At 69.4% G+C, this 51,796-nt stretch carries 47 protein-coding genes and 1 tRNA gene; 18 read left to right on the plus strand and 30 right to left on the minus strand.

Going from position 1 to position 51,796, the window contains the following annotated elements; genetic code table 11:
* The 6 genes from QH270_RS13645 to QH270_RS13670 all read right to left on the minus strand — a co-directional run.
* The coding region (locus tag QH270_RS13645; RefSeq protein WP_280341653.1) for an ESX secretion-associated protein EspG at positions 1 to 299 on the minus strand (299 nt) is incomplete at its 3' end.
* Between the two features lie 62 nt (positions 300 to 361).
* Positions 362 to 1,483 (minus strand): PPE family protein, encoded by a 1,122-nt coding sequence (locus QH270_RS13650; RefSeq protein WP_280341655.1) that lies wholly within the window; start codon positions 1,481 to 1,483, stop codon positions 362 to 364.
* Positions 1,484 to 1,529: 46 nt separating this feature from the next.
* Positions 1,530 to 1,841 (minus strand): PE family protein, encoded by a 312-nt coding sequence (locus QH270_RS13655; RefSeq protein ID WP_280341658.1) that lies wholly within the window; start codon positions 1,839 to 1,841, stop codon positions 1,530 to 1,532.
* Between the two features lie 109 nt (positions 1,842 to 1,950).
* A complete protein-coding gene (locus QH270_RS13660) occupies positions 1,951 to 2,289 on the minus strand; it encodes a metallopeptidase family protein (protein ID WP_280341763.1) in 339 nt (112 codons plus the stop codon).
* A gap of 14 nt (positions 2,290 to 2,303) precedes the next feature.
* On the minus strand, positions 2,304 to 3,374 hold the full coding sequence (locus QH270_RS13665) for a septum formation family protein (protein ID WP_280341659.1): 1,071 nt from the start codon (positions 3,372 to 3,374) through the stop codon (positions 2,304 to 2,306).
* A gap of 51 nt (positions 3,375 to 3,425) precedes the next feature.
* Positions 3,426 to 5,123, minus strand: a complete 1,698-nt coding sequence (locus QH270_RS13670) for an aldehyde dehydrogenase family protein (RefSeq protein ID WP_280341662.1) — start codon at positions 5,121 to 5,123, stop codon at positions 3,426 to 3,428.
* Positions 5,124 to 5,203: 80 nt separating this feature from the next.
* On the opposite strand from QH270_RS13670, the gene serS reads away from it, so the two are divergent.
* The 3 genes from serS to QH270_RS13685 all read left to right on the plus strand — a co-directional run bounded on the left by serS (position 5,204) and on the right by QH270_RS13685 (position 10,003).
* Complete coding sequence (gene serS / locus QH270_RS13675) at positions 5,204 to 6,460, plus strand: serine--tRNA ligase (protein WP_280341664.1); 1,257 nt, start codon at positions 5,204 to 5,206, stop codon at positions 6,458 to 6,460.
* Positions 6,461 to 6,537: 77 nt separating this feature from the next.
* Positions 6,538 to 8,367 (plus strand): putative bifunctional diguanylate cyclase/phosphodiesterase, encoded by a 1,830-nt coding sequence (locus tag QH270_RS13680; RefSeq protein ID WP_280341667.1) that lies wholly within the window; start codon positions 6,538 to 6,540, stop codon positions 8,365 to 8,367.
* 91 nt (positions 8,368 to 8,458) lie between these two features.
* The gene (locus QH270_RS13685) at positions 8,459 to 10,003 is read left to right on the plus strand and encodes an MFS transporter (protein ID WP_280341670.1); all 1,545 of its coding nucleotides are present in this window, start codon (positions 8,459 to 8,461) and stop codon (positions 10,001 to 10,003) included.
* On the opposite strand, the gene QH270_RS13690 is transcribed toward QH270_RS13685, so the two are convergent.
* On the minus strand, positions 10,004 to 10,537 hold the full coding sequence (locus QH270_RS13690) for a hypothetical protein (RefSeq protein WP_280341674.1): 534 nt from the start codon (positions 10,535 to 10,537) through the stop codon (positions 10,004 to 10,006).
* A 96-nt stretch (positions 10,538 to 10,633) separates the two neighbouring features.
* Between QH270_RS13690 and QH270_RS13695 the strand changes: the two genes are divergently transcribed.
* The 6 genes from QH270_RS13695 (at position 10,634) to QH270_RS13720 (ending at position 19,732) form a co-directional block, all read left to right on the plus strand.
* A complete protein-coding gene (locus QH270_RS13695; RefSeq protein ID WP_280341677.1) occupies positions 10,634 to 11,572 on the plus strand; it encodes a DMT family transporter in 939 nt (312 codons plus the stop codon).
* Between the two features lie 151 nt (positions 11,573 to 11,723).
* Positions 11,724 to 13,607 (plus strand): serine/threonine-protein kinase, encoded by a 1,884-nt coding sequence (locus tag QH270_RS13700; RefSeq protein WP_280341682.1) that lies wholly within the window; start codon positions 11,724 to 11,726, stop codon positions 13,605 to 13,607.
* A 117-nt stretch (positions 13,608 to 13,724) separates the two neighbouring features.
* Positions 13,725 to 14,858 (plus strand): DUF7373 family lipoprotein, encoded by a 1,134-nt coding sequence (locus QH270_RS13705; RefSeq protein WP_280341686.1) that lies wholly within the window; start codon positions 13,725 to 13,727, stop codon positions 14,856 to 14,858.
* Between the two features lie 3 nt (positions 14,859 to 14,861).
* Positions 14,862 to 16,727 carry a serine/threonine-protein kinase gene (locus QH270_RS13710; RefSeq protein WP_280341687.1) on the plus strand — a complete coding sequence of 622 codons (1,866 nt, stop codon included), beginning with the start codon at positions 14,862 to 14,864 and terminating at the stop codon, positions 16,725 to 16,727.
* Entirely contained in the window at positions 16,724 to 18,622 is a 1,899-nt protein-coding gene (locus QH270_RS13715) for a serine/threonine-protein kinase (RefSeq protein WP_280341690.1), read from the plus strand. The genes QH270_RS13710 and QH270_RS13715 overlap by 4 nt, the downstream gene beginning before the upstream one ends.
* A 72-nt stretch (positions 18,623 to 18,694) precedes the next feature.
* Positions 18,695 to 19,732: a Gfo/Idh/MocA family protein gene (locus tag QH270_RS13720; protein WP_280341692.1), complete on the plus strand. Its 1,038-nt coding sequence runs from the start codon at positions 18,695 to 18,697 to the stop codon at positions 19,730 to 19,732.
* A 3-nt stretch (positions 19,733 to 19,735) separates the two neighbouring features.
* On the opposite strand, the gene QH270_RS13725 is transcribed toward QH270_RS13720, so the two are convergent.
* Both QH270_RS13725 and QH270_RS13730 read right to left on the minus strand, forming a co-directional pair.
* Positions 19,736 to 21,271, minus strand: coding sequence for a Rieske 2Fe-2S domain-containing protein (locus tag QH270_RS13725; RefSeq protein WP_280341695.1), 1,536 nt, complete (start codon positions 21,269 to 21,271; stop codon positions 19,736 to 19,738).
* Between the two features lie 106 nt (positions 21,272 to 21,377).
* On the minus strand, positions 21,378 to 22,292 hold the full coding sequence (locus QH270_RS13730) for a hypothetical protein (protein ID WP_280341698.1): 915 nt from the start codon (positions 22,290 to 22,292) through the stop codon (positions 21,378 to 21,380).
* Between the two features lie 201 nt (positions 22,293 to 22,493).
* Between QH270_RS13730 and QH270_RS13735 the strand changes: the two genes are divergently transcribed.
* Entirely contained in the window at positions 22,494 to 23,255 is a 762-nt protein-coding gene (locus QH270_RS13735) for a lysophospholipid acyltransferase family protein (RefSeq protein WP_280341701.1), read from the plus strand.
* Positions 23,256 to 23,329: 74 nt separating this feature from the next.
* Here QH270_RS13735 and QH270_RS13740 read toward each other — a convergent pair whose 3' ends face one another.
* Positions 23,330 to 24,127: a helix-turn-helix domain-containing protein gene (locus QH270_RS13740; protein WP_280341703.1), complete on the minus strand. Its 798-nt coding sequence runs from the start codon at positions 24,125 to 24,127 to the stop codon at positions 23,330 to 23,332.
* Between the two features lie 85 nt (positions 24,128 to 24,212).
* Here QH270_RS13740 and QH270_RS13745 point away from each other — a divergent pair, with 85 nt between their 5' ends.
* The gene (locus tag QH270_RS13745; protein ID WP_280341705.1) at positions 24,213 to 25,061 is read left to right on the plus strand and encodes an NAD(P)H-binding protein; all 849 of its coding nucleotides are present in this window, start codon (positions 24,213 to 24,215) and stop codon (positions 25,059 to 25,061) included.
* 42 nt (positions 25,062 to 25,103) lie between these two features.
* Here the strand turns inward: QH270_RS13745 and QH270_RS13750 are convergent, their stop codons facing one another.
* Complete coding sequence (locus QH270_RS13750) at positions 25,104 to 25,526, minus strand: hypothetical protein (protein WP_280341707.1); 423 nt, start codon at positions 25,524 to 25,526, stop codon at positions 25,104 to 25,106.
* A gap of 229 nt (positions 25,527 to 25,755) precedes the next feature.
* Between QH270_RS13750 and QH270_RS13755 the strand changes: the two genes are divergently transcribed.
* Positions 25,756 to 25,828 (plus strand) — tRNA-Gly (locus QH270_RS13755).
* A 34-nt stretch (positions 25,829 to 25,862) separates the two neighbouring features.
* On the opposite strand, the gene QH270_RS13760 is transcribed toward QH270_RS13755, so the two are convergent.
* Both QH270_RS13760 and QH270_RS13765 read right to left on the minus strand, forming a co-directional pair.
* Positions 25,863 to 27,293, minus strand: coding sequence for a lipase maturation factor family protein (locus tag QH270_RS13760; protein ID WP_280341709.1), 1,431 nt, complete (start codon positions 27,291 to 27,293; stop codon positions 25,863 to 25,865).
* A gap of 64 nt (positions 27,294 to 27,357) precedes the next feature.
* Complete coding sequence (locus QH270_RS13765) at positions 27,358 to 28,014, minus strand: histone deacetylase (protein WP_280341712.1); 657 nt, start codon at positions 28,012 to 28,014, stop codon at positions 27,358 to 27,360.
* Positions 28,015 to 28,119: 105 nt separating this feature from the next.
* Here QH270_RS13765 and QH270_RS13770 point away from each other — a divergent pair, with 105 nt between their 5' ends.
* On the plus strand, positions 28,120 to 28,779 hold the full coding sequence (locus QH270_RS13770) for a DUF6636 domain-containing protein (protein ID WP_280341714.1): 660 nt from the start codon (positions 28,120 to 28,122) through the stop codon (positions 28,777 to 28,779).
* Here QH270_RS13770 and QH270_RS13775 read toward each other — a convergent pair.
* The 3 genes from QH270_RS13775 to QH270_RS13785 all read right to left on the minus strand — a co-directional run bounded on the left by QH270_RS13775 (position 28,776) and on the right by QH270_RS13785 (position 31,236).
* Positions 28,776 to 29,555: a MerR family transcriptional regulator gene (locus QH270_RS13775; RefSeq protein ID WP_280341717.1), complete on the minus strand. Its 780-nt coding sequence runs from the start codon at positions 29,553 to 29,555 to the stop codon at positions 28,776 to 28,778. The genes QH270_RS13770 and QH270_RS13775 overlap by 4 nt on opposite strands.
* A 4-nt stretch (positions 29,556 to 29,559) precedes the next feature.
* Positions 29,560 to 30,678: a serine hydrolase domain-containing protein gene (locus QH270_RS13780; RefSeq protein ID WP_280341720.1), complete on the minus strand. Its 1,119-nt coding sequence runs from the start codon at positions 30,676 to 30,678 to the stop codon at positions 29,560 to 29,562.
* Positions 30,679 to 30,768: 90 nt separating this feature from the next.
* Complete coding sequence (locus tag QH270_RS13785; RefSeq protein WP_280341722.1) at positions 30,769 to 31,236, minus strand: Lrp/AsnC family transcriptional regulator; 468 nt, start codon at positions 31,234 to 31,236, stop codon at positions 30,769 to 30,771.
* 105 nt (positions 31,237 to 31,341) lie between these two features.
* Between QH270_RS13785 and QH270_RS13790 the strand changes: the two genes are divergently transcribed.
* Positions 31,342 to 32,244, plus strand: a complete 903-nt coding sequence (locus QH270_RS13790) for a DMT family transporter (RefSeq protein ID WP_280341725.1) — start codon at positions 31,342 to 31,344, stop codon at positions 32,242 to 32,244.
* A 49-nt stretch (positions 32,245 to 32,293) separates the two neighbouring features.
* Here QH270_RS13790 and QH270_RS13795 read toward each other — a convergent pair whose 3' ends face one another.
* The 5 genes from QH270_RS13795 to QH270_RS13815 all read right to left on the minus strand — a co-directional run bounded on the left by QH270_RS13795 (position 32,294) and on the right by QH270_RS13815 (position 38,143).
* Positions 32,294 to 34,549, minus strand: coding sequence for a heavy metal translocating P-type ATPase (locus QH270_RS13795; protein ID WP_280341728.1), 2,256 nt, complete (start codon positions 34,547 to 34,549; stop codon positions 32,294 to 32,296).
* Between the two features lie 59 nt (positions 34,550 to 34,608).
* On the minus strand, positions 34,609 to 35,547 hold the full coding sequence (locus QH270_RS13800) for a hypothetical protein (protein ID WP_280341732.1): 939 nt from the start codon (positions 35,545 to 35,547) through the stop codon (positions 34,609 to 34,611).
* 20 nt (positions 35,548 to 35,567) lie between these two features.
* Complete coding sequence (locus QH270_RS13805; protein ID WP_280341765.1) at positions 35,568 to 35,771, minus strand: heavy-metal-associated domain-containing protein; 204 nt, start codon at positions 35,769 to 35,771, stop codon at positions 35,568 to 35,570.
* A 58-nt stretch (positions 35,772 to 35,829) separates the two neighbouring features.
* Positions 35,830 to 37,245, minus strand: a complete 1,416-nt coding sequence (locus QH270_RS13810; RefSeq protein ID WP_280341733.1) for an MFS transporter — start codon at positions 37,243 to 37,245, stop codon at positions 35,830 to 35,832.
* 136 nt (positions 37,246 to 37,381) lie between these two features.
* Positions 37,382 to 38,143 (minus strand): carboxymuconolactone decarboxylase family protein, encoded by a 762-nt coding sequence (locus QH270_RS13815; RefSeq protein ID WP_280341735.1) that lies wholly within the window; start codon positions 38,141 to 38,143, stop codon positions 37,382 to 37,384.
* 119 nt (positions 38,144 to 38,262) lie between these two features.
* Between QH270_RS13815 and QH270_RS13820 the strand changes: the two genes are divergently transcribed.
* Entirely contained in the window at positions 38,263 to 38,835 is a 573-nt protein-coding gene (locus QH270_RS13820) for a TetR/AcrR family transcriptional regulator (protein ID WP_280341737.1), read from the plus strand.
* A gap of 46 nt (positions 38,836 to 38,881) precedes the next feature.
* Here the strand turns inward: QH270_RS13820 and QH270_RS13825 are convergent, their stop codons facing one another.
* Together QH270_RS13825 and QH270_RS13830 are read right to left on the minus strand one after the other, a co-directional pair.
* Positions 38,882 to 39,493 (minus strand): sterol desaturase family protein, encoded by a 612-nt coding sequence (locus QH270_RS13825; RefSeq protein WP_280341769.1) that lies wholly within the window; start codon positions 39,491 to 39,493, stop codon positions 38,882 to 38,884.
* Between the two features lie 132 nt (positions 39,494 to 39,625).
* Complete coding sequence (locus QH270_RS13830) at positions 39,626 to 40,360, minus strand: FadR/GntR family transcriptional regulator (protein ID WP_280341739.1); 735 nt, start codon at positions 40,358 to 40,360, stop codon at positions 39,626 to 39,628.
* 98 nt (positions 40,361 to 40,458) lie between these two features.
* Here QH270_RS13830 and QH270_RS13835 point away from each other — a divergent pair, with 98 nt between their 5' ends.
* Both QH270_RS13835 and QH270_RS13840 read left to right on the plus strand, forming a co-directional pair.
* Positions 40,459 to 40,692, plus strand: a complete 234-nt coding sequence (locus tag QH270_RS13835; RefSeq protein WP_280341741.1) for a type II toxin-antitoxin system VapB family antitoxin — start codon at positions 40,459 to 40,461, stop codon at positions 40,690 to 40,692.
* On the plus strand, positions 40,689 to 41,099 hold the full coding sequence (locus tag QH270_RS13840; RefSeq protein WP_280341743.1) for a PIN domain-containing protein: 411 nt from the start codon (positions 40,689 to 40,691) through the stop codon (positions 41,097 to 41,099). The genes QH270_RS13835 and QH270_RS13840 overlap by 4 nt, the downstream gene beginning before the upstream one ends.
* Position 41,100: 1 nt before the next feature.
* Here the strand turns inward: QH270_RS13840 and QH270_RS13845 are convergent, their stop codons facing one another.
* The 6 genes from QH270_RS13845 to QH270_RS13870 form a co-directional block, all read right to left on the minus strand.
* Positions 41,101 to 41,745, minus strand: coding sequence for a hypothetical protein (locus QH270_RS13845; RefSeq protein WP_280341745.1), 645 nt, complete (start codon positions 41,743 to 41,745; stop codon positions 41,101 to 41,103).
* Positions 41,746 to 41,747: 2 nt separating this feature from the next.
* Complete coding sequence (locus tag QH270_RS13850; RefSeq protein ID WP_280341747.1) at positions 41,748 to 43,427, minus strand: ABC transporter family substrate-binding protein; 1,680 nt, start codon at positions 43,425 to 43,427, stop codon at positions 41,748 to 41,750.
* 45 nt (positions 43,428 to 43,472) lie between these two features.
* Entirely contained in the window at positions 43,473 to 45,161 is a 1,689-nt protein-coding gene (locus tag QH270_RS13855; protein WP_280341749.1) for an ABC transporter family substrate-binding protein, read from the minus strand.
* Between the two features lie 85 nt (positions 45,162 to 45,246).
* Entirely contained in the window at positions 45,247 to 47,091 is a 1,845-nt protein-coding gene (locus QH270_RS13860; RefSeq protein WP_280341751.1) for an ABC transporter ATP-binding protein, read from the minus strand.
* Positions 47,088 to 48,056: an ABC transporter permease gene (locus tag QH270_RS13865; RefSeq protein WP_280341753.1), complete on the minus strand. Its 969-nt coding sequence runs from the start codon at positions 48,054 to 48,056 to the stop codon at positions 47,088 to 47,090. Before QH270_RS13865 ends, QH270_RS13860 begins: the two co-directional genes overlap by 4 nt.
* The gene (locus QH270_RS13870) at positions 48,053 to 49,030 is read right to left on the minus strand and encodes an ABC transporter permease (RefSeq protein ID WP_280341756.1); all 978 of its coding nucleotides are present in this window, start codon (positions 49,028 to 49,030) and stop codon (positions 48,053 to 48,055) included. The genes QH270_RS13865 and QH270_RS13870 overlap by 4 nt, the downstream gene beginning before the upstream one ends.
* Positions 49,031 to 49,107: 77 nt before the next feature.
* Between QH270_RS13870 and QH270_RS13875 the strand changes: the two genes are divergently transcribed.
* Positions 49,108 to 49,944, plus strand: a complete 837-nt coding sequence (locus QH270_RS13875) for an HAD family hydrolase (RefSeq protein ID WP_432420358.1) — start codon at positions 49,108 to 49,110, stop codon at positions 49,942 to 49,944.
* Positions 49,945 to 50,010: 66 nt separating this feature from the next.
* Here the strand turns inward: QH270_RS13875 and QH270_RS13880 are convergent, their stop codons facing one another.
* Entirely contained in the window at positions 50,011 to 51,591 is a 1,581-nt protein-coding gene (locus QH270_RS13880) for an N-acetylmuramoyl-L-alanine amidase (RefSeq protein ID WP_280341761.1), read from the minus strand.
* Between the last annotated feature and the right edge of the window lie 205 nt (positions 51,592 to 51,796).

A 51,796-nucleotide genomic window follows, 5' to 3' on the forward strand; every position in this document is an offset into this window, starting at 1 on the left:
CCCCCGGCCGGGCGCGGGGCCCCGCCGGCGGGGCGGGCCCCCGGCGCCAGACAGAACCGGTTCACGTGGCCCTGGACCACCCACCGCAGCGCGATGATCCACTGCGGCCGGTAGAGCACCCGCAGGCGCTCGGCCAACTCCGGCTGCACCACGTCACCGAACAGCAGTTCGCGTTCGGTGAGCGCGGCCTCGGTTACCTTCATCGCGGCATCGTGCGCCGCGACGTTGTCATAGCGACCCATGGCGTCGAGCACCACGGGCATCTCGTCGAATTGCAGCTTCTCGAGGAGGAATTGCATGTCGTCGAGCGAAAGCACGACGGCATCCAGCAACGACCCCCCACTGCCCCCGCCGAGCACCGTCACTTGGCGTTTCCGGCGAGGTCGGCGCCGATCACACCTTCTGCGGTGTAGCGGCCGTCGACGAACGCCTCATCCGAACGGCCGTAGTCGACGGCGTCGTGCTCGTCGTCGTCCTCGCCCTTGGCCCGGTTGCCGAGCAGCGGGTTGGCGCCGGCGTTGTTGTTGCGAACCGGCGCGCCGTCGGTGCGGACCACCGACTCCACGACCGGCGCCGAGGCGCCCGCGTTCGCGGCGGGCGCGCCCCAGCCCTCGGGCAGCTTCAGCTGACCCGCGTTGAGCGAGACGCTGCCGAGGCCGGCCGACGTGGTCGCCACGCCCGCGGCGCCGACCGCGCCCATGGTGGCCATGGCCGGGACCGCCGCGGTGGTCGCGGGGACGGTCGAGGCGGTGGCCGCCGAGATGGCCGAGGCGCCGATGTTGCCGACGGTGCTGACGCCGCTGGTGAGCACACCACCGGCGACATTGGCTGCCTGGGTGGCCGCGCTGACCACGCCGGGATTGGAGACGAACGCCTGCGCCGCGGCGACCGCGGTGGCCACCGGGTCGCCACCGAAATCGCCCTGCGCGGCCGAGCCTGCGCCGCTGGCGATCGTGGGCGGCATGGAGAACTCACCGGGCGTGGTGACGGTGGCGGTGGTGGCCGCCTCGTAGGTCTCCATCACCAGCGCGGCGCGGATGTCCATGGCGTGCCTGGCGACCTCGGCCGCCTCGAACGCGCCGGACACCACGCCGGGCGGGTTGGCCGACGCGGCGACGGCGGTGTTGGTCGCGGCGATCTCGGGCAGGCTCGGCATCGCGAGCGAGGCCACGGTGTAGGCGGTCGCGTTGGCCGTGGCCTTGGCGCTCATGACACCGGCCATGATGCCCTGCTGACCGGCCCACGCGCCGAACGGCGCCAGCTTGGCCAGCACGGCCAGACCGTTGACACCCTGCAGGCCGACCCCCACTTCGGCGATGACACGGGTGATGGTGAACGCGGCGTCGCCCCACGCCGCCGCGAGCGTGCCCCACGACGTGGCGGCGGCACTGATCGGAATCGCGTGCGCGCCCGCGTTGAGGGTGGTCGAGTTGATCTCCGCCATACGCGGCAGCCAGAAGACGCCGGTGATCCCTGCGGTCATGCTTGTTTCTCCCCTGAATGAATGATCGTCGACGGATCGGGTACGGCTACACCTGGATGGCGGAGATCGTCGCCGCGCGGGCGATGTCCTCACCGATGTTGGTGGCGAGCTGCGACCGCAATGTCGCCGCGGCGTGATGCAGTTCGAGAATCGCCTGGGCGACCGCGCTGTCGTGCGTGGCGGCGGCCCGGTTGAAGTGCCCGGCCGCGAGCAGGGAGACCTCTTCGGCGCCGGAGGGCAGCACGTGGGTGGTCGGCCCGGCCAGGCCGGCGGCGACCGCGAGCCGCTCGGCGAGCAGGTCCAGCTCCGCGGATGCGGCGAGGACGATTTCAGGCGTGATGAGGACGTGTCCGACCATTACCCGACTCCTTCTGGTGGCGACTATCGGGAACCACGAGAATTCCCCCTACGAGTGATAGGACGCGAGAGCGGGTCGTTCGGTTCCATCGATTCCCCACCCAATTTCGCTAGCCCCATCCCAGCTCATGCAACCGGTCGTCGTCAATCCCGAAATAGTGTGCGATTTCATGGATCACGGTGATCGCTACCTCCTCGACCACCTCGTCGTCCGAGCTGCAGATGTCGAGAATAGCCTCTCGATAGATGGTCACGGTATCCGGCAGCGATCCCGCGTAGTAGCTGTCGCGCTCGGTGAGGGCGATCCCGTGGTAGAGCCCCAGCAGTGAGGGCTCCTCGTCGTTTCTGGCCTCGACCAGCACCACCACGTTGTCGATCGCCCCGCTGAGCTCGGGCGGGATCAGGTCGAGCGCGTCGCCGACCAGCTCCTCGAACCGGTCCGGCGACATCCGCTCCGACTCGGTCACCGGGGCTGGGGCTGCGGGGGCAGCGGCGCGGCGCCGGGCAGCGGCGCCGGGGTGGAGCGGCCGGTGTTCGGCGGTGGCACCGGGGCTTGACCGTCGATCAGGATATCGCCGCGCGCAGAACCGACGATCGGCGCGAAACCCTCACGGTCGGCGCCCTTTCCGAGCCAGCAGTCCAGTTTCTTGCTGCCCGCGAGCCAACTGGTCGGTTCCAGATAATCGAAGAACAGCGTCAGCGTCTTGTTCCTGATGGCGTCGGGGCTGCCGAGGTACTCGGTGGAGAGCCGGTTGCATTCGGCCTCGACGAACTTGTCCTGATCGGCTTCCGACGGCGGCCCGCCGGTGAAGTGCGACCCGAGATCCACCGTGCCGACGATCTCGACCGCGTGCGGCTGCGCGCAGTCGACCGGATCGGTCGGCAGGTTCTGGTTGATGCCGAGGCAGGTACCGACGGCGTGCACCTTCGACTGGTCCTGCTCGACGATGCTGCCGGTGGCCGCCGGGCTGGCCGAGGTGGCCGCCACCTGCAGGCCACAGCGCAGCGTCCGGTCGCCGTGCTGCCAGCCCGCCGGGCTCGGCGACATCACGTTGACCATGTACTTGCCGCGCGGATCGAACCGTCCGCCCAGGTAGCGCTGCACCGCGGGCACGCAGTGCTCGTCCCTGAGCTCGGTCATCCGCAGCGAATCCGGGTGCCGGGTGCCGCCGCTGAACTCGCGACCGGGGTAGGCGCCGAGGTCGACCACGCCGGCCACCTCGAACAGGTGCTTGTCACCGCAGTTGACCTTCACCAGGTCGCTGCGGTCGGCCTTGGTCCAGCTCAGGCAGTCGCCCTCGTTCGCGCTGCTGAACTCCTTGTCGCGGACCACCGGCTCCGCACCGGGCTGGTGCGCCTCGACCTTGTCGGTGTCGAAGCCGGTGACCGTCATCGTGACCAGGGCCGCGATCACCGCGCCGAGCGCGCCGATCAGCAGCCCCCACCGCAGCTTGCGCGCGGACAGGTGCAGCGAACTGGCGCCGCCGCTGGGCGCCGCGGATCCCGGTGCTTGGTCACTCTGCTGTTCAGACATCGCGGTCCATCATGGCAGCGTGGTCGCGGCTGTGCCACGACCTTCCCGGACTCAGCCGCGCAGCGCCGAGGCGAAGATGCCGGGCAGGCGGGTCGGCTTGCCGTCGCCGTAGAACCCGGTCAGCTTGCGGCCGGTGCCCGTGCCCGTCTTGTTGGTGACGAACCACGGCGGCTTCGGGCTCAGCGTGAACTCGCCGCGCAGCAGCGCGCGCGGGGCGGGCCGGAACGGGCCCCGGACCACGGTGCGCTCGACGTCGTCGAGCAGGAAGGCGTTGTGCACCACGCCGATTCCGCTCTGGATGTCGTCGAGGGTGTGGCCGGGGAAGGCCCCCCAGCTCGCGCGCGGGGTGAGGAAGGCCAGGCCGGTCCAGGCGTTGACGGCGACGGTGCCGTAGCGCAGGTTCTCGATCGCGGTGTCCAGGTGGGCGCCGAGCTCCTTGCCGGTCGCCGGGTCGATGATGATGTTGGCGCCGAGCGTGCCCATCAATTCGTCATTGGCGAAGTCGACGGCGTTGCGCAGGAAAGCGGCGCCGGTGCCGGGCAGGCTGACGACGCCGAGAACGGGGGAGAAGTACTCCGTGCGCAGCAACGGGGTGTCGCTGGTCGGCAGGTCCTCCACCAGGACGCGGCCGTTGGCGCGCGCCGAACCGGGGTAGGACTCGAGCGCGCCGGCGACGCGGCCGTCGCTGCCGGGGTAGTAGGCGGGCCGGGCGGGCGCGCTGTCGATCGCGGCGCGCAGTTCGGTGAGGAACTGCTCGCGCAGCGGCCAGTCGGCGCTCAGGACGACGGTCTGCGCGGCCACGCAGTTGTAGCCGCCGTTGTGCAGGCGCTGGGTCGCCACGTGCTCGGCCTGGAACTTCAGGTCGGCCGCCGACCAGTCACCCGGCACCACGATGCACGGCGCGACGCCACCGAGTTCGCTGGTGATCGGCTTGGCCAGCGCGGGCGTTCCGGTCTTCTTGCGCTCGGCACTCTCGGCGCCCGCGCCCCACACGATCGCGTCGTGGGTGGGCGCGCCGCCGGTCATGTGTACGTGCGCGACCTGCGGATGGTTCACCAGGTAGCCGCCCTCCGGCGCGCCGCCCGTGAGGATGCGGACGACGCCGAGTTCGATGAACGGCGCGAAGATCGCCCGGAACACCGGCAGCAGCGGGTCGGTGATCGGGTTGAGCTTGAGCGCGACGACCCGGTTGTTGGCGTAGAGCTCGTAGAGGGTGTCCAGCGGCGCGATCGACATGATGTTGCCCGCGCCGAGCACCGCGCCGACGCCACCGGTCGCGGCCGGGTCGAGCTGGGCAAGGCCTGCCTTGCGTCGCGCGGTCGCCGCGTCGACGCCGGGACGCAGCCACACCTCGGCGCTGAAGCCACTGAGCAGGAGCTTGTCGTAGAAGCCGTGCGGCAGCGCGGGGACCGACACGCGGCCACCGGGCGCGGTGCCCAGGTCGACCCCGTCGAGCGGGCTGGCGCCGCGTTCGAGCGCGCCGAGCGATTCGGCCAGCGCCTGCGCGCCCGCCAGCATCGTCATCGGGCCCGACATCCACTCCTCGCCGACCAGCGGGCTGTCGGCGTCGAGCTGTTTGATGGTGCGCGCCGCGGCGACCCAGGCCTCGGCGTCGCGCGCGGTGAGCGCGTGCAGTTCCTCGAGCAGTTCGCGGCGGCGACGCAGGCCCGTCGCGGCCCACGTCTTCTCCCCCTGTGTGAGATCGGCAAGTGCGTTGTCGATGACGGCGGCGTCGAAAGTAGTACTCACACCGCAACTATGCTCTTGCCACCGTGCTCAGGGATAGGCCGTGTGATTAAGAGTTGCGTAAACTACTAGGCTGTTTTCTCATGATCGACCTCCGATTCCTGCGCGAGAACCCGGAAGCCGTCCGAGCCTCGCAGCGGGCCCGCGGCGAGGACCCCGCGCTCGTCGACGCGCTGCTCGAAGCCGACGCCGCGCGCCGTGCCGCCGTCGCCACCGCCGACACCCTGCGTGCCGAGCACAAGGCGATGGGCAAGGTGATCGGCAAGGCGAGCAAGGAGGAGCGCCCGGCGCTGCTCGCCGCGGCGACCGACATGTCCGCCAAGGTCAAGGAGGCCGAGACCGCCCAGAACGCGGCCGACGCCGATCTCGACGCGGCGCACCGCGCCATCTCCAATGTGGTGCAGGAGGGCGCGCCCGCCGGTGGCGAGGACGATTACATCGTGCTCGAAACGGTCGGTACCCCACCGGAATTCGACTTCGAGCCGAAGGATCACCTCGAGCTCGGCGAGTCGCTGGGGCTGATCGACATGGAGCGCGGCGCGAAGGTGTCGGGCTCGCGGTTCTACTTCCTCACCGGGCACGGCGCGCTGCTGCAGCTGGGTCTGTTGCAGCTGGCCGCGCAGAAGGCCGTCGCCAACGGCTTCACGATGATGATCCCGCCCGTGCTCGTCCGCCCGGAGATCATGGCCGGTACCGGGTTCCTCGGGCAGCACTCGGCGGAGGTCTACCACCTCGAGGACGACGACCTGTACCTCGTCGGCACCTCGGAGGTGCCGCTGGCCGGCTACCACTCCGAGGAGATCCTCGACCTGAGCGCGGGCCCGAAGCGGTACGCGGGTTGGTCGTCGTGTTTCCGCCGCGAGGCCGGCAGCTACGGCAAGGACACCCGCGGGATCATCCGCGTGCACCAGTTCGACAAGGTGGAGATGTTCGTCTACACCACCCCCGAGCAGGCCGACGCCGAGCACCAGCGGCTGCTGGCCTGGGAGCGCGAGATGCTGGCCGCGATCGACGTGCCCTACCGGGTGATCGACGTGGCCGCGGGTGATCTCGGCAGCTCGGCCGCGCGCAAGTTCGACTGCGAGGCCTGGGTGCCGACCCAGCAGACCTATCGCGAGCTCACCTCCACCTCGAACTGCACCACCTTCCAGGCGCGTCGCCTCGCGGTCCGCTACCGGGACGAGAACGGCAAGGCGCAGATCGCGGCGACGCTGAACGGCACGCTGGCGACGACCCGCTGGATCGTGGCGATCCTGGAGAACCATCAGCAGGCCGACGGTTCGGTGCGGGTGCCCGCGGCGCTGGTGCCGTTCGTCGGCACCGAGGTGCTGACACCGTAGAGCTCTTCACTGTTTGCTGGAATCGCATTTGTTGATGTGGCAAACGTCCTGACCGAACAACATCTAGGCTGGTGCTCGTGCGAGGAATCGGGGCGCGCGGCGATACCCGAACCCGGGTGCGGGCGGCATCGGCGTTGGCGACGGCAAAGGTCATGGCCAGGACAACGGGGGCGTTCTACGTTCTCGGCGGTGTCCTCGGCCTGACGATCACTGCCGTCGCACCGGGGGACGACGGTAATCGGCTGCTGGTCGGAACGGCGGCCGCGGTCGCCTTGGTACTCGGTCTGACCCTGCTGGTGTGGGGCCCGCGGATGCCGCACGCCCTGCATCATCTCTACCTGGCCACCGCCGCCGTCCTGGTGACGATCGCCGTGCACGACTTCCCGAACCTGGTCGGCGGCATCACGCTGGCCTCGTTCTACGTCTTCGTCGCCTGCGATGCCGCGCTGTTCTTCGCCTGGCCGCAGGCCGCCGCGCACATCGGTTTCGCGATGGCCCTGTGTCTGTGGGTGCTGCCCGCGCGCGAGCTGCCGTGGTGGTCGGGCCTGATCCCGGCCGGCGTCACCTTCGGCGCCGGTGTGGTCGTCGGCATCCTGACCAGGATGGCCTCCGACGCCGACATCGACGTGCTCACGGGTCTGCTGAACCGGCGCGGCTTCGAGAAGCAGCTCAACCCGGCCATCGACGCGGCGGGCCGCAGCGGTCAGGGCCTGTCCCTGGTCCTGGTCGACCTCGACCGCTTCCAGAAGATCAACGACCACCTCGGCCACCGGGCCGGCGACGCGGTCCTGCAGCGGGTCGCCGACAGCTGGCTCGACCTGCTCGCCCCCGATCAGGTGCTGGCCCGCTTCGGCGGCGACGTGTTCGCGCTGCTGCTGCCCGGCACCACCGAGCAGGCCGCGATCCTGCTCACCGAGAAGCTGCGCGCCGCGGTGACCATGGGCTGTTCGGCGGGTGTCACCTCCTGGCAGCCGGGCGAATCCGGGTCGCTGCTGATCAGCCGGGCCGATGTGGGTCTGTACCGGGCCAAGCAGGCCGGTCGCAACCGCACGGTGCTCGAGTCGTCGCGGCAGCTGCCGCTGGCGGTGGAACTGCGCGAGGCGATCGACCGCGGCGCCCTGGACGTGCACTACCAGCCGATCGTCAGCCTCACCGAGGACGGCGGCCAGGCGGTCGGGGTCGAGGCGCTGCTGCGCTGGTCGTCGAACGCGCAGCCGGAGGTCACCACCGAGGGCCTGATCCGGGTCGCCGAGGAATACGACCTCATCTCCGACCTCGACGAGCTGGTCCTGCGCCGCGCCTGCGCCGACGCCGCCCGCCTCCAGGAGAGCTTCGCCTCGCTCGACCTCACCCTCAACGTGAACGTCTCGGGCCTGGAGCTGGCCGAACCCGATTATGCCGAGCGGGTCGCGACCATCCTGTCCGACACCGGCTGGCCCGCCGATCAGCTGGTCCTCGAGGTCACCGAGAGCGAGCTGGCCGCGGAATCGCAGACCGCCATCACCAATCTGCACACCCTGCGCGACCGTGGCGTCCGCATCGCGATCGACGACTTCGGCACCGGCTACTCCTCGCTGAGCAGGCTGGCCACGATCCCCAGCGACATCCTCAAGGTCGACCAGTCCTTCGTCGCCGCGATCCGCTCCGATTCGCCCGCGCCGCCGCTGCTCGGCGTGATCGCCGCGCTCAGCAAGTCACTGGATCTGCAGGTCATCGCCGAGGGCGTGGAGACCGAGTACCAGGCCGCCGTGCTCACCGAACTCGGTTTCGCGCTGGCTCAGGGCTATCACTACAGCGACTCGCATCCGGTCTCGGAACTGATCAACGACCTCAACGACGCGCGGCCCCGGCCCGGCGGCTCCGACGACGACTCCCTCGCCGCCAACGGCTGGATCCCGCTCGGATAATCGCTTGACCTCCGGCGGCGAGAGGCGAACGATGAGCAGCATGCGCATGCTCATCTACGCCTGTTGACCTGCACAGACTCTGCGAACCGCGGTGGCCCGGTTGACCGGTGACCCGGTCGACGTCCGCGGCCTGGCGATTCGCGCGGTCCTGTTCAAGGGCACCCGCGACCTGTTGCCGATCTATGCCCTCTACGGCGTGCTGTTCGCCGATCACGGCCTGAGCACCGCGCAGATCTCCCTGCTGCTCGCCCTCTGGTCGGTGACGGCGTTCGTGCTCGAGGTGCCATCTGGCGCCTGGGCCGACACGGTGTCGCGGCGTGGCCTGCTGATCCTGAGCTGTGTGCTGCAGGTGGCGTGCTTCGTCGTCTGGATGCTCGCGCCGTCCTTCGCCGGATTCGGCGTCGGTTTCGTACTGTGGGGTGTCGCCGGGGCACTCGCCTCGGGCACCTTCGAGGCCCTGATCTACGACGATCTCGTCGCCCGTGGCGAGCCGTCGGCCTACGCGCGGATCATGGGCTGGACGCGCGCCGCCCAGGAGGGCACCGTCCTGCTCGCGATCATCGCGGGCGCGCCACTGTTCGCCCTCGGCGGGTACGCGCTGGTCGGCTGGGTGAGCGTCGGTGTCGGTGTGGTGCACATCCTCACCGCGGTGGCCCTGCCGAGCCCACCGGTGGCGATCTCGGCGTCGGCCGTGGACGACCTCGACGACGAGCCGCCGATCCCGGGCCCACAGAAGGTTCCCGGCACACCCCCGGCGCGGCCCGGCCTCGCACCGGCCGACTCCGGCGTGGCTTCGGTCGATACCGGCGCGTCACCGGCCGACACCAGCGCGATCCGGGTAGATCCGCAGCACGGTGCGGAGGCGGGCGGCGACCGGCGCGCGAGCACGGGGCGCGGGGACCCGACAGCAACGCAGTGCCCGGCCGGCGGCCCGAGTGTGGCGGCCGCCGAACCACCGCCCACCGGGCGGTCCGGCGACACCGAGCCGCGGTCGGCCGTGGGGGACGGCGGTGCCTCGCGCTACCTGGCGATGTTGCGCACCGGTACAGCCGAAGCCTGGCGGGTTCGCCGGGTCCGGCGCGGGGTCCTGTTGGGCGCTCTGCTCTCCGGTGTCACGGCGTTCGACGAGTACTTCGGCCTGCTCGCGGTCACCGGTGGTGCCTCGACGGCTGTGTCGGCGCTGCTGCTCGGCGTGGCCGTGGTGGGTTCGCTGGTCGGTTCGGTGCTGGCGGGCCGGACCGAGGCCGCCCCGGCTCGGGCGCTGGCCGCGGCGTTGTTCGTGGCCGGCATCCTGTTCATCGGCGGCGCGTTGGCGGTGGGCACGGCGAGCCCGGTGCTGCTGTGGGTGGGATTCGTCGGGATCGGTATCGCCTACGGCATCGATTACAACGTCGAGGTGGTCGCGGGCGCCCGATTGCAGGACGCCATCGAGGGCCCGGCCCGGGCTACGGTCACCTCGTTCTCGGGGTTGCTGTCGGAGGTCGTGGCGCTGGCGGTCTTCGGTTTCGTCGCCGCGGCGACCCAGTGGCTGTCGATGTCGACCACGATCGCCCTGCTGGGCGCGGTCCTGCTGGTGGCCGCCGTGCTCACCCCGAGCTGGCTCCCGCCTCGCTCCGACGCCGATTCGGCGAGCTAGTCACCAGCGCAACATCGGGAGCGGGCGCAGCGGATGTCGAACCGCGTGCCGCAGACCGGAATTCAGCAGGAACCGATGGAACCCGAGGTAGGGGAAGAGTTCGACGACCTGCCGCACGAATTCGGCGTCGACTCCGCCGCGCAGCAGTCCACGGCTGACATCGATCCGGTCCGCCACCCGAAAAGTCTCGACAAGCGGGTCCGCGCGGGCCCCCAGACCGTGATGGTCCAGCACAAGGGTGCGCACCAGCGCGGTGTCGGCGATCCCGAATTCGGACGCGAGCCGCTCGCCCAGCGCCGCCGAGGGCGCCAGGTAGTCGAAGGTGCCCGCCGTCCAGATCCCGAGATCGTGCACGGCCCAGGCCAGCGCGGCGGCGTCGGGCGGGTCGCCGCCGAGGAGCGCCCGCTGATAGTTGGCGCAGCGGTACACGTGATGGCGATAGGTCCGATCGTCGTGGCCGAGCGCCTCGCGATGACGGGTCAGTACCTCGTCGATCACCGGGTGGAACAGCATCGGATCACTTGCTGTCGACATCGTTTTCGCCCCCTGACGACCCATCCGGACGCCCGCCGGAGTCGTCGGTCAGTCTAGTGTCGGAAGCCACGGCTCCCCAGCTGACGAAAGGACGCGGTGGTCGGACGCAACGGTCTCGGAGCGATCTTCGGATTCTGCATCGGCGCTGGGGTCGCCGTGCAGGGGCGGATCAACGGCGCACTCGGCGCCGAACTGGGCGACGGCGTCGCCGCGGCCACCATCAGTTTCGGCACCGGTCTGCTGGTGCTGCTGTTCGCCTTCGCACTGAGCCCCACCCTGCGCGCGGGCTTCGGCAAGGTACGAACCGCCGTGCGCGACGGCGGCGTGCGGCCATGGCAGCTGCTCGGCGGGGTGTGCGGCGCGTTCTTCGTCGCGAGTCAGGGCCTGACCATCGCCGCCATCGGTGTCACCGCGTTCACCGTCGCCGTGGTGGCGGGCCAGCTGCTCAGCAGCCTCGTCGTCGACCGTCTCGGACTCGCCCCGAACGGGCGTACCCCGATCACGCCGTGGCGCATGGTCGCCGCCGTCCTCGGCATCGCGGGTGTCGTGCTCTCGGCGGGCGGCGGTTCCGCGCCGACGACCACCGCGACCGGCGTCTCCGACTTCCTGCTCATCGTCCTGCCCGCGCTCGCGGGCATCGGCCTGGCGTGGCAACAGGCGGTGAACGGCCGCGTCGGCGCAGTCGGCGGACCTTTCCCCGCCACTCTGATCAACTTCACCGTCGGCCTGATCGCCCTGTGCCTTTTCAACGTCTACACCCTGCTCACCACCGGCCTGCCCACCCGATTCCCCACCGAACCCTGGTTGTACCTGGGTGGCGTCATCGGCGTGGCCTTCATCGCCCTGGCCGCGATCACGGTCGGCATGATCGGCGTCCTGCTCCTCGGCCTCACCTCGGTAGCGGGCCAGCTCGTGGCGGCGATGCTGCTCGACGCCGCCGCCGGTCGGCTTTCCCTGACGGCAGCGCTGAGCTGTGTGATCGTTCTCGGTGCCGTGGTCTTGGGGACCAAGGCGACCTCAGCGACGGAACGTTAGCTCGACGTCGCGGCTCGGCCGCCGTCATCCACCCCCGAGACCGGCGCCACCCGGCGCACGGCGACAAGGGTGTTAGGTTGCTCGCGGACGACCGCGCCGAAGATCGTGGCGCGCACCCGCCTCGGCGGGATCGGAGTGGGGGAGTACCGACGTGATCGAGCCGTTGTCGCCTGCCGAATCGACGATGATCGGCCGCTACCGGATTCGCGGCGTGCTCGGCGCGGGCGGCATGGGACGTGTCCTGCTCGCCACCGGCCCGGACGGACGGTTCGTCGCCATCAAGCAGATCCATGCCCACCTGCTGGACGACCGCGAATTCCGCGCCCGCTTCGAACGCGAGGTCGCCGTCTCCGCCCGCGTCTCCGGCGCGTTCACCGCCGCCGTCGTCGACTTCGACACCAGCGGCGAAACACCATGGCTGGCTTCGCTGTTCATCGCCGGGGTGCCGCTGGACCGTGCGATCCGTGAGCACGGACCCCTGCCCGTGCCTGCCCTGCGCACCCTCGCCTCCGGCCTGGCCTCGGCTTTGCATTCCATCCACAGCACCGGCCTGGTGCATCGGGACCTCAAGCCCGCCAACGTGATCCTGGCCGCCGACGGGCCACGCGTCATCGACTTCGGTATCGCCCAGGCGGTCGGCACCGGCGCGCAGCTCACCGAGGTGGGCGCCGTCGTCGGGTCACCCGCGTACATGTCGCCCGAGCAGGCGATGAGCGAACCGGTGGCCTCGGCCGCCGATGTGTTCTCGCTGGGTTCGCTGCTGTGTATGGCCGCCACCGGGGACAGTCCGTTCGCGGCGAACTCGGCGGCTTACACGCTGTTCAACATCGTCCACAGCGAACCCCGGCTCGACGCCGTCCCGCCGGAACTGCGCGAGCTGATCGGCGGGTGCCTGCGCAAGGACCCGGCCGCCCGGCCGACGCCGGCCCAGATCCTGGACTACCTCGGGGTCCTGCCGGTGCAGAGCATGCCGTGGCCGGCTTCGGTGCACGCCGGGATCGCCGAGCAGTCCCGGTACCTGGTTTCGCTCACCTCGGATCCCGAAGCGACCCAGATCATTTCGTCACCGATCCGCCCGGACGCCACAGTGACTCCACCGTCCCGGCCACCCGGCAGGACGCGGACCAAGCTCGCGATCGGTGTCGCGGCGGCGGCTGCCGTGGTCGTGGCGGCGACGACCGCTGTCGTCATCGTGCGCGACGAACCCGCCGAGACGACCGCCGCACCCGCATCGCTGCCCGGTCTCGCGCAGCTGCGTGAAGTCTCGGCCTGCGATTGGCTGCCGCAGGCGCTCGGCCCCACCCTGCCGGCTGACATCGGCGCGGGCAGCAAGCTGAACGTCGCCGACTGGCAGTGGCAACAGACCTCGACCTGGGGTTGCCAGGGCACCTCGGGCGCCGCCGAGCTCACCCTCGAAATCGGCACCGCCCTGGACGGTTTCACCGCCACCGGTGACACCGTTCACGGACTCCCGCTGCGGCGGCGCGGCATCGAGTGCGCGCTGGGTGTCGGCGCGGAATCGGGCGGATGGGGCATCACCCTCGCCACCAAGGAACGCACCTCCTGCGCGCTGGCCGAATACGCGGTCGAACGGGTGATCGCGACGATGGCGTCGCCGCCGCGCGCCGCCGCGGCGTCGGGGTCGCTGTCGGGGGTCGATCCCTGCGCCCTGGTCGACGACGCCGAGGCGGTAGCGGTCGGTGCCACCGCGCCGGGCACCCCGGTCACGGCGCACACCTGTGAATGGCGCGGCGCGAACACCATTCGGTTGACCCTGTCGTATCCGTTGCGGGTCGACCTGCCGACCTTCGCCCGAAAGGTCGTCGACGTCGGTGACGGCGTGTTCGTCGACGCGCTCGCCTCGACCGAACCGGGCTCCGAATGCCTACGTATGTACCGCTTTCGCGAGATCGGTCAGCAGTATCTGGAGGTCGCCACCCTGCAGGTGCGCGGTGCGGAGGAGCGGATCGCCGACACCAAATGCCCTGCCGCCGAATCGGTGCTGAAATCGGTGGTCGGGCGCTTGCCGCAGTAGCGGCGCCGGTGGGCGGGTGATAGTTTCAGCCGGATCGGGAGGAGTCGGGCGCCGGTGGTGTCCGATCGGAGGGGAATGTTCGTGCGGTACAGGTCGCGTCGAATCGCGGCGCTCGCGGTGACTGTTGTCGGCTTCGCCGCCGCGTGCGGTGATCAATCCGCCGGTCTCGACCACGGCTCCTACTCCGTGCGCCCGATCGCCACCGACTATGACGACGCGGCCAGCCGCAGCCGCGGCATCCTCGTCGAGTCGTTGCGGCTCGGCGAGCACCTGTTGATCGCCGACGCGGTGGATCCCGAGCTGTCGATGAGCCGTGGCGGCGGCGTGATCGCCGATCACGGTGGCGTCGACGATTTGCTGTCCGCCGTGCAGATGTCGGCGTTGCAGCCGTTCGACGTGCTCGGCGCATTCGGCGCGATCGCGGGCAACGACCAGTCGCACAACGAGGCCGCCGACAAGGCGTTGACGATCTCGCTCATCGCGCTGCCCAGCGAGGAGGTGGCGACCGCGGCGGCCGCGGCGATGGCGGCGGCGGATTTCGGTGCCAACGCCGAGAACGCGCCGCTCGCCGTGTCGGAATTTCCGGCAGCGCTGAATCATTGGCGCCCCGGCATCCCCACCGTCGGCAGCTGGCTGGTGTGGAAGAACGTGGTGATCCGGGTCTTCGCCAAGGTGGTCGAGCCGCGTCCTGAGGTGCTGGTCGACCTGCTCACCCGCACCTACCGCGCGCAGCTCGCCGAACTGGCGACCTTCACCCCCACCCAGCCCGCCGAGCTGGCCACCGCGCGGATCGACAGGGACGGGTTGCTCACGCGCGTGGTGTCGACCGGGAACACCACCCCGGACCGCAAGGAGTTCGCGGTGTACGGTCCGCGTGCGTTCGCACTGCTGCTCGACCGGCCGACGACGAGGCTGCGCCTCTTCGAGGAACACCGGATCTCGGCGATCGCCGTGTCACACAACAAGATCCTGTATCGCGCCGAGTCACCCGCCGCGGCGGAGTCGTTCGGCGCGGCGATCCAGGATGCGCAGGCCGAGGACTACGCCGCCATGGCCGGTGTACCGGGGGTGGCCGGCGTCGCCTGCTTCCGCGCGCTACGACCCGACCGCCGTGCGGTGCAGGCCCGGCGTTTCAGCTGCCTGATCCGCCATGCCGGATACGTGGCCAGGATCTACAGCAACCAGGAGCTGGACGCCCGTCAGCTCGCCGCGGCGCAGTACACCTTGCTCGCCGACAGTCAGGGGGCGTAGCCGATGCAGTCACTCGGACAACAGGATCCGCGTACCCTCGGCCGCTATCGCCTGCTCTCGGTGATCGGGCGCGGCGGAATGGGGAAGGTGTTCCTCGGTCGCGGGCAGGACGGCCGCCTGGTCGCGGTGAAACAGATCCACCCCCATCTCACCGGGAACCCCGAATTCCGGGCCAGGTTCCGGCGGGAGGTGGAGGCTTCGCAGCAGGTCACCGGCGCCTACACCGCCGGTGTCGTCGACCATGACGCCGACGCGGAGATGCCTTGGCTCGCCTCGGAATTCATCGCGGGACCGTCGCTGCAAGAAGCGGTCGGCGAGTTCGGCAGGCTCACGATGAGTGGGCTGAAGCTGCTCACCACCGGTCTGGCGATGGCGCTGATCGAGATCCACCGCACCGGCCTGGTGCACCGCGACCTCAAGCCGAGCAACGTCCTGCTCACCAATGAGGGGCCGAGGGTGATCGACTTCGGCATCGCGCGGGCGATGGCCGACGACATCACCCTCACCGCGACCGGAGCCGTGATCGGCTCGCCCGCCTACATGTCCCCGGAACAGGCCGAGTGCCGCGCGCTGACAGCCGCTTCCGACGTGTTCGCGGTCGGCGCGGTGATCGCGATGGCCGCCACCGGCGCGAGTCCGTTCGACGCGGCTTCCACTCCGCAGGTGCTGTACAACGTGCTCTATCGCACGCCCGACACCAGCGCGATCCCCGGCGGGCTGCGCGCGCTGGTCGACGCGTGCCTGGCGAAGAATCCGGCGGACCGCCCGACTCCCGAGCAACTGCTCGACGCCGCGGACCGGTTGGCGGCCGAACCGGTGTGGCCGGTCCGGGTGCGCAGGCGTGTCGCCGACCATCAGGCCGAGGCCGCCCGGTGGGCGATCGGTGTGGCCGAGGAGCCGAATGCCGCACCGCGGCCACGGAGATGGTGGCGCCCCGGCCCTGTTCCCGTGGCGGCCGCGGTATCGGTGCTCGTTCTGGCTGCCTGTGCGTGGTGGGGTGTCGGCGTCGAGGGCAGGGCGGAGGCGATGAGTGATCCGCCGCTGGCACTCACCGTCGACGAGACCCGGCGCCTCGACATCTGCGAGTTGCTGAAGCCCGCGGTGCTCACCGACCTCGGCACACCGATGGCCGAACTCTCCCAGCAGGGGGTGAACGGGTGCAGCACCCTGTACGCGAACCCGGCCGGCGAGAAGATCTACTTCTCCCTCAACATCGCCATCTCGGCGGGCGAGACCGAGTCGACCTTGGAACTGGTCGGTGGCGCCATCAGCTGGATGCCGGTCTTCGGACATCACCAGGAGGCGCGTATCTGCGACCGGGCGGTCATCACGCAGAGCGGTCTGCCCATCAGTATCACCATGCAGGTGCAGGCGCCCAGCGGTGACGGCTGCCCGATGTCGGAGCGCGCCCTGGCCGCGGTGGTGCACCGGCTCTCGGTGAATCCGCCGCTGCGCGAGCACGATCCCGACTCGATCCTGCTGCTGGATCCCTGCGCGATCATCGACGCGCCGGTCGTGCTGCCGGTGATCGGAGACCCCGCCCGCGAAACGTCCTACGGCCCGCACGGCTGCGCGGTGGCGGGGCGCGACGCGTGGTTCTCGCTGTCGTTCGAAGACCGCATCCGTCCCGACAGCGAGACGGGCGTCGTGAACCCGAGGTCGACGATCACGGTCGCCGGACGTACCGCGCACATCGTCAGCCGGAGTCCGCGATCGTGCGATCTCCGGATCATGATCCGGCCGAGCCGGGATGATCAGGCGGAGGCGGTGAACACCATGATCGTGCTCGCCGAGCCCGTCACGGTCGATCCCTGCGACGCGTCCGCCACGCTGCTCGCCCCCGTTCTCGCGAAGTTGCCGACGTCATGACGATCCAGCCCCTCGATCCCGGCGCACCGCAGCGCATCGGGCGATACCGCCTCCTCGGCGCACTGGAGCCGACCGCGGGCTTCCAGCCCATGCTGGCGGCCGCACCGGACGGCGCACTCGTGGTGGTGCAGCAGGCGCGCGCCGAATCGATCACCGCACCAGATTTCCGTATCCGGCTGCGGCACAGTGCCGTCGCCGCCATGCGGGTGTCCGGACCGTCGAGCACGACTGTGCTCGACGTCGACGCCGACGCGGAAAAGCCCTGGCTGGCCTCGGCATTCGTGCCGGGGATCCGTCTCGATCGGGCTGTCGAGACGCACGGCCCGCTGCCGGTGCCGGCTGTCCGCGCGCTCGCCGGTTCGCTGGCGAGTGCCCTGCGTGCCGTGCACGACTCCGGGCTCGTGCACCAGCGGGTGCGTGCCGACACGGTGATGCTGACCAGGGACAGCGGCCGACTCGGCGAGATCGGCATCGTCGCGGCGGCCGCCTCGCCGACGGGCGGCACCGCGACAGTCCTCGGCACTCCCGAATTCCTCGCTCCGGAGCAGGCTCTCGGCGTCGACATCACCCCCGCCGCCGATGTGTTCGCGCTCGGTGCGGTGCTCGCCTTCGCGGCGAGCGGCGCCGCCCCTTTCACCGCGCCCTCGGTGCCCTACATCCTGTTCAACATCACCCAGCGCGAACCCGACCTCAGCCGGGTCCCCGAACCGCTGCGCGAGATGATCGCCGCCTGCCTGCGCAAGGACCCGGCCGCCCGCCCGACTCCGGCGCAGATCCTGGATTATCTCGGTGGTCCGCCGGTCGTTCCGCCGCCGTGGCCCGCCGGGGTCGCCGACGACATCGCCCGCGAACAGCACCAGGCGGCGGCCCTGCTCGCCGCCCTGCCGCCGGAGCTGCCGCCCGCGCCGACGCGCCCGTTCCCCGAGCTCGCCGCCGCGATGTGGGCGACCGCGCGTGGGTGGACAGTTCGCCGTTGGCAGTCGACGGGGACGCGGGCTCGGCGCGGCCTGGCCGCCGGTGTGGTCGCGCTGGTGCTCGCGGTCGCCGGAATCGTCTCCCTCACCGGTGCGGAACCCGGCAGACCCGCACCGACCACCGGGCTGACCCTGGCCGAGCTGCGGGGCGTAGACCCCTGCGTTTGGCTGGAGCGGGCGCTGGGTGACGCGGTTCCGGTCGCCCCGACGCCGCTGCCCAAAGACGCGTGGAAGCTCACACCCACCGCCGACTGGGGCTGCCGTGCGTCGGCCCCGAAGTACTCCATCGGCCTGAACCTCGGCAAGGAAGAGCAGTACCTGACGCCGCTGGTCACCGAGGTCGACGGTGTGCCGATCATCCACGGCACCCCGCACGGCTGCACGCGCGCGATCGCCAGTCCCGGCGCGGAGGCGGACTCCGGCATCGTCCTGGACGTGTCGCGCCCTTCGGACGTGAAGGATTGCGGCGCGGCCGATTACGTGATCGCCAATATCGCGCGATCACTGTCGAATGCGCCGAGGGCGGAGAATCGCGACGGCTCGCTGGCGAGCCTCGCCCCGTGCGACCTCATCACCAGGGACCAGGTGGCGAGCCGGATCGGCCCGCTGCCGAAGGCGCCGACCATCGCCGATGCGCACACCTGTCAGTGGGACGGCCGGGTCAGGCTCACGATCGACCTGGTGCGCACCAGCTCCTACACCTCCGGTGCCGACGCGCTCGCGGCCACGGTCGACGGGGTCTCGATGTATGCCGATCGCGGTGGGTCGACGGCGATCTGTGTCCGCGCCTACCTGGTGCCCGACGCCGACGAGGAAACGATCGAGGTCGAAGTGCACGGCGGCGAGGGCCGTCGCGACGACTACTGCGCGCTCGCCGCGTCCGTCCTGCGCGAGGCGGTCGGGAAACTGCCCGCCCGCTGATCTCCCCGGCCGTCGGCCGCGAGAGGTGGATACTCGACCTCGGCGAGGCACACACCAGACGGAGGGACATCGATGGACCAGCTCGGGGTAGCGATTATCGGATACGGCCTGGCCGGGTCGGTGTTCCACGCGCCGCTGGTGGCGGCCGAATCGCGGATGCGGGTGGCGGCGGTGGTGACCTCGTCGGCGGAACGGGCCGAGCGGGCAAGGGCGGAGCATCCGGGGGTGCGGGTGTGGGGGACCGCGGCGGAGCTGTTCGCCGAGGACGAGGACGTGGATCTCGCGGTGATCGCCACACCGAACAGCTCGCACGCGCCACTGGCACTGCAGGCGCTGGCCGCGGGCCTGCCGGTGGTGGTCGACAAGCCGTTCGCGGTGCGCGCGGCCGACGCCGAGGAGGTCGTCGAGGCAGCCGAGCGCGCCGACCTGCCGCTGACGGTATTCCAGAATCGCCGCTGGGACAACGACTTCCTGACCGTGCGTGGTCTGCTCGAGGAGGGGAAGCTGGGAGAGGTGCGCCGGTTCGAGTCCAGGTTCGAGCGCTGGCGGCCCGAGCTCAAAGGCGGCTGGCGCGAGCTGGACGAGCCCGGCGCGGGGATCATGTTCGACCTGGGCAGTCACCTCGTCGACCAGGCGCTGACGCTGTTCGGCCCGGTCACCGAGGTCTACGCCGAACTCGACCGCCGCCGACCCGGCGCCGCGGCCGACGACGACGCCTTCATCGCCCTCACACACGCCTCCGGCACCAGGTCACACCTGTGGATGAGCGCCGTCGCGCCCCAGCTCGGCCCGCGCATGCGCGTGCTCGGCTCGACTGCCGGCTACACCGTCCACGGGCTGGACCCGCAGGAGGACGACCTGCGCGCCGGCCGCCGACCCGATGACGAAACCCTCTGGGGCACAGTCCCACCCGAGCACTGGGGGACCCTCGGCGCGGGCGGTGACCTGCGCACCGTCCCCACCCTTCCCGGCGACTATCCGGCCTTCTACCGCGCCATGGCCGCCACGCTGCTCGACGGCGCCCCGGTCCCCGTCGACCCTCGCGACGCCGTCGAGACCCTCCGCATCCTCGAATACGCCCACCACGTGGCGAGCGCCGCCGAGGAGTGAGGATCAGAGCTTGCGGGAGCGCAGTTCGTGGCCCTTGGAGGTCTTGCAGCGGCCCGACTCCAGGTCCCACTGCCAGCCGTGCAGGTTGCAGGTGAGGTTGTTGCCTTCCACCACACCGAATTTCGAGAGGTCGGCCTTGAGGTGGGGGCAGCGGCGCTGCACCTCCCAGCCGTCGAGTTCGGTGACGGCGGAATCGTCGTGCGCCTCGGCGAACCAGCCGTCGGCGTAGGCGATGCGCTCGTCGGTGAGGCACTTGAAGAAGGTGTAGAGGAACTCGTTGTAGCCGCCGATGCGCCACGCCTGGAAACGGGTGGACAGGAAGATCGTGTTCACCCAGTCCGGCTCGTTGTCGCGCAGCACGGTGCGCACCAGCTCGGGGGCGATCCGGAAACCGTAGCGGTAGCGGCCCTCGCCCTCGATGGGCGCGCGCACGGTGCGGTGCGGGAAGTCCAGCACCACCGTTTCCTCGCCGATGACCAGGCCCACCGGGTAACCGATGCCGTCACTGATCAGCGCCGACTGCTTCATGATCGGCTCGAACAGCTCACGCAGCGGCTCGAGCAGCGAGCCCTCGCCGGTCTCCCAGGACGCCTTCTCGGCAGCGAGCACGGGCGCGAACCGCTGGGCCATCTCCTCGATGTAGGCGGCCTTGTCGCCGTAGATCCGGTCCGGATCGAACGGGTGCTCGAGGTCGAGCTCCTTGCCGCGCACGTCGGCGACCGAGCCGGGGATCATCATGATCCCGCCCGCGTTGCCGTGGATCTCCATCTGCTCGAGGAACACGATCTGGTCGGGGAAGATGTTGCCCTCGTCGCCGCGATCGTCGTTGAGGTAGCGCAGTTCCTCGTCGAGGAACACCGGCGGACCGGCCGAGGGCACCACCCAGGTCGCGCCGACCTGCTCGATGTAGGAGCGGGCGCGGTCCATGCCACGCTGGCGCTTCTGCTTGCCGAAGTTGGCCTTGGTGCGGGCCGGGATGTCGTACACCGCCGGGTACCAGATGGCGCCGGAGTACTGCAGCAGGTGGATGTCGATCTCGCCGAACGCCTCGTGGATCACGTCCATGTCCACGGGCCTGGCGTCGTTCATGTTGAAGCAGGTGGTCTCGCCGTCGGAGACGAGGATGCCGGAGTCGCCGATCGGGCCGTCGGCGGGCGCGCGCAGTGCCACGATCATGATGTCGAGCGAGCCCTTGGGCCCGGTGACCGTGTGCTTGACCGAGTCCTGGGTTTCGAAGAACTTCGTGAAGCCCAGGGCCTCGAGCTCGCGGCGCAGATCCGGCACCGGGTAGTCGGGCAGCAGCACGGTGGCGTCCTTGTTGACGTACCGGCGCAGGTGCTCGGCGTCGAAGTGGTCGCGGTGCAGATGCGAGACGTACAGGTAGTCCACATCGCCGAGCGCCGCCCAGTCGAGCTGGGAGTTGTCCGGGAACGGGAACCACGACGCGAAGTAGGCGGGGTTCACCCAGGGATCGCAGAGGATGGTTCCGGCCTCGGTTCGGATGTGGAAGCCTGCGTGTCCGACGCTGGTGATCTGCACGAGCTGATTCCTCCTACCAGGATCTGATTCGCCGGATCAAGGGCGAGCTACCGCCGCCGCAGGTTTCCCCTGACTACCTCGGCGTACCAGCCAACCAGGATAGTGGCTAGATCGTTACGTCACCGATGCAATAGCCGTCAGCGGTCGCGACAACCGTGAAAGTGCGGTTCCGAGTGCCACCGGGGGAGGTGGTCACGGGCACCTGTACCTCCAGGTAGTCGCCACGAATCCGCTCGGATCGTAGCTCCTCGGCGGTGAAGGAGGTGACATTGCCTACTTTGCCCGAGTCGCCGGCCAAGGGGGCTGCTGTCGGATTGCCGGTGCCCTCGGGGTCCCAGGTCGCGGGGGAGGCCTTGCAGGTCAGCGGATGGTCTGGTTCGATGTCGGCCGCGTTGAGCGGTTTGCCGGTCGCCCTGGCGAGGTAGCGGCGCACGGCGTGGCGGGCATCTGCCTCGTCGTAACCCGGCTCGACGCCCGCGGCGAACACCCGGCCACAGGCATATCCCGTCGCGATCGACTCGCGGTCGACGGTGACCGTGGTGGTGCGCGTGCGCCAGGTGACGGCGTCGGCGGTCGCCGTTCCCGGCTGGCTCAACGCGGCGAGGATCGACTGTGGGTCGGCGTACATGTCGGTGACCGTGCGCGGCGGGATGGTCCAGCACTTGTCCTGGAGTTCGCTGATGCTGTCGGTGCGCAGGTCGGCGGCCCAGCGGCGGACCGCGGTCACCGCGTCGGTGTCGCCCGCGACGGCGCCCACCGGCGGCGCGTCGGCGGGCAGCGGAGCAGGGGTGGTGGTGTTCGCGCTGGTCGGCGCCGGTTCGCCGGGTGCGATCGCCTGGGTCGCGGTGGACGCGCTCGTCGCCGGGCTCGCGGTTCCCGCCGGGGCCGGATCGTCGCCGGGAATGCCCGCGACCGAATCGCAGCCCGCGATCAGCGCCGCGGTGACGGTCAATCCGGCGGCCAGCGCGGCGGCACGGTGGTGGCGGGTCGGAGCGATCGGGGTCGGCTTCGCGCGTTCCACTACGACTTCCTCAATTCCTAGGTCCTGGCGTCCGCGCGTGCGTCGCGGCCGCCGACTGTCGGGGCGAGCGGGCTCGCCGGGGATAGACCGGTGCGCGCGAAGCGAATTCGGCGCGCGGCTGATCGCCGCGATCCGGCGGGGCGGCGCGCGGTGGCGCCGGGCCTGCCGGAACCGGCGATCTGCGACTACGCTAGCTGAATTGTGGAACCCGTCTACCGGTCGATCATCGGCCTGGCCCGAACCGTCTTCTTCCTCGAAGGTCTGAAGTTCACCGTCAAGGGGGCCGAGAACATCCCGGCGTCCGGTGGTGCCGTGGTGGCGATCAACCACACCGGCTACATGGACTTCACCTACGCGGGACTGCCCGCGCGCACGCCGAAGCGCTACATCCGCTTCATGGCCAAGCACGAGGTCTTCGAGAGCAAGATCTCCGGACCGATCATGCGCGCCCTCAAGCACATTCCCGTCGACCGCACCGCGGGCGCCGACTCCTACAAGGCCGCGGTCGAATACCTGCGCGCCGGTGAACTCGTCGGCGTGTACCCCGAGGCCACCATCAGCCGCAGCTTCGAGATCAAGGAATTCAAGTCCGGCGCGGCGCGGATGGCGATCGAAGCCGAGGTGCCGATCATCCCGATCGTCATCTGGGGCGCCCAGCGCGTGTGGACCAAGGGCTTCCCGAAGCGCCTCGGCCGCACCAACACGCCCATCTCGATCGCCGTCGGCGCCCCCATCAAGCCCTACGAACCGGCCGCCGACCTGACCGCCCAGCTCCGCACCACCATGCAGCAGCTGCTCGCCGAGCTGCAGGAAACCTACGAGCACGAGCCCGGCGCCTACTGGGTGCCCAAGCGTCTCGGCGGCAGTGCCCCCTCCCTCGAGGAAGCCACCGCCCTCGACGACGCCGAAGCCGCCGAACGCCTCGCCCGCAAGGCCGCCCGACAGCAGCACCCGGAGTCCTGACCCCGCACCGTCGCGTGGGCATCCGCTCGCCGGATGACCCACCCGACGGTCCGGTACGTGCCGCCGGGTGGGGATCAGCGGGGCAGCCGGCAGTGGCTCGGTGCCGGAATGCGGCCGCGCAGGTAGGCGGACGGGGGGACGCCCATGAGGGTGCGGAAGTCGGCGGTGAGGTGGGACTGGTCGTAGAAGCCGGTGGTCGCGGCCAGCTGCGACCACGGGGTCTCGCCCGCGAGGGCGAGGACTCGGCGGACGCGGTCGATGCGGGCGAAGTGCTTGGGCGAGACGCCGATTCCGGTGGTGAACACGGTGCGCAGGTGACGTTCGCTGACAGCCAGGCGCGCTGCGAGGTCGGGGATGGCCGGTGCGGTGTCCGCGGTGAGCACCGAGATCGCTTCGCGGAGGACGATGCGATGCGCGCGATCGGTCTCGGTCTCGGAAACCTGTTTCGGCAGAACATCTTCCAGATAGCCGATGGCCTCGCTCGTGGGCAGGTCGGTCAGGTCGCCCGCGAGCGCGGCCAGCGGGCCGGGTAGTTCGGCGAGCCGCACCGCGCGATCGGTGAGATCACCGGCCGCCACGCCGAGCAGCTGACGGGTGACGCCGGGCGCCAGCCGCAACCGCACGCAACCCGCAGGCTGCTCGGCGCGCGAGTACACGGCCTTGGTCCGCGCGCCGACGACCAGCGCCTCGCGCCGCCCGGCCTGATCCGTGCGCAGCACGATCGTGGTGGTCGCGACGGGCGGCTGGGCGAAAGGCAGGTCCTGACCCGCCTCGACCCGCGTGCTGGTCAGTTCGGTGAGCCAGGGCCGCAGCGAGGGCGGCGCAGGCACCGCGGTCTCGAGCTGGGCCGGGGTCAGATACTGCGTGCTCACCCGGTCAACAGTAGGTGCCGCGGCCCGGTCTGTCCGTGCCGATTTCTCCTATCTTCGCAGGCAGGTGCGTCGGCATGCTCGGTGCATGATCCTGATCACCGGTGCCACGGGCACCATCGGCAGCGCCATCGTCACCCAGCTTCGCGCCGACGGCGTCGCCGTCCGTGCCGCCACCCGCGACCCCGCCCGCGCGAGCTTCCCCGCCGGTGTCGACGTCGTCCGCGTCGACTATCGCGACCCGAGCACCTTCGCCCCGGCGTTGGCCGGGGTCGAGGCGGCGTTCCTCAACGGGCTGCCCGGCCCCGAGGACACCGGTGTCGATGGCGCCCTCGTCGCCGCCGCTCGTGCCGCCGGCGTGCGCCGGGTGGTGAAGTTGTCCGCGATCGGTACCGGCGATCCGCGCCTCGGCCTTCCCGGCACCTGGCACGTCCCTGGTGAGCGAGCGGTCCGCGAGTCGGGACTGGAGTGGACCATCCTGCGCCCCAACACCTTCGCGTCGAACACGCTCAGCTGGATCGAAGCCCTGCGCGACGGACACCCGGTGCCGAACTTCACCGGTGCCGGCAAGCAGGCGGTCGTCGACCCGCGCGATGTCGCCGAAGTCGCCGCCACGGCACTGCGCGCCGGCGGGTTCGACGGCCGCGTCCTGACCCTCACCGGCCCCCTCCTGCACACCGGACGCGAGCAGGCCGCCGTGCTCGCCGAGATCATCGGCCGCCCGATCGAGGTCACCGATATCGCCGCCGATGACGCCCGCGACTTCATGACCGCGGCCGGTCTGCCGCCCGCCTTCGTCGAGGGCTCGCTGATCGGCCAGGCCTTCATCCGCGACGGCCACAACGAGCTGATCACCGGCGACATCACGGAGGTACTCGGCCGCGCGCCCCGACGCTATGCCGACTGGGCCGGTGTTCATCGCGCCGCCTTCGGGTGAGAGACCGGCCCGGAGTGACGCGGCTCCGGGCCGGACCCGGGGTCAGTTCATGGTCAGCACCCACGAGCCGTTGCAACCCTTGCGGTCGTTCAGGTCATCGTCGTAGACCCAGTTGAACCTGATCGGCGGGTTCGTCCGGACGCTCCAGCGACCGGACGGCGAGGTCACGACCTTGCCCTTGCGTGAGAGCACGCCCACCTCGTCGTGCGCGAACTGCCATTTGCCGCCGCTGGTCGGGTAGTTCAAACGCAGTGTCACCCGGCCGCCGGTGTGGTTCTGGACCACCAGGCACGAGCCGGGATGGTTCACGTCGATCGCGTACTCGCCGAACTCGCCCTCCTCGGTGTTCTCGCCGCTGTCGGTGAACTCCACCGGATCGGTGAAGTCCGCGTGCGCCGGACCGGCCCCCATGATGGTCACGGTGGTCACAGCGATGCCCGCCGCGACCAGCCCCAGTGTCTTCATCCCGTTTCCTCCTGTCGTTCCGGCGGTGGCCGCCGGACCGTGAAAGAGCTTTCCGGGCAAGGACTTCCGATACCTTGTCGCGTGCTTAAAGCGGAGCCGTCCAGGCCTGGCTTCTTCGCCGAGCTCACCGTGGCTCCGGGGCGGCTGTGCGCATGGATTTCACAATTCCGGGGGTGACGCGCTAATGTTCCTTCTCGCACGACGAAGCCCCCAGGGGCGCGTACGGCACGCGGATGTAGCGCAGCTGGTAGCGCATCACCTTGCCAAGGTGAGGGTCGCGAGTTCGAATCTCGTCATCCGCTCAACGAGAAGCCCGGCCATCGTGCCGGGCTTTTCTCATTGTCGGCGCCGTTCCAGGCGCTCGCGACTCAGCGGTGGCAGGAACTCCCCGATCAGACTGCGACGCCACCAGATCCCCTCGCGGAACAGCTGGGTGGGCGTGCTGAAGTGGTACTCGTAGAGCCGGGCCCGCAGGTGGCGCGGCGGCGCGTCGGGGAAGGGACAGTGCCGCAGCAGGCGCAGAGTGTCGCGGTCGTTCTCGAGCAGCCGGACGACCAGCGGAATCGCCCAGGATCGGGCATAGGACGGCGACAGCGCGGCGAACCACATCAGCCAGTCCAGCCGCAGGTGATAGGGCGCCCACTGGCGCGGACGGAACCCGGGGTCGCCCGGTTTGCCCTTGAACTCGTATTCGCGCCACTCGGTGTCGTCGTCGAGGTGCTCGGCGGCAGTGCCCTCGAGCACGATCTCCTGGCGGACCCGGGTGATGCTGCCGAACGCGCCATAGGTGTTGACCAGGTGCAACGGGTCGAACGAGGCATTCATCGCCTGCCGCGTGGAGAGCATGTTGCGCACCGGCCAGAAGCTCAGCACGACGACCATCGCGACGAACGCGAACACCGCACCCATGAACCACCCGGGCGGTCCGGCGACCGGCGGGGCGTCCGGCAGGAGCGGGTACCCGCTGACGGCGGTGGTCGCCAGCAGCAGCGTCACCCAGTTCAGCCAGGCGAAATTGCCCGAGATCACCAGCCACGACTGCGTGACGATGACGATGACCGCCGCGACGCTCGCGACCGGCTGCGGCGCGAACAGCCCGAACGGCACGATCAGCTGTGCGAAGTGATTCGCCGCGACCTCCACGCGGTGCAGCGGCTTGGGCAGATGGTGGAAGAACCAGCTCAGCGGGCCCGGCATCGGCTGGGTCTCGTGGTGGTAGTACAGGCAGGTCAGGTCCCGCCAGCAGCGGTCGCCGCGCATCTTGATCAGGCCTGCCCCGAACTCCACCCGGAACAGCAGCCAGCGTGCCGCGAGCAGCACCAGCAGCGGCGGCGCGATCGTGTCGTTGCCGAGGAAGATCGCCAGGAAACCGGCCTCGAGCAGCAGCGATTCCCAGCCGAACGCGTACCACGCCTGCCCGACATTGACGATCGACAGATACATCACCCACAGCGCGAACCACAGCACCATGGCCGCCCACAGCGGCACCAGATCGGCCAGGCCCAGCGCGACCGCCACCGCGAGCGCCACCCCGAACCAGGCGAGGGCGGCGAACCACCGATCCGAGTAGCGCAGGTGGAACAGGCTCGGTGACCGCCGGAACGGCGTCCTGGCCAGGTAGCGCGGAATGGGCAACATGCCGCGCTCACCGAGCAGCGCGCGGAACTGCAGGGCCGCCGCCAGGAAGGCCAGGGCGTACACGACCGCCAGGCCGCGCTGGAAGATCAGCCTGCCCTGCCAGTATTCCGGTGCCGTGAACCACTCCATGCGTGTGTGCTCCCGGTGGTCGACGTCCCGCACGGGGGGTGTACCCAGATCGGCCCGGCGGAATCTAGGGTGATTCGAGTCCGGTGCCGCCCCGTAACGCGCCGCGCAGGTCGGCCTCGTCCCAGTGCCCGGCGACCCCGGGCCGGATCCGCAGGTATTCGACGACACGATCGAAGTCCCAGCCGTGCGCCGCACGCAGCCCGGCGCCGATCATCGTCAGATACCGTGCCGAGGGTCGTTGCAGGGCAACGGTTTCCGGGTCCCATGGCGAAGTGAAGGTGAGCACCGGGATCCCCTCGTGTGTCCCCGCGTGCACGACCGTCTCGTACCTGCCGGGCCCCAGTCGCGCCGATCCGGCGGCGAGGACCGCGGCCGGGTCGAAGTCCGCCGACGGCGTTCGGTACATCTCCTGGGCGAGCAGGTCACCGAACTGGCCGACGGTCAGCAGGTACCCCCGTGCCGCGGCGCCGATCGGCCAACCCGCCGCGGGCCGCACCGCGTAGAAACCGACCCCACCGGTCCATACCGGGCTCTGCCAGGCGAAATACAGGCTCCCCGGCAGGAGGAGCGGAACGACGGCGGCGGATTCGGACGGGTCACGGAACCCCGGGTAGGTGTGGTCGGTGCCCGGCGGCGTGCCGCCTTCGCGGTAGTAGGCGAAGCGCTCCGCGTGCATGTTGGAGCCGTACGCGGCGTACCAGACGTGCTGAGCTGTGGACACGGGCTCACCTCGGGTGGGTCACGATTCGTTGCGCGAAGGAAACGGATTCTCGGTCGCCTCCGATTCTCCTTCGAACGGGTCGGGAGGACCTCGAGGGGAGAGATCATGAGATCAGCGATCGTGGTGGCCGCGCTGGTGACGCTGGCGGGAGGGCTGGCCGCCTGCGGCGACGACCAGGGTTCGACGGCGCAGACCACCCGGCCGAGCGCGGTGAGCCCCACCGTCGACCGGCCGAGTGCCTCGCCGACCATCGAGCCACCGGTCATCCTGCCGGGCACCGACATCCCCACCGTGCCGCTGGAACCCTCCGGCTCGGGCACCCCCGGTGGGCTGCCGTCCGGCCTGCCCTCCCGTGACGACGCCACCGTCGACGCCCGCGATTACCAGCAGCGCGACAGCTTCTACTTCCAATCACCCACCGGCAACATCATGTGCGGCATCCTCGCCGACGCACCCTTCGGCGTCGGCTGCCAGCTCTCGCACGCGAATGTCCTTCCCCCGCAACTGCCGGACTGCACCGACGCGCCGAACCGCAAGGTCGCCGTGCACACCGTCGGCGGCAAGTCCGAGTTCCTGTGCACCAGTCAGGGCATCTTCGTCGGCGAGCCGGTGGACGGCACCACCAAGGGCGGCGGCGCGACCCTGAACTACGGCGACACCCTCGTCGTGCGCGGCGTCGCCTGCACCTCCACCGAACAGGGCATCCGCTGCGACGCGGCGGGCCACGGCTTCACCATCTCCGCCGACAGCCAGACCCTGTTCTAACCAGGTCGGGGGATGTAGACACCGGCCGCCCGCAGCTTCGCCTCGATGAGCGCGGCGAGCCTGCCGGGCGCGGTGTCCGCGTCCTGGTTGTGGTGCGCGATCATCTGATAGCGGGTGGCGGCCTCGGTGCGTGCCTGCAGCCCGGTCACGATCCGCAGCTGCGCTGGATTGGCGAGCAGTTGCGCGACCAGCGCGGTGGCGAGTTCTTCGACCCTCGGGTCGTCGGGCGCCCATTCCCTGGCTTCGACGCCACGCCGGAACAGGGCGACGTACACGGGATCCTCGATGGCGTTCTCGACGTCGGCCAGGTAGTCGTCGAAACCCTCCGGCACCAGTGCCCTGGCCAGCACCCAGCCCTCCCTGGTCGCGGCCACCTCGTCGGCGGGAAAGCCGAGCTCGGGCATCCGCTCCAGCAGGGCGACAGCGCGATCGGGCAGCAGTGCCCGGTTGCCGTCGGCCAGCCGGTGCAGGGTGTCGCGCCGGGCGGTCAGCTCGTCGATGCGTTCGCTGAGCTGCCGCCCGACCTCGGCCAGCGCGGCGGCGAAGCGATCGGCGTCGGCGTCGAGCAGCGGCTCGATCTCGGCGAGGGGCACGCCGGCCTCGGCCAGTGTCCTGACCTTGACCAGCCGCAACAGCTCAGCGGACCCGTAGCGCCGGTAGCCCGAGCTGTCCCGGTCGGGCTCGGCGACCAGGCCGAGCTTGTGATAGTGCCGCACCGTCTTCACCGTGACACCGACGAACGCCGCCGCCTGCCCGATCGTGACCCCGTTCCGCATTCGTTCAGCTTGCCTTGTCCGCGACCGGGTTTCCGTCGAACACCGCGTCGAGCAGTGCCTTCTGCGCGACCTGGAACGCGGGCGCGATCGTCATCTCGGCATTGTCGACGCAGGTCAGGTACGCGGTCATGGCCCGGCTTCCGTCGGGGGTGCTGAACATCAGCGCCGCGTAGCCTGCGATGCCGCCGTTGTGGGTGATGACGGTGGCGCCGCCCTCGGTCCGCAGCACGAAGACGCCCAGCCCGTACTCCATGTTCGGGATGCCGGTGGCGTGCGTGGAGTACATCTCGGCCAGCAGGGCCTCGGGCACGAGCTTGCCACCGACCAGCGCGGTGATGAAAGTGTGCAGGTCCGCGGTCGTCGAGATCATGTCGCCGCCGGTGGCGATCCAGGACGGGTTGTGCTCGGTGACGTCGACCGTGCGCTGCTCGTCGCCGTCGGCGTACCGGTAGTAGGCGTGCGGGTGCGGCTCGGGCAGCTCCGTCGACGTGCCCGGCACGACGGTCCCGGTCAGCCCGAGCGGGCCGAGGATCAGCCGATCCATCTCGGCGGCGAGCGAATTGCCGGTCACCTTCTCCACGAGCAACCTGGCGATGACGTAGTTGGTGTTGGAGTAACTCCATCCGGTCCCCGGCTCGAACCGCGCGGGCTTCGACAGGGCCAGCGTCACCAGGTCCTCGGGCAGGTAGGTGTCGAATCGTCGGTCCGCCCATTCCTTCCCGGCGATCGTCGAGGGAATGCCCGGGACGACGGTCCCGTCCTCGTAGAACTCGCCGGTGAAGTTGAACACTCCGCTGGTGTGCTGCAACACCATTCGCACGGTGATCCGCTCGTCGAGCGCGAACTCGGGCAGGTAGCGCAGCACGGGCGCGTCCAGTTCGATCCGGCCCTCGGCGACCAGCTGCAGGACCACGGTGGCGGTGAATGTCTTGGTGTTGCTACCGATCCGCACGTGCCCGTCGACCGGCGGCAGCGCCGTCCCGCCGAGCTCGGCCCGCCCCGCGGTACCAACCCATTCGCCCCGCTCGTCGTTCACCCGCAGCGATGCCGCGAGGAACCCGGCCTCGACGGTCTCGTCGATGATCCGCTGCAGATCCTGTCGCGCAATGTCTTTCGTGCTCATGCTGACTCTCCTCGTTCCAGGTGTTCCGGCTCTGTGCCGCTGAAACGAGACTCCGCCCTGACCTTAGGTCAACCGCAACAGTGACTCGGGTCACTCCGGCGATGGCGGTAGTGGCGTCACCACCGAGCGGCGAAAGTGGTTGAAGATGATCGACGTTCGCACATCGACGATCTCCTTGCGCTGAGTGAGGCGATCGAGCACGAAGTCGCTCAGCTGGTCGTTGTCGGCGACGGCGATGTGCAGGAGGAAGTCGTCGCTGCCCGACATCACGAATACCGCGAGCACCTCGGGCAGCCCCTGCACGAAGCTGCGGAACGACTCGATGACCGGACGGTCGGTCGGTCGCAGCCGAACCGCGATCATCGCCTGCACCGGTCGGCCGATCTTCTTCAGGTCCACATCGACTTCGTATCCGCGGACGATCCCGCGCCTGGTCAGTTCCCGCACCCGTTCCAGACAGGTCGACTGCGCGATGTGCAGTTTCCGTGCGAGCTCCTTGTTGGTCTGCTTGGCGTCCTCCTGGAGCAGGGTCAGCAGCGCCGTATCAAGTTCATCCACCGTGGCCTCCTTCGCGTCGATACCGACTATTCTTCGTGATATCAGTCCAGCCGCCGAATTTGCCACGCCAAATCGGCGGCACGCCCCGTGTGTTGTGTTCGGGCCATGCAGATCACCGCTCCCGTCGACCGTCGAGTCGGCCTCTCCGCCGCCGCGGTGCTCGCCGCCGCGTTGATCTGGAGCTCATCGTTCGCGGTGACGAAGGTGGTGCTCGCCGAGGTGCCGCCCCTGACGGTCGGCGCGCTGCGATTCGGGTTCGCCGCGGCGATCCTGGGGGTACTGGTCCGCGTGCGGCGAGATCGGCGCACGCTCACCCGGCGACAGCGGATTCGGATCGGTGGCGCGGGCGTTCTGGGGATCACGGTGTATTTCGCGGTCGAGAATGTGGGGGTCGATCTGGCGACGGCGTCCGACGCCACGCTGATCGTCGCCGCCTATCCGATCATCACGATGGTTCCCGAGATCCTCTGCGGCCGTGCGCGATTCTCGGCGATCCGATTCGCGGGCACGCTGGTGGCGATCGGCGGGGTGTGGCTGGTCGTGCGTGGGGCCGCGGGTGCCGGCGGCGGGCACCACCTGCTCGGTGACGCGATCCTGCTGGCGGGTGGCATCGTATGGGCGCTGTACAACTTCGTCGCCAAGCGTGACGATTCCGGCGCCTCGGCGATCGTGGTCACCTACTACCAAACCCTGGCGGGTGCGTGCGGTTTCGCGCTGTTGGCGATGTCCGAAGCCGACAGCTGGAGCGTCCCGTCGGGGGCGAATCTGGCGCGGATCGCGTTTCTCGCGGCGCTGTGCTCGGTGGCGGCGTTTCTGCTCTACAACCACGGCCTGCGCGGGCTCGACCCGAGTGCCGCGGTCAATCTGCTCAATATCGTTCCGGTCGCCGGGCTGGCCTGGGCGGTGCTGCTGGCGGGTGAGCGGCTGAATCCCGCCCAGGTGCTCGGCGGCGCGATCGTCATCGTCGGGGTCATGATGGGTCTGCACCGGAATGCGGTCGACCACTGACAAGGGCGGGGCGGCAGTCGCTCTGCCGCCCCGCCCGTCGTGCGTCGAACTACCGCGCCGTCGACTCGAAGCGGCGCAGGCGCAGGCTGTTGCTCACCACGAAGACCGAGCTGAACGCCATCGCGGCGCCCGCCAGCATGGGGTTGAGCAGGCCGGCCATGGCCAGTGGGATCGCGGCGACGTTGTAGGCGAAGGCCCAGAACAGGTTGCCCTTGATCGTGGCCAGCGTGCGCCGGGACAGCCGGATCGCGTCGGCGGCGGCGCGCAGGTCGCCGCGGACCAGGGTCAGGTCGCTGGCCTCGATGGCGACATCGGTGCCGGTGCCCATCGACAGACCGAGATCGGCCTGGGCCAGGGCGGCCGCGTCGTTGACGCCGTCACCGACCATCGCGACGACCTTGCCCTCGGCCTGCAGCCGCTTGACCGTCTCCACCTTGTCCTGCGGCAGCACCTCCGCGATCACCTCGTCGATGCCCACCTCGTCACCGATGGTGCGGGCCGCGCGAGCGTTGTCGCCGGTCAGCAGGATCGGAGTGAGGCCGAGCTCACGGAACTGCGCGATGGCCTGGGCCGAAGTCGGTTTCACCGCGTCGGCGACCACGAGGACGCCGCGCGCTTTCCCGTCCCAGCCGACGGCGACCGCGGTCCGGCCCGCCGACTCCGCTTCCGCCATCGCGGTTTCCAGGTGCTTCGGCAGCGGCTGCGACCAGTCGGCCAGCAGTCGTGCCCGGCCGACGATCACCGCCGACCCGTTCACCACGCCCTGCACGCCGAGACCCTCGACATTGGCGAAGCCCTCCACCGGCAGCAGCGTGCCGAACTCGTCCTGCGCGCCCTTGGCGATCGCCTGCGCGATCGGGTGCTCCGACGAATGTTCCAGCGCCCCGGCCAGTTCCAGCACCCGGCCGCGCTCCTCGCCCTCGGCGGGCAGCACGTCGAGCAGGGTCATCTTGCCGGTGGTGACAGTGCCGGTCTTGTCCAGCACGATGGTGTCGACCTTGCGGGTGGATTCCAGCACCTCGGGCCCCTTGATCAGGATGCCGAGCTGGGCGCCGCGACCGGTGCCGACCATCAGCGCGGTCGGGGTGGCCAGGCCGAGGGCGCACGGGCAGGCGATGATCAGCACCGCGACACCGGCGGTGAAGGCCGCCGCGATCGCGCCACCGGTGCCGAGCCAGAAGCCGAGGGTGGCCACGGCCAGCGCGATGACGATCGGCACGAAGATGCCGGAGATCTTGTCGGCCAGGCGCTGGGCCTGCGCCTTGCCGGTCTGCGCGTCCTCGACCAGCTGCGCCATCTGGGCGAGCTGGGTGTCGGAGCCGATCCTGGTGGCGCGCACCAGGAGTCGACCGCCCACGTTGACGGTCGCACCGGTGACGGTGTCGCCCGCGCCGACCTCCACCGGCACCGACTCACCGGTCAGCATCGACGCGTCGACCGCCGAGCTGCCCTCGCTCACCACGCCGTCGGTGGCGATCTTCTCGCCGGGCCGCACCACGAATTCGTCACCGACGGCCAGCTGCTCCACCGGGATGCGCGTCTCGACACCGTCGCGCAACACCGCGACATCCTTGGCGCCCAGCTCCAGCAGTGCCTTCAACGCCGCACCGGCCCGGCGCTTGGACCTGGCCTCGAAGTAGCGCCCGGCCAGGATGAACGTGGTGACGCCCGCCGCGGCCTCCAGGTAGATGCTGCCGGTGCCGTCCATCCGCGCGATGGTGAATTCGAACGGGTGCTTCATTCCCGGCGTGCCCGCGGTGCCCCAGAACAGGGCGTACAGCGACCAGCCGAAGGCGGCCAGCGTGCCCATCGACACCAGCGTGTCCATGGTGGCGGTGCCGTGCTTCAGGTTGGTCCAGGCCGCCTTGTGGAAGGGCAGCGCGCCCCACACCACGACCGGCGCGGCCAGCGTCAGCGAGAGCCACTGCCAGTTGGTGAACTGCAGCGCCGGGATCATCGCCATCGCGATCACCGGCACGGTGAGCACCAGCGACACCAGCAATCGGGTGCGCAGTGAGGCGGTCGGATCGGGCTCGGCGACGGGCTCGTCGGTGCGCTCCGGCTGCTTCGGGGCGGGGAGTGCCGCGGTGTAGCCGGCCTGCTCGACGGTGGCGATCAGCTCCTCGGGGGAGACGTCACCGGAGAAGTCGACGCGCGCCTTCTCGGTGGCGTAGTTGACCGTGGCGGTGACCCCGTCGAGCTTGTTGAGCTTCTTCTCGATCCGGTTCGCGCAGGAAGCGCAGGTCATGCCACCGATCACCAGTTCTACCTGGCCGGTGCCCGGTGGGTGTGTCACGGCGGTCATGGGTTGCTCCGTTTCGTTCCTGGTATCGATTCTTGCTGAGAGGTTGCGGGCGGGCTACGTCAGTGCCCGTGGCCGGGGGCGCCGGTGTCGGCGGGCGCGCTGGTCGGCGCGGGGTTGCTCGCTCCGGTGGCGTCCGGCTGGGCGACTCGCACGGTGAACTCGGCGGTGCGCACCACGCCCTGGTGCTGGAAGTCGAGAAACAGGCGGTAGTCGCCCGCGCTCGGCGCGTTCACCACGAAGTCGATCCCCGGCCCGGACGGGGTGACCCCGTCGCCGGGCGCCCCCTCGGGATGGACGTGCAGGTAGGCCAGGTCGGCGGCGCGCAGGGCGACCAGGTGACCGTAGGCGCCCAGGTAGGGCTGCAGATCGGTGACCGGGGCGCCGTTGCGGCTCACCGAGAGGGTGACCGGCGAGGCCGTGCCGGGGGCGATCGTGCCGTTCAACGCGACCTCGTATTCCCCGACCTTCGCGGTCGCCACCGGGGCCGGCAGTGCCTGCACGTCGTAGTTGCCCGCGACCCGCAGATCCGCGCCGAGGGTCAGGCCCGGCCCGCCCGCTGGGGTGAAGTCGGCGAAGACCCGGTAGTCACCGGCCCGGCTCAGGTTCAGCGGAACCGTCCAGGTCCCGGCCGGATCGAGCACCGGGTGCACGTGCTGGAAGCCGGCCATGTCGCGCCGGACCACGATCAGGTGCAGATCCTTGTCGTGGCTGGTCTGGTACTTCGTGACCGGCGCGCCGGTGGCGTCGAGGATGCGGAAGCTGACGGGGGCCTGCGCGGCGGTCGTGGTGACGGTCTTGTCCAGGGCCAGGGTGTAGCCCTTGTCGGTGACCAGCAGGCCGCCCGGCAGGTCGTCGGCGGGAGCCGCGGCGGTCTCGTGCTCGCCGTGCCCGGCCGGTTCGGTGGGTTCCGGACCGACCAGGGCGCCGGCGGCCAGAGCGATCCCGAAGACCGCCGCGAGGCCGAGGGCGAAACCGGCGAACTTGGTAGTTGCGTTCATCGGGATGCTCCGTTTCGGGTTCAGTCGGCGAGTTGGAAACCGGCCGCGGACACGGCGTCGGCCAGGGCGGTGCGGTCGGGCTCGGTGCCTTCGATGGTCACCTTGCCGTCGGCCAGGTCGACATCGACGCCGGTGACGCCGGGCAGGGCGCCGACCTTGTCGCGCACCTTGTTGGTGCAGCAACCGCAGGTCATGCCGGTGACGGTGACGGTGGTGGTGCTCATGGTGGTGTTCTCCTCGTCGTCGATCTCAATCATTACCATACCCCCCTAGGGTACGTTGTCAAACGGTCGCGCCTGCCTTGTCGGCGGCCGGTGCGCGCATGACCGCCGCCGTGATGGCGGCCCCGGCCAGGGCGAGGATGCCCGCGCCGAGGAAGGCGGCCGAGTAGCCGTCGGTCAGTGCCGTTGCATCGCCCAGCTGGTCGGCGCCGAACGCGGCCGCCACCGCGGTCATCGCGGCCAGGCCCAGTGCGGAACCCACCTGGTAGCTCACGTTGACGATGCCCGAGGCCAACCCGCCCTCCTCCGGCCGCGCCGCCGAGATGGCCGTGCCGAGCGAGGGGATGAAGGCCAGCGACATACCCCCGGCGGCTACCAGCGAGGCGGGCAGCACGTCGACCCAGAAGTTGCCGGTCGGCCGCACCAGCGACATGATCCCGAGGCCGAGGCCGAGCACGATCAGGCCGGTGACGATCATCGGCTTGGCGCCGAAACGCTGCATCGCCTTCGGGGCGAGCACCACCATGCCGAGCATGATCAGCGTGGTCATCGGCAACAGCGCGGCGCCGGAGGGGAACGCGCTGTAGCCGAGTACCTGCTGCAGGTACAGATTGAGGAAGAACCACATCGGCACCCACGCCGCGGCCAGGGCGAACTGGGCGAAGTTGGCGGCGGCGAGGTTCGGCGCGCGGAAGATGCTCAACCGCATCAGCGGCTCGCTACGGCGCGACTGGATGACGACGAACCCGGCGAGCAGCGCGGCGGCCAGCGCCAGCACACCCCAGGTCTGACCCGAAGCCCAGCCCACCTCCGGCGCCTGCACGATGGCGTACACCGCGGCGGCCAAACCGGCTGTCACGGTGACGGATCCGGCGATATCGATCGAGCCCTTGCGCGCCGGGGCGGCGGGCATCAGCAGCGGAACGGCGATCAGCGCGAGCGCGGCGATCGGGAGATTGATGTAGAAGACCCAAGGCCAGCTGATGTATTCGGTGATCACGCCGCCGAGGAACACGCCGGCCGTACCACCGGCGGGCGCGGCCGCGCCGTACACGGCGAGTGCCTTGGTGAGTTCACCCGGCGAGCCGCCGAACAGCATCATCAGCAGGGTCAGCGCCGAGGGCGCGATCAGCGCGGCGCCGGCGCCCTGGATCGCCCGGCCCGCCAATTCGAGGCCGACCGTTCCGGCGGCGCCCGCGAGCACGGAGCCGATCGCGAGAACGAGCCAGCCCGCCCCGAACACCCGCCGCGCGCCGAGCAGGTCGGAGAGCCTGCCGCCGAGCAGCAGCAGTCCGCCGAAGGCGACGACGTAGGCATTGAAAACCCAGGTCAGATTGCCCGGTGTGAAGCCGAGTTCGGCCTGCATCTTGGGCAGCGCGATCCCGATGATCGAAGTGTCCATGATGACCATGAATTGCGCGGCGGCGATCACCGCCAGCGCCCACCACTTCCTGGTGGATACCGATTGTGTGGTCACGACTTTCGTCCTTTCGAGCGGAGAGCGTCTCGTGCTCGGTACCATACCCCCCTAGGGTATAAATCTGTCAAGACGCGAATCGAAAGGAAAATGCCCGACCCGCGTGAGGCGGATCGGGCATTCCGTGCTGCGCGAATCAGGATTCGGAGCGATACGTGATCAGTGCGACGGCGGGCGCGGAAACCACCTGCACCGGCTCGTAGCCGGCGACCCGGATGTGCGCGAAGCCGCCCTCGATGGCGATTCGCGCATCGCGCACCGTGCCGGTGGTCGCTCCGTCGGCGGTGCGCACCGTGTAGCCCTCGACCAGGGTGACGGTGTCGGCCGCCCGCCAGGTCGATGGCATGGCGGGGGGCGTGGCCGCGGCGGGTGAGACGCGGGGAAAGTCCAGCTCAGGGCGTGCGACATGATTGAAGTAGTTGGACAACACATTCAGGGCCACGTGGCCGACCGCTTCGGCCAGCTCGCCGTCGTCGACGCCGTCCTTCCGCGCCGCCGCCAGCTGTTCATCGCTTACCCGGCCGCCGGTGCGAAGGACCTCGCGAGCGAAAAGCAGTACCGCTTCGGTATGCGGATCGTCGGCGGTGGCCGCGTGCGTGGCCGCGATCGCCGCCGGTGTGAAGCCCATTTTCCGCGCGCGCATCGTGTGCGCCGAGACGCAGTACTCGCAGCCGTTGTCGCCGGCGATCAACAGGGCGAGTTGCTCGCGGGTCCGCGCGTCCAGCGCGCCTTCGCTCAACGAGTCGCGCAGTCGCAGATACCCCCGTAGGGTGGCCGGGCTGTTCGCCATCGCGGCGTAGAGATTGGGTACTCGTCCCAGCTGTCGGAGCACCTCCCCGAGGAGTTCGCGCTGTTCGGTATCCGCGGTTTCGGTGGTGACGAGGGGGAGTCGGGACATGGTTCGCTCCAAGGAATTCGACGACGGTACTGATCGGTACCGAATCAAACGGTACTGACCGGTTCCATCGTGGTCAAGCGATACGGTACCAGTCATTTCCGTTCTGGTACCGTGAGCGCATGGCGACAAGGGCCAAGCAGCGGTTGCTCACCACCGCCGAGGAGTTGTTCTACGCCGAGGGCATTCGCGCCGTCGGCGTCGATCGGCTGCTCCAGGAGTCCGGCGTCGGCCGCGCCTCCTTCTACCGCCACTTCGCGAGCAAGGACGATCTCGTTGTCGCCGTCCTGGAGGACCGTGACCGGCGCTGGCTCGAATGGCTGTGCACCTCGGTCGAATCCGTCGACGACCCGGCCGCGCGCCCGCTCGCCGTCTTCACAGCGCTCGCGGAACGCTTCGCCCGCAACGATTTCCGCGGCTGCGCCTTCATCAACACGATGATCGAGGTCGCCGACCCGACAGCGCCCGCACACCAGGTGGCCGATCGGCACAAACGTCGAGTCATCGCCTATCTCGCCGAACTCCTCACCGCCGCAGGACGATCCGATGTCGGCACCCTCGCCCCCGAGTTGGCGCTGCTCATCGACGGCGCGATCGTCACCGCCGTCCGCGAGAACTCGCCCGCCGCCGCCACCCGGGCGGCCGCCATCGCCGCCAAAATCCTGGCCGCCGACGATCACCAGGCTCACCGGTAAGCGATTCGCGAGAACCGACCGGAGCCTGGTGATCAGGTGTTCGGGCTTACTGTCCGTGCAGGTTGCGGGCCGTCGGGGAGGTGGCGACGGTGGCCGGATCGGGGGCGGTGCCGAGGAGGCGGTCGGCGGTGCCCGAGGTGGTGACCGTGAACCAGTAGTGCTCGTTCTTGTAGTGGTGGTGGCGGTGGTTGCGCCAGATCGCCCGGTAGAGCGCGTGTTCGGGCTTGTAGTCGGTGTGGATGAGGTAGTGGGTCCACTCGTAGAGCAGGCCGAGGGTGGTGATCGTCAGCAGGAAGGTCAGGCCGAGGCCGAGGCGGGGAAACGCCAGCAGGGCGATGGCGACCAGGGCGATGATCGTGTACGTCAGCGATCTGGTCGGGATGAAGACCAGCGGGATATCGCGCGGATCCGTATGGTGCGCACGGTGTTTGCTCGCCAGCTCGCTGTCGATGGTGAGCGGCCCGAGGTGCCGTGGCCGCCAGTGCAGGACGGTGACGTGGATGATCCACTCCGTCACCGGAAAGGTGCCGACGACGATCAGCGGGACCAGCGCGTCGGTGAACTGCCAGTCGCCCACCACGATTCGCGCGGCCAGCGCGGCGACGAACACCGTGGCGATCATCCAGGGCGAGGGGTGGCGGACGAACTCGCGCGCCATCTCGCCCAGTGACGCGCCACGGCGGATCGCGCGGGTGGTGCCTGCTCGGGCGGGCCGTCGGCCCCGATCGGCGTTGTCGGTATCGTGCGACGTCGTTGTCGGACGGTCATTCATAGCGATTCCTCGGGTGGATCACGCCCCGTCGAGGGCGTGGATGAGAGCGGTGGTCGCCGGCCCGAGCAGTGCGCGGGCGGATTCGGCGGCCCGTTCCGGCTCGCCCGCGTCGATCGCGGCGGCCAGGTCTCGATACGCGTCACCATTGCCGACTTCGGCGGCCATGATCGGCGCGAGCGCCGCCAGCGCGGGTTCGTAGGCGGCACGCAACATGGAATACATCAGCCGGAACGCGATCGAATCCGCGAGGTCGAGGACGTGGTCCCAGAATTCGAGGGCGATGCGTTGCTGAGCGATGGGGTCGTGTTCGGCGACAAGCGATTCCACGGTGTCGTGGAGCGCGGCCAGGCCCGCCGTGACCAGCGGGCCGGTGCGGTCCGACCGGACCCGGGCGGCGGCGAGCTCGGCGATCTTGGGACCGTTGTGCCCACGCGCCTCGAGAATGCTGCGCGCCACCGCCGGATCGATCGTGTCCCCCCGGAGCAGCAACCGCGGCAGCACTTCCAGCCCCGCACTGCGCCGATAGTCGAGCACGGTGGTCGCTTCCCCCTGCCGCACCGAGACAAGCCCCGCCGCCGCCAGTCGCTGCAGTGCCTCCCGCACGGCGGGCCGGGAAACCCCCAACGCCTCGGCCAACTGCCGCTCACTCGGCAACGTACTCCCCGCCGCCAACTCCCCACCCAGCACTTCCCCGGCGATCTGCTCGAACACATCCCCGGAAACCGAGCGCTTCACCACAGGAGTCCATGCCATGCCTCGATAATCCACCCAACAGGTCAAGAGGTCAAGTGGTCAGACCAGTTTGTTGACAGTGTTGGCATACTTGATACATCGGATACAGGAGGTGGGCCATGACGGTAACCCAAATCGATCTGGACGACGAGGCGCTGAGCGAGGCCATGCGCCTGATGGGATCGACGACCAAGAAAGACACGGTCAATGCGGCGCTGAGGGACTATGTCCAGCGGGTCCGCCGGGTGGAGGCGGCACAACGCCTGTTCGAACGCGGGCAGCGGGGCGAATTCGACAGCGCGGTGGCGGCACATGACGAGGCGAAAGCGCGCAATCGGACGATCGAGCCGTGATCCGGTATCTGCTCGATGCGTCCGGCCTCTGGCGGCTGTTCCGCGATGCCGACCTGTTCGCCGCCTGGCAGCCCGAGATCGAGGCAGGTGCCTTCCTCATCTGTGAGGCGACTCGCGCGGAGCTGTTGTTCTCGGCGACGAGCCCCGCCGACCGCGACGAGTTGGCCGCGGACCTGGATGCCCTCTGCGCGCCCGCCGCAGTTCCCAAATCGGCGTGGCGCTGGGTCGACACGGCGCAGTACAAACTCACCCAGCGCGGTCAGCACCGGTCAGCGGGGGTGATCGACTTGATCGTCTGTGCGACGGCAGTGCACCACGATCTGACCGTGCTGCATTCCGACGCCGACTTCGCGACGGTGAGCCGGGTCCTTCCCGAGGTCGCACAACGCGATATCCGGTCGGGATAGCTCAGCTCGGGTCGGAGCCGCGGATGGCGGAGAGCCAGGTGAAGGTGGTGGCGGCGACCGTGGTGGTGCCGATGAAGGCGGTGAGGTCGCCGTTCATGACGTAGACCCAGAGGAGGCCGAAGAAGGGGGCGGCGATGGCGGGCTGGGCGTCGAGGAGGAGGCGGCGGGCGACGCCGAAGGTGGGGAGCGGGATCGGGCGGCTCGGGTTGTCGATGAGTTTGCCCGCGGGTTCGGTGGTGCGGACCCGGCCGCTGGGGTAGAAGCGGAGGTCGCCCGCCCGGATGGCGCGATCGGACAATTCCAGGTCGGTGGGTGTCAGCGCGGCCAGGTCCGGGTCGTAGAACACCGGCTGCCACACCATCCGATCCCCGCTGGTGATCTCCAACCACGACCGGCTGACCAGCCGATGCTGCTGGCGCACCCGCCGCCCACCGACCCGCCCCCGCGCGACCAGCCCACTCGGCAACAGCCCGAACGCCAGCCCCAGCTGATAGGCCGTGAACCCCACCACCCCGACGGCGACCACGGCCAGCGCGCTCACCTGGTCCAGATCCGCGAACGGCACCCACGCGGCGATGACCGCGAGGGTGCCGCACGTGACGAGCAGCGGATAGGTGAGCGCGCGCGCCGGGCCGGAACTCGGCACAGTTACTTCACGAAACCGATCTTGGTGTAGTCGAGGGAAGCCAGGCCGGCCGCACCGTAGTTCGCGAGGGTATCGCGCACCGCGATATTTCCGGCGACCTGCATCAGCGGGATGGAATGGCCTTCTTCGAAGACCTTCCGGTCGACCTGATTCGCCAGTTCGATCGCCTTGGCGGGGTCGAGCTCGGAGACGGTCTGCTCGATCAGCGCGTTGAGCTCCGGCGAACCGATGCGGCCGTAATTGCCCTGCACGTCATCCGGGTACAGGCCGAACACCTGGGAGATGCTGCTGAGCGGGAAGGGGTCGCCGACCCAGCTCCACTGGGCCACATCGAAATTGCCCGGGATGATGTTGTCGCTGAAGAACCCGGCACCGGGCTTGGTCTCGATGTTCAGCTTCACCCCGATCTGGGCGAGATTCTGCTGGATGATCTGCGCGATATTGACCCAGGTATCGGACTGGTACATCACGTCGCGGATCTCGAGCCGACGACCGTTCTTCTCGCGCACGTCCCCGTTGAGCTTCCAGCCGAGGGCGTCGAGTTCCGCGGCCGCCGCGGTGGGGTCGAAGCCGAGGCTGTTGTCCTGATAGCCCTTCTGGCCCGCCACGTAGACGTGATTGTTGAGCGGCTTCGGTTCCTGGACCATGCCGTTCTGGATCGCGTTCGCGATGCCCTGGCGGTCGATCGCCTTCGAAATCGCCACGCGGACACCGGGTTCTTCCAGAATGGAACCCGGCGCGCCGTTGAAGGTCAGGTGCGACCACTGGTTGCTCGGTGCGCGTCGAATGGCGATGCCCGGCGTGCTGCGTGCGGTCTGGACTTCGTTGATATCGGCCAGACCGACCGCGTCGATCTCATCGTTCTGCAGAGCGGGCAATCGAGCGGCGCTGTCGAGCACGCTGAATGTGATCGTGTCGAGTTTGGGCGTCGCACCCCACCAGTTGGGATTGCGTCCCAGGACGATACGACCCTGTCCGCGGTCGACCGACTGCACGATGAATGGGCCTGCGGACGGCCCGGGTCCGTCGACCAGGCTCTTGTTGAACGCTTCCGGGCTGCTGGTCACCGACTTCGGGTAGAGGAACGAGTTCCCCGCGAACTGTCCGCGCCATTCGGCGTAATGCTGCTTGAACGTGATGACGGCCTGCCGATCGTCGACACCGCGCTCGACCTTTTCGACCCTGTCGAAACCATTGGCGTTGGCGATCAGGTAGGTCTTGTCCGCGCCGCTCTGCGCATTCGCCTGGGAGGCGATGTCTTCCCAGGTGACCGGCGTGCCGTCCGACCACACCGCTTTCGGGTTGATCGTGTACGTCACGACCTGTTGCGGTTCGGTCGAGGTCAGCGAGACGTCGGTGAAGTAGTCGGTGTTCACCGAGAGTTCGGCGCTGGCATCGGTCGCGAAGGCCCGCGGCATTGTCGGGCGCAGGATCCCCGCGACCTCGGCATCGTTGCCGTCGATATGTTGCGCATTCCAGTTCTGCGGCAGCGCGCTGGTCGCCAACCGCAGATTTCCGCCGTCACGCAGCTCACTGACATCCTTGGGATTGATGTCATTGGTGGTGCCGAGCGCTGCCTCGCCGGTCGGCGAAGGGGTATCGCCCGAGCCACACCCGGTGGCGATCAGTCCGACGATGACCAGTGGAATCGCCAGCCGGGTGGTCATTGAACGAATCCGCATGGTTCGCTCCTTTCCGAGTCTTCGCTGCACGAGCTGGACGTCTGGCTACTTGACGAATCCGACCTTGGTGTAGTCGTAGGACGCCAGTCCAGGCGCACCGTAGTTCGCGAGGGTCTCCCGCGCCGCGACCGTACCCGCGGATTGCACGATGGGCAGGGAGAAGCCTTCCTCGAAGATCATTCGATCGGCCTTGTTCGCGAGTTCGATCGCCTTCTCCGGGTCGAGTTCGGCGATGACTTCCTTGATCAGGGCATTCAGTTCGGGCGAACCGATACGGCCCTTGTTGCTCAGCGGGTTCGCCGGGTCGTAGGCGTAGATCTGCGGGAGCGCGCCGAGCGGGAAAATGCTCTTCGACCAGACGAACTGAGCGATATCGAAATTGCCGGGATCGATCACGTCGGTGAAAAGGCCGTTGCCCGGGTAGGTTTCGATGATCAGTTTCACGCCGATCGCGGCGAGGTTCTGCTGCGCGATCTGTGCCATCTGCGTCCAGGTGTCGGCCTGGTACATCACATCGCGGATCTCGAGCTTGCGGCCGTCCTTCTCCCGGATATCACCGTTCAGTTTCCAGCCGAGCTCGTCGAGCATGCGCGCGGCCTCGGCGGGGTCGTAGGCCACCGATTGCGCGTTGTCCTGATAACCCTTCTGCCCGACGAGGAACAGATGGTTGTTCAGTGGCTTCGGGTCGCTGACGATGCCCTGCTGGGTGGCGGTGGCGATGGCCTGACGGTCGATACCCTTGGAGATCGCGATCCGCAATTTCGGGTCTTCGAGGATCGAGCCGGGCGCGCCGTTGAACGTGAAGTGCGAGAACCGGTTGGCCGGCGCCCGCCGCACCTTGATGCCGGGAGCTCCCGTCGCGGTGGTGACCTCGTCGATGCCACTGAGCCCGGTGACATCGAGTTCGTTGTTCTGCAGCGCGTTCAACCGCGCCTCGTTGGCGAGGACGCTGTAGGTGACGGTGTCCAGTTTGGGAGTGTCACCCCACCATTTCGGATTGCGGCTCAGCACGATCCGCTGCTGGGCCCGATCGATCGAGGAGATGAGGAAGGGGCCGGACGACAACGGCATCTCGTTGCGGTACATGTCCTCGAACGCCTGCGGCGTCTCGGTCAGTTGCCGGGGATACAGCGGATTGAACAGGCCCTTCCACTCCGCGTAGTGCTCGGCGAAGGTGACGATCGCCTGGCGATCGTCGACACCACGCTCCACCTTCTCGACGCTGCTGTACCCCTGGCTGGCCGCGATCTTGAAAGCCGGATCGCGCCCGCTCAGCGCACTCGCCTGGGAGCGGAGGTCTTCCCAGGTGATCGGCGAACCATCCGACCAGACGGCCTTCGGATTGATCGTGTAGACGATCTGCTGGGGATTCGTGTTGGTGAGCTGAACGTCGGTGTAGTAGTTGTGATCGATCGTGAGGTTGCCCGCGGCGTCGGAGTTGATCGAGCCCGGCAACGCCCAACCGGTGAGGTCGCTGACTTCGCCGTCGGAATCGACATGCATGCTGTTGAAGGTCGCGGGAAAGCTGGTCAGCGCCAGCCGCAGGTTGCCGCCGTCGCGGAGCCCGTCGCGCTCGACCGGGTTGATGTCGTTGACCGCGCCGATCGAACTCGACCCCGACTCGACACTGGTGTCGGAGGTGCACCCACCGAGAATCAACGCCAACGCGACGACCGGTACGGCGACTCGGAATCCGGCTCGGCGGAGCCGGGAAGCGTAAGTGGTAGGGGTCATTTCGGTGATCCGATCTTCACGGGGTCGAACGTTGTCGAACCGGGGGTGCCGTCGCAGTCCGGTGGTTCTCATGGCGCCTCCTGGCTCAACCGCTGACGACGGGTTCCGGTACGGCCGCGATCAGCGAGCGGGTGTATTCGTGCTGAGGATTCGCGAAGATCTGCTCGGCGGGGCCGGATTCGACGATCTTGCCGCGCAACATCACCGCGATGTCGTGGGCGAGGTTGCGGACCACCGAAAGGTCGTGGGAGACGAACAGGTAGGACAGGCCGCGTTCGGCCTGCAGGTCGCGCAGCAGGTTCAGCACGCCGGCCTGGATGGACACGTCGAGGGAGGAGACGGGTTCGTCCAGGACGAGCAGTTCGGGGTCGAGGGCGAGGGCGCGGGCGATGCTGATGCGCTGCTTCTGGCCGCCGGAGAAATCGGCGGGGTAGCGCTCGGCGTGTTCGGGGCGCAGGCCGACCTGTCGCAGGAGTTCCGGCACGCGCCGGTTGACCTCCTCGTGCGAGCGGCCGTCGATGCGCAGCGGTTCGGCGAGCGCGTCGAAGATCGGCAGGCGCGGGTCGAGGGAGGCGCTGGGATCCTGGAAGACGATCTGCATCTTGCGGCGGATCTCGCGGGTGCGGGCCTTGGTGAGGGTGGCGACATCGGTGCCGAGCACCTCGATGGTGCCCGACTGCGGGCGCACCAGGTCCATGATCTGGCTCAGCGTGGTCGACTTGCCCGACCCCGATTCGCCGACCAGTGCCAGCGTGCGCCCGGCGCGGACGGTGAAACTGATGCCATCGACGGCGCGGACCTCACCAGTCTTACGGCGCAGCACCACCCCGGAGGTGAGCGGGAAGGTCTTCACCAGGTCGGTGACCCGCAGCACCACCTCCGAGTCGACGACGTCCGGTTTCGGCGGCTCCGTGATCTCCCTGCGGTAGGCCTCGAACAGCTGCGCGGTGCCGACCTCGGCGGTGCGGATGCAGGCCACCGCGTGCCGGGGCGCGACCTTCTCCAACGGCGGCTCCGCGGCGGTGCAGTCGTCGATCGAGATCGGGCAGCGGGGGGCGAACGAGCAGCCGCGTGGCAGCGCGTGCATGGCCGGTGGCGCGCCGACGATCGGGATGAGCGGGCTGCGCGCCGGACCGTCCATACGGGGGATGGAACCGAGCAGGCCGACCGTGTACGGCATCCGCGGCGCGGTGAAGAGCTCGGCGACCGGGGCGGTTTCGACGACCTTGCCCGCGTACATCACCGCGACCCGGTCGGCCACGGTGGCCGCGATCCCCATGTCGTGGGTGATCATGATGACCCCGGCGCCGGTGATGTCACGTGCCTTGCGCAACAGGTCGAGGATCTGGCGCTGCACCGTCACATCGAGGGCGGTGGTCGGCTCGTCGCAGATGATCAGCGCCGGATCGTTGGCGATGGCCATCGCGATCACCACCCGCTGGCGCATGCCGCCGGAGAACTCGTGCGGGAAGTTCCGCGCGCGCACCCGCGCATCGGGGATGCCGACGAGTTCCAGCAGGTCGATCGCGCGTTCGCCGGCCTCCTTGCGGCTCATCGAGCCGTGCGCGAGCAGGGCCTCGGCCACCTGGTCGCCCACCCGGTACACCGGGGTCAGTGCGGAGAGCGGGTCCTGGAACACCATGCTGATCGAGGAGCCACGCAGCTTCGACATCTGCTTGTCGCCGAGGCCGAGCAGTTCGCGGCCACGCAGCCGGATCGAACCCTGCACGCGCGCCTGTTCGGGCAGCAGGCCGATCACGGCGAGTGAGGACACGGACTTGCCGGAACCGGATTCGCCGACGATGGCGAGCACTTCGCCGTCGGCGACGGTGTAGTTCACCCCGCGCACCGCCTCGACGCGGCCCTCTTCGCCGGGGAAGGAGACGCGCAGGTCGGTGACCTCGAGCAGCGGCGCGGTCGACGTTGTCATCGCTTCTCGGCTTTCTTCAGCTCCACCTTCGCCGCGTCCTTCTGCTCGGCGACCTCCTTGCGCGCCTTGCGAGCACCGCGCGCACCGGGATCGAAGGCGTCGCGGAGTCCGTCGCCGACCAGGTTGGCGCACAACACGATCGTGATCAGCAGGCCACCGGCGAACAGGAACAGCCACGGGTAGGTGAGTGCCGACTTGGTGCCCGCCGCGATCAGCGAACCCAGCGACACGTCGGGCGGCTGCACGCCGAAACCGAGGAAGCTCAAACCGGTTTCGGCGCTGATGGCGGCGCCGACGGCGAGGGTGGTGTCGATGATCAGGATGGAGGCGATGTTCGGGAGGATGTGGCTGATGATCACCTTGTGCGTCGGCGCGCCCATATACCGCGCGGCGCGGACGAATTCGCGATCACGCAGGCTCAGGGTCAGGCCGCGGATGATGCGGGCGGCGATCATCCAGCCGAACACGCTGAGCAGCACGATCAGGATCACGATCGACCCCGAGCCCTTGGTGCGCGGTGCGAACAGCGCGATGATGATGAAGGCGGGCACGACCAGCAGCAGGTCGACGAGCCACATGATCGCCCGGTCGGTCCAGCCGCCGAGCAGCCCGGCCAGCGCCCCGGCGGTGGAGGCGATGACGCTGGCGAAGATCGCCACGCAGAAGCCGATGATCAGCGATTTCTGCAGGCCGCGCATGGTCTGCGCGAGCACGTCCTGACCGATCTGGGTGGTGCCGAACGGATGCTCGGCGCTCGGCGGCTTCAGCAGCGCCTTGTAGTCCATCTGCTGGTAGTCCCACGGCAGCAGCGGCGGCACCGCGAAGCTGGCGATCAGCAGCAGGAGCAGGACTACCGCGCCGACCACGGCGGGCTTGTTGCGCAGGAAGCGCCGCCAGACCAGCTTGCCGCGCCCGGCCGCGGCGGTCTCCGGCGCGCCGACGGCGATCAGTTCGGTTTCGGTCATGAGACACGCACCCTCGGGTCGAGAAATGCCAGGACGATGTCGGAGAGCAGACCCGAGACCAGCACCACCAGACCGGAGAACGTCGCCACCGTGACGACGATGTAGAGGTCCTGGGCGTTGATCGCGTCGACGAACCACTCGCCGACGCCGTGCCAGCCGAAGATCTTCTCGACGAAGGTCGCGCCGGTGATCAGGCCACCGAGGCTGTAGGCGAACATGGTCGCCATCGGGATGAGCGCCGTGCGCAGGCCGTGTTTGTACAGGGCGCGACGGTGGCTGAGGCCCTTCGACCTGGCGGTGCGGATGAAATCGCTCTGCAGCACATCGAGCATGGCGTTGCGCTGGTAACGGCTGTAGCCCGCCGCGGCGCCGAGCACCAGCACCAGCGTCGGCAGCACGAGATGCTGTGCGCGGTCGACCATCTGATTCCAGAAACCGACGACCTGATTGGCCGAGGTCTCGCCGGTATAGAGGAAGATCTGCGTGCCGGTGGCGGTATTGACCTGCAGCGCACCGTATTTCAGCAACGTGGCCAGCAGGAACACCGGTGTCGAGATGATCAGCAGGGACAGGATCGTCGTGAAATAGTCACTGAATCTGTACTGCCGGATGGCCCCCGCCGCGCCGATCAGCACCCCGAGCACGGTACCGAGCACCGAACCGAGGATCAGCAGCCGCAGACTCACCGAGACCCGACGGCCCAATTCCTCACTCACCGGCTGCCCGGACAGCGTGGTCCCGAAATCCCCTTGCACGACGCCGCCGAGCCAGGTGAGATAGCGCTGTGGGACCGGCTCGTCCAGGTGCAGTTCTTCGGCCTTCGCGTCGATCACCGACTGCGGCGGACGTGGATTGCGCTGCTCGAGGCTGTCGAGCGGACGGAACGTGAGCGAAGCCAGGCTGAACGTGAGGAACGAAGCCAGCAGCAGGAGCACGACGTAGTTGAGCGCGCGCCGCAACAAGAAGCCGGTCATCAGTCCCCTCTGGATCGGGTATTCAGGCCCTGATCATAAGGACAGTCCGGCGTCGGCGTGTGGCGACGTGCGGCAGGATGGAACGGATGACGCCCGTGCACCCGAAACCGCAGCTGGTCGCCACCGATGTCGATGGCACCTTGATCGACGACGTGGACAAGGTATCGGCCCGTACCAAGGCCGCCGTCGCCGCGCTCGTCGCCGACGGCGCCACCTTCGTGCTCGCCACCGGCAGGCCGCCGCGCTGGATCGAGCCGGTCGTCAGCGAACTCGGGTTCGCGCCGCTCGCGGTGTGTGGCAACGGCGCGGTCATCTATGACAGCGCCAACGATCGCGTGCTGTCCAGCCACACCCTCGACGTCGACACCCTCGCCTGGCTGGCCGAACTCGCCGAACGCGCGCTACCCGGCTGCGGGCTGGCGACCGAGCGCGTCGGCGCGAGCGCGCACGACGCGGCCACCCCGCAGTTCGTCAGCTCGCCCACCTACGAGCACGCCTGGCTCAATCCCGACGACACCGTCGTCTCGCATGCCGAGGTGATCGACGCGCCCGCGATCAAGATGCTGGTCCGGCTCAGTTCGGCCCGCAGCTCCGAGATGCGCGCCGCGCTGGCCCCGCTGATCGGCGATCGCGCCGAGATCACCTATTCCACCGAGAACGGGCTGATCGAGCTGGCCGTGCCGCGGGTGACCAAGGCGTCGGGGCTGGCCGAGGTGGCGCGCCGGGTGGGGGTCGAGGAGTCGGCGATCGTCGCGTTCGGCGACATGCCCAACGATGTGCCGATGCTGAGCATGGCCGGGCACGGGGTGGCGATGGGGAACGCGCACCCGGAGGCGCGGGCCGCGGCCGACGAGGTCACCGGGCGCAATGTCGACGACGGTGTGGCCATGGTGCTCGAGCGCTGGTGGGGCTGAGCGGAACGAACAACGGCCGGTGCCCTCGTGCGGAGGGGCACCGGCCGTTCTTCGCCTGACCGGGTGTCAGCCGGCCGGGGCGGGTTCCGCGGCGACCGGCGGTTGCGCCGGAGCCGGTTCGACGGGAGCGGCCTGCGGTTCGGCGGGCGCCTGCGGCGCGGCCGGAGCCGGCGCGGCGGGAGTCGCGGGCACCGTCGACTTGGGTGCCGTGGTGGCGGGCGCCTGCTCCGGCTTGCCGTTCATCCCCTCCATCTCGGCCTTGTACGTCTCGTTGTAGGTCTTCCAGAACGTGGTGACGATGCCGGTGAGCTCGTTGAGCACCAGCGAACCGTGCTGGAAGTCGGTGCGCAGACCGTCCGGCACGAGGTAGGCGCTGCCGGTCGGCAGGCCGAGCACGCCCGCGTCGCCGCCCAGGCTCAGGTAGCGATCCAGGATCGCGCCGACCACCTCGAAGACCTGGCCGTTCTCTCCCGAGAACACATAGCCGTTGGCGAACTTCGCGTACTGGCGGCCCTCGGCGCCCGAGATCAGGTCCGATTGCGGTGCGCCGAGCGGGCCGTCGACACCGCCGCGGCTCACCCAGTGCCTGGCGATCTCGTTCTCACCGGAGAGGCCGAGCAGCTTGTCGACCAGCGCGCCCAGCTCCGCCATGTTGCCCTGTGGCGCGCGGGCCTGCTGGCTCGGCGGCCGAACCGGCGTCGCGGGGGAGGAGTAGGTGCCCGCGTTGCCCGCGGCGATGGCGCGGATGCGGTCCATCAGCGAGTAGGCGGCGTCGCCGGGGCAGTCGGTGTTGCCGACATCGCGGTGCGCGAACACCACCGGCAGGTCGACGGCCTCGTCCTGGGCATAGGGCGTGAACTCGGTGCCCTCGGAGTACATCGTGGTGTGGCCCTTGGGATCGAGCCCGGCCACCTTCGACCGCCAGCCGATGAACTTGCCGATCGCCTCGATCGACTCCTCGCTCGGCGTCTCCGTCTCGTAGTTGCCCATCAGCGCGACCCCGGCGGTGTTCTCGTTGAAGCCACCGGCGTGAGCGCCCTGCACGGCGCGGTCGAGACCGCCGTAGCGGCCCTCGAAGATCTGGCCGTACTGGTCGACCAGGGCGTTGTAGCCCATGTCGCACCAGCCGAGGGTTTCGGCGTGATAGGCGTAGATCGCGCGGACGATGCCCGCCGACTCGGCGCGGCTGTAGTCGTTGCGACCGGCCGTGTGGTGCACGGTGATGCCACCGAGCCCGTCGTCGTAGGTGGGCTCCTCGCAGCGGATCGACTCGTCGGCACCCCACTGCGCGCGGGTGATCACCTTCGGGCCGCCGCCGGGCAGCGCCGCGGCGACATCGTTGAGCGCGGCGTCGATGGCGACCCGGCCCGGGTTGATCAGGACGGCCTTGAGCGCCGCCTCGGTGATGTGCGCGGGGTCGCCGTGATCGGGGGCCGCCGTCGGCTTGCGGGTCACCAGCATCTGCACGGCGGTGGTCTCGCCGACGTAGATCGGTTCGGTGCCGGTGGGCGCGTCGGCCGGGGCGTGATCGGTGGCCCTGGTGTCGACCGGATCGGCGTTGTACCAGGGACCCCAGTTGCCGTCCGCCTGCTTGGCGCGCAGCTTGGTGGTGGTGTTCACCATGTCGCGCGCGGTGAGCGCGACCATGCTGAACGGCGTTTCCTGGGAGAGCTCCTTGACCTGGGCGCCGGCCGGCGCGAAGAGGGCGGGGGCGCCCGCCGCGGGGGGGAGGAGGCATGGGCCGTAGGGTTAAACCCCCGGGGGGGGGGGGGGACCCCCCAGGGCCCATTGCCGGGGGCCTGAAATAATACCCCCAACCCCCGGCCGGGCCGCAGTTGGCGTAGGCCCCCAA

The sequence above is a fragment of the Nocardia neocaledoniensis genome (assembly GCF_029868625.1).
GTDB classification, from domain to species: Bacteria; Actinomycetota; Actinomycetes; order Mycobacteriales; family Mycobacteriaceae; genus Nocardia; species Nocardia neocaledoniensis_A.

Coding starts and splice junctions, on each gene's coding strand:
- QH270_RS13715 (WP_280341690.1), top strand. CDS start 16,724: ATGACGATCCAGCCCCTCGATCCCGGCGCACCGCAGCGCATCGGGCGA.
- QH270_RS13660 (WP_280341763.1), bottom strand. CDS start 2,289: ATGTCGCCGGACCGGTTCGAGGAGCTGGTCGGCGACGCGCTCGACCTG.
- QH270_RS13745 (WP_280341705.1), top strand. CDS start 24,213: ATGATCCTGATCACCGGTGCCACGGGCACCATCGGCAGCGCCATCGTC.
- QH270_RS13665 (WP_280341659.1), bottom strand. CDS start 3,374: ATGTCTGAACAGCAGAGTGACCAAGCACCGGGATCCGCGGCGCCCAGC.
- QH270_RS13720 (WP_280341692.1), top strand. CDS start 18,695: ATGGACCAGCTCGGGGTAGCGATTATCGGATACGGCCTGGCCGGGTCG.
- serS (WP_280341664.1), top strand. CDS start 5,204: ATGATCGACCTCCGATTCCTGCGCGAGAACCCGGAAGCCGTCCGAGCC.
- QH270_RS13830 (WP_280341739.1), bottom strand. CDS start 40,360: ATGGCATGGACTCCTGTGGTGAAGCGCTCGGTTTCCGGGGATGTGTTC.
- QH270_RS13815 (WP_280341735.1), bottom strand. CDS start 38,143: ATGTCCCGACTCCCCCTCGTCACCACCGAAACCGCGGATACCGAACAG.
- QH270_RS13650 (WP_280341655.1), bottom strand. CDS start 1,483: ATGACCGCAGGGATCACCGGCGTCTTCTGGCTGCCGCGTATGGCGGAG.
- QH270_RS13800 (WP_280341732.1), bottom strand. CDS start 35,547: ATGAACGCAACTACCAAGTTCGCCGGTTTCGCCCTCGGCCTCGCGGCG.
- QH270_RS13880 (WP_280341761.1), bottom strand. CDS start 51,591: ATGGTCGCGCTCACCGCGCGCGACATGGTGAACACCACCACCAAGCTG.
- QH270_RS13820 (WP_280341737.1), top strand. CDS start 38,263: ATGGCGACAAGGGCCAAGCAGCGGTTGCTCACCACCGCCGAGGAGTTG.
- QH270_RS13805 (WP_280341765.1), bottom strand. CDS start 35,771: ATGAGCACCACCACCGTCACCGTCACCGGCATGACCTGCGGTTGCTGC.
- QH270_RS13870 (WP_280341756.1), bottom strand. CDS start 49,030: ATGACCGGCTTCTTGTTGCGGCGCGCGCTCAACTACGTCGTGCTCCTG.
- QH270_RS13860 (WP_280341751.1), bottom strand. CDS start 47,091: ATGACAACGTCGACCGCGCCGCTGCTCGAGGTCACCGACCTGCGCGTC.
- QH270_RS13750 (WP_280341707.1), bottom strand. CDS start 25,526: ATGAAGACACTGGGGCTGGTCGCGGCGGGCATCGCTGTGACCACCGTG.
- QH270_RS13690 (WP_280341674.1), bottom strand. CDS start 10,537: ATGTCGACAGCAAGTGATCCGATGCTGTTCCACCCGGTGATCGACGAG.
- QH270_RS13865 (WP_280341753.1), bottom strand. CDS start 48,056: ATGACCGAAACCGAACTGATCGCCGTCGGCGCGCCGGAGACCGCCGCG.
- QH270_RS13780 (WP_280341720.1), bottom strand. CDS start 30,678: ATGAGCACGAAAGACATTGCGCGACAGGATCTGCAGCGGATCATCGAC.
- QH270_RS13875 (WP_432420358.1), top strand. CDS start 49,108: ATGGAACGGATGACGCCCGTGCACCCGAAACCGCAGCTGGTCGCCACC.
- QH270_RS13775 (WP_280341717.1), bottom strand. CDS start 29,555: ATGCGGAACGGGGTCACGATCGGGCAGGCGGCGGCGTTCGTCGGTGTC.
- QH270_RS13825 (WP_280341769.1), bottom strand. CDS start 39,493: ATGGCGCGCGAGTTCGTCCGCCACCCCTCGCCCTGGATGATCGCCACG.
- QH270_RS13770 (WP_280341714.1), top strand. CDS start 28,120: ATGAGATCAGCGATCGTGGTGGCCGCGCTGGTGACGCTGGCGGGAGGG.
- QH270_RS13850 (WP_280341747.1), bottom strand. CDS start 43,427: ATGCGGATTCGTTCAATGACCACCCGGCTGGCGATTCCACTGGTCATC.
- QH270_RS13710 (WP_280341687.1), top strand. CDS start 14,862: ATGCAGTCACTCGGACAACAGGATCCGCGTACCCTCGGCCGCTATCGC.
- QH270_RS13835 (WP_280341741.1), top strand. CDS start 40,459: ATGACGGTAACCCAAATCGATCTGGACGACGAGGCGCTGAGCGAGGCC.
- QH270_RS13655 (WP_280341658.1), bottom strand. CDS start 1,841: ATGGTCGGACACGTCCTCATCACGCCTGAAATCGTCCTCGCCGCATCC.
- QH270_RS13795 (WP_280341728.1), bottom strand. CDS start 34,549: ATGACCGCCGTGACACACCCACCGGGCACCGGCCAGGTAGAACTGGTG.
- QH270_RS13790 (WP_280341725.1), top strand. CDS start 31,342: ATGCAGATCACCGCTCCCGTCGACCGTCGAGTCGGCCTCTCCGCCGCC.
- QH270_RS13855 (WP_280341749.1), bottom strand. CDS start 45,161: ATGACCCCTACCACTTACGCTTCCCGGCTCCGCCGAGCCGGATTCCGA.
- QH270_RS13760 (WP_280341709.1), bottom strand. CDS start 27,293: ATGGAGTGGTTCACGGCACCGGAATACTGGCAGGGCAGGCTGATCTTC.